General features: G+C 40.4%; 46 protein-coding genes and 1 tRNA gene (2 of these 47 cut by a window edge). 32 read left to right on the plus strand and 15 right to left on the minus strand.

The genetic code is table 11. From position 1 onward, the window contains the following. Together secD and secF are read left to right on the plus strand one after the other, a co-directional pair. Nucleotides 1-941 carry the 3' portion of a protein translocase subunit SecD gene (gene secD, locus IEY03_RS09005; RefSeq protein ID WP_188841038.1) on the plus strand. 910 nt of this gene lie to the left of the window's left edge, so only the last 941 of its 1,851 coding nucleotides appear in the window; its start codon lies off the left edge, out of view; the stop codon is at nt 939-941. Nucleotides 942-955: 14 nt separating this feature from the next. Beyond that, a complete protein-coding gene (gene secF / locus IEY03_RS09010; RefSeq protein ID WP_188841039.1) occupies nt 956-1,903 on the plus strand; it encodes a protein translocase subunit SecF in 948 nt (315 codons plus the stop codon). Nucleotides 1,904-1,976: 73 nt separating this feature from the next. Here secF and IEY03_RS09015 read toward each other — a convergent pair whose 3' ends face one another. Beyond that, nucleotides 1,977-2,432: a hypothetical protein gene (locus tag IEY03_RS09015; RefSeq protein ID WP_229778255.1), complete on the minus strand. Its 456-nt coding sequence runs from the start codon at nt 2,430-2,432 to the stop codon at nt 1,977-1,979. Nucleotides 2,433-2,576: 144 nt separating this feature from the next. Further along, nucleotides 2,577-2,987 carry a DUF3224 domain-containing protein gene (locus IEY03_RS09020; RefSeq protein WP_188841040.1) on the minus strand — a complete coding sequence of 137 codons (411 nt, stop codon included), beginning with the start codon at nt 2,985-2,987 and terminating at the stop codon, nt 2,577-2,579. A 204-nt stretch (nt 2,988-3,191) separates the two neighbouring features. On the opposite strand from IEY03_RS09020, the gene IEY03_RS09025 reads away from it, so the two are divergent. The 4 genes from IEY03_RS09025 to IEY03_RS09040 all read left to right on the plus strand — a co-directional run bounded on the left by IEY03_RS09025 (nt 3,192) and on the right by IEY03_RS09040 (nt 5,433). Then, nucleotides 3,192-3,509, plus strand: coding sequence for a putative signal transducing protein (locus IEY03_RS09025; protein ID WP_188841041.1), 318 nt, complete (start codon nt 3,192-3,194; stop codon nt 3,507-3,509). 44 nt (nt 3,510-3,553) lie between these two features. After that, nucleotides 3,554-3,913 carry a rhodanese-like domain-containing protein gene (locus tag IEY03_RS09030; protein ID WP_188841042.1) on the plus strand — a complete coding sequence of 120 codons (360 nt, stop codon included), beginning with the start codon at nt 3,554-3,556 and terminating at the stop codon, nt 3,911-3,913. Beyond that, nucleotides 3,914-4,825 (plus strand): precorrin-2 dehydrogenase/sirohydrochlorin ferrochelatase family protein, encoded by a 912-nt coding sequence (locus tag IEY03_RS09035; protein WP_188841043.1) that lies wholly within the window; start codon nt 3,914-3,916, stop codon nt 4,823-4,825. 71 nt (nt 4,826-4,896) lie between these two features. Next, nucleotides 4,897-5,433, plus strand: a complete 537-nt coding sequence (locus tag IEY03_RS09040; RefSeq protein ID WP_188841044.1) for a YaeQ family protein — start codon at nt 4,897-4,899, stop codon at nt 5,431-5,433. 75 nt (nt 5,434-5,508) lie between these two features. On the opposite strand, the gene IEY03_RS09045 is transcribed toward IEY03_RS09040, so the two are convergent. The 4 genes from IEY03_RS09045 to IEY03_RS09060 all read right to left on the minus strand — a co-directional run bounded on the left by IEY03_RS09045 (nt 5,509) and on the right by IEY03_RS09060 (nt 9,490). Then, nucleotides 5,509-7,026: a DUF3300 domain-containing protein gene (locus IEY03_RS09045; RefSeq protein WP_229778257.1), complete on the minus strand. Its 1,518-nt coding sequence runs from the start codon at nt 7,024-7,026 to the stop codon at nt 5,509-5,511. 75 nt (nt 7,027-7,101) lie between these two features. Continuing rightward, nucleotides 7,102-8,448, minus strand: a complete 1,347-nt coding sequence (locus IEY03_RS09050) for an ATP-binding protein (RefSeq protein WP_188841045.1) — start codon at nt 8,446-8,448, stop codon at nt 7,102-7,104. Next, nucleotides 8,445-9,131 carry a response regulator transcription factor gene (locus IEY03_RS09055; RefSeq protein WP_188841046.1) on the minus strand — a complete coding sequence of 229 codons (687 nt, stop codon included), beginning with the start codon at nt 9,129-9,131 and terminating at the stop codon, nt 8,445-8,447. The genes IEY03_RS09050 and IEY03_RS09055 overlap by 4 nt, the downstream gene beginning before the upstream one ends. A gap of 2 nt (nt 9,132-9,133) precedes the next feature. Continuing rightward, on the minus strand, nt 9,134-9,490 hold the full coding sequence (locus IEY03_RS09060; RefSeq protein WP_229778258.1) for a PepSY domain-containing protein: 357 nt from the start codon (nt 9,488-9,490) through the stop codon (nt 9,134-9,136). Between the two features lie 243 nt (nt 9,491-9,733). Between IEY03_RS09060 and IEY03_RS09065 the strand changes: the two genes are divergently transcribed. Further along, entirely contained in the window at nt 9,734-10,642 is a 909-nt protein-coding gene (locus tag IEY03_RS09065; RefSeq protein ID WP_229778259.1) for a choice-of-anchor H family protein, read from the plus strand. 124 nt (nt 10,643-10,766) lie between these two features. Continuing rightward, nucleotides 10,767-11,426, plus strand: coding sequence for a YiaD family glycine zipper/OmpA-like lipoprotein (locus IEY03_RS09070; RefSeq protein ID WP_188841048.1), 660 nt, complete (start codon nt 10,767-10,769; stop codon nt 11,424-11,426). Nucleotides 11,427-11,549: 123 nt separating this feature from the next. Here the strand turns inward: IEY03_RS09070 and IEY03_RS09075 are convergent, their stop codons facing one another. Next, nucleotides 11,550-11,783, minus strand: a complete 234-nt coding sequence (locus IEY03_RS09075) for a hypothetical protein (protein WP_188841049.1) — start codon at nt 11,781-11,783, stop codon at nt 11,550-11,552. Nucleotides 11,784-11,871: 88 nt separating this feature from the next. Then, the gene (xseA, locus tag IEY03_RS09080) at nt 11,872-13,197 is read right to left on the minus strand and encodes an exodeoxyribonuclease VII large subunit (RefSeq protein WP_188841050.1); all 1,326 of its coding nucleotides are present in this window, start codon (nt 13,195-13,197) and stop codon (nt 11,872-11,874) included. Between the two features lie 119 nt (nt 13,198-13,316). Between xseA and guaB the strand changes: the two genes are divergently transcribed. The 3 genes from guaB to tadA all read left to right on the plus strand — a co-directional run bounded on the left by guaB (nt 13,317) and on the right by tadA (nt 17,109). Continuing rightward, a complete protein-coding gene (guaB, locus tag IEY03_RS09085; RefSeq protein WP_188841051.1) occupies nt 13,317-14,789 on the plus strand; it encodes an IMP dehydrogenase in 1,473 nt (490 codons plus the stop codon). A gap of 95 nt (nt 14,790-14,884) precedes the next feature. Further along, entirely contained in the window at nt 14,885-16,462 is a 1,578-nt protein-coding gene (gene guaA, locus IEY03_RS09090; protein ID WP_188841052.1) for a glutamine-hydrolyzing GMP synthase, read from the plus strand. A gap of 98 nt (nt 16,463-16,560) precedes the next feature. After that, complete coding sequence (tadA, locus tag IEY03_RS09095) at nt 16,561-17,109, plus strand: tRNA adenosine(34) deaminase TadA (RefSeq protein ID WP_188841053.1); 549 nt, start codon at nt 16,561-16,563, stop codon at nt 17,107-17,109. Nucleotides 17,110-17,347: 238 nt separating this feature from the next. Here tadA and mltF read toward each other — a convergent pair whose 3' ends face one another. Beyond that, a complete protein-coding gene (gene mltF, locus IEY03_RS09100) occupies nt 17,348-18,793 on the minus strand; it encodes a membrane-bound lytic murein transglycosylase MltF (RefSeq protein WP_188841054.1) in 1,446 nt (481 codons plus the stop codon). A gap of 426 nt (nt 18,794-19,219) precedes the next feature. On the opposite strand from mltF, the gene purL reads away from it, so the two are divergent. The 4 genes from purL to cydX all read left to right on the plus strand — a co-directional run bounded on the left by purL (nt 19,220) and on the right by cydX (nt 27,301). After that, nucleotides 19,220-23,101 carry a phosphoribosylformylglycinamidine synthase gene (gene purL, locus IEY03_RS09105; protein ID WP_188841055.1) on the plus strand — a complete coding sequence of 1,294 codons (3,882 nt, stop codon included), beginning with the start codon at nt 19,220-19,222 and terminating at the stop codon, nt 23,099-23,101. Between the two features lie 1,356 nt (nt 23,102-24,457). Beyond that, complete coding sequence (locus IEY03_RS09110) at nt 24,458-26,014, plus strand: cytochrome ubiquinol oxidase subunit I (RefSeq protein WP_188841056.1); 1,557 nt, start codon at nt 24,458-24,460, stop codon at nt 26,012-26,014. 15 nt (nt 26,015-26,029) lie between these two features. After that, nucleotides 26,030-27,169, plus strand: a complete 1,140-nt coding sequence (cydB, locus tag IEY03_RS09115; protein WP_188841057.1) for a cytochrome d ubiquinol oxidase subunit II — start codon at nt 26,030-26,032, stop codon at nt 27,167-27,169. A gap of 15 nt (nt 27,170-27,184) precedes the next feature. Beyond that, nucleotides 27,185-27,301 carry a cytochrome bd-I oxidase subunit CydX gene (cydX, locus tag IEY03_RS09120; protein WP_188841058.1) on the plus strand — a complete coding sequence of 39 codons (117 nt, stop codon included), beginning with the start codon at nt 27,185-27,187 and terminating at the stop codon, nt 27,299-27,301. A 1,009-nt stretch (nt 27,302-28,310) separates the two neighbouring features. On the opposite strand, the gene IEY03_RS09125 is transcribed toward cydX, so the two are convergent. The 3 genes from IEY03_RS09125 to IEY03_RS09135 all read right to left on the minus strand — a co-directional run bounded on the left by IEY03_RS09125 (nt 28,311) and on the right by IEY03_RS09135 (nt 34,870). After that, nucleotides 28,311-30,317: a methyl-accepting chemotaxis protein gene (locus IEY03_RS09125; RefSeq protein ID WP_188841059.1), complete on the minus strand. Its 2,007-nt coding sequence runs from the start codon at nt 30,315-30,317 to the stop codon at nt 28,311-28,313. Nucleotides 30,318-30,671: 354 nt separating this feature from the next. Continuing rightward, the gene (locus IEY03_RS09130; RefSeq protein WP_188841060.1) at nt 30,672-33,743 is read right to left on the minus strand and encodes an efflux RND transporter permease subunit; all 3,072 of its coding nucleotides are present in this window, start codon (nt 33,741-33,743) and stop codon (nt 30,672-30,674) included. Next, nucleotides 33,740-34,870: an efflux RND transporter periplasmic adaptor subunit gene (locus IEY03_RS09135; RefSeq protein WP_188841061.1), complete on the minus strand. Its 1,131-nt coding sequence runs from the start codon at nt 34,868-34,870 to the stop codon at nt 33,740-33,742. The genes IEY03_RS09130 and IEY03_RS09135 overlap by 4 nt, the downstream gene beginning before the upstream one ends. 213 nt (nt 34,871-35,083) lie before the next feature. Between IEY03_RS09135 and IEY03_RS09140 the strand changes: the two genes are divergently transcribed. Together IEY03_RS09140 and IEY03_RS09145 are read left to right on the plus strand one after the other, a co-directional pair. Beyond that, the gene (locus IEY03_RS09140; RefSeq protein WP_188841062.1) at nt 35,084-35,722 is read left to right on the plus strand and encodes a TetR/AcrR family transcriptional regulator; all 639 of its coding nucleotides are present in this window, start codon (nt 35,084-35,086) and stop codon (nt 35,720-35,722) included. Between the two features lie 128 nt (nt 35,723-35,850). Continuing rightward, complete coding sequence (locus IEY03_RS09145; RefSeq protein WP_188841063.1) at nt 35,851-36,777, plus strand: DUF6268 family outer membrane beta-barrel protein; 927 nt, start codon at nt 35,851-35,853, stop codon at nt 36,775-36,777. A 92-nt stretch (nt 36,778-36,869) separates the two neighbouring features. Here IEY03_RS09145 and IEY03_RS09150 read toward each other — a convergent pair whose 3' ends face one another. Then, complete coding sequence (locus tag IEY03_RS09150) at nt 36,870-37,322, minus strand: LPP20 family lipoprotein (RefSeq protein ID WP_188841064.1); 453 nt, start codon at nt 37,320-37,322, stop codon at nt 36,870-36,872. Beyond that, on the minus strand, nt 37,319-38,029 hold the full coding sequence (locus IEY03_RS09155) for a FlgO family outer membrane protein (protein WP_188841065.1): 711 nt from the start codon (nt 38,027-38,029) through the stop codon (nt 37,319-37,321). The genes IEY03_RS09150 and IEY03_RS09155 overlap by 4 nt, the downstream gene beginning before the upstream one ends. Before the next feature lie 316 nt (nt 38,030-38,345). On the opposite strand from IEY03_RS09155, the gene IEY03_RS09160 reads away from it, so the two are divergent. From IEY03_RS09160 to IEY03_RS09200, 9 genes are all read left to right on the plus strand, one after another. Then, nucleotides 38,346-39,485, plus strand: coding sequence for a flagellar assembly protein FlgT (locus IEY03_RS09160; RefSeq protein WP_229778260.1), 1,140 nt, complete (start codon nt 38,346-38,348; stop codon nt 39,483-39,485). A gap of 162 nt (nt 39,486-39,647) precedes the next feature. Beyond that, nucleotides 39,648-39,723, plus strand: a tRNA-Arg gene (locus IEY03_RS09165). 210 nt (nt 39,724-39,933) lie between these two features. Further along, on the plus strand, nt 39,934-40,815 hold the full coding sequence (locus IEY03_RS09170; protein WP_188841067.1) for a hypothetical protein: 882 nt from the start codon (nt 39,934-39,936) through the stop codon (nt 40,813-40,815). A gap of 14 nt (nt 40,816-40,829) precedes the next feature. Next, entirely contained in the window at nt 40,830-42,455 is a 1,626-nt protein-coding gene (locus IEY03_RS09175; protein ID WP_188841068.1) for a cell envelope integrity TolA family protein, read from the plus strand. 131 nt (nt 42,456-42,586) lie between these two features. Then, complete coding sequence (locus IEY03_RS09180) at nt 42,587-42,772, plus strand: helix-turn-helix domain-containing protein (RefSeq protein ID WP_188841069.1); 186 nt, start codon at nt 42,587-42,589, stop codon at nt 42,770-42,772. Further along, nucleotides 42,756-43,103: a hypothetical protein gene (locus IEY03_RS09185; protein WP_188841070.1), complete on the plus strand. Its 348-nt coding sequence runs from the start codon at nt 42,756-42,758 to the stop codon at nt 43,101-43,103. Before IEY03_RS09180 ends, IEY03_RS09185 begins: the two co-directional genes overlap by 17 nt. Beyond that, a complete protein-coding gene (locus tag IEY03_RS09190) occupies nt 43,103-43,381 on the plus strand; it encodes a hypothetical protein (protein ID WP_188841071.1) in 279 nt (92 codons plus the stop codon). Before IEY03_RS09185 ends, IEY03_RS09190 begins: the two co-directional genes overlap by 1 nt. Then, on the plus strand, nt 43,374-45,263 hold the full coding sequence (locus IEY03_RS09195) for a replication endonuclease (RefSeq protein ID WP_188841072.1): 1,890 nt from the start codon (nt 43,374-43,376) through the stop codon (nt 45,261-45,263). Before IEY03_RS09190 ends, IEY03_RS09195 begins: the two co-directional genes overlap by 8 nt. Before the next feature lie 83 nt (nt 45,264-45,346). Then, entirely contained in the window at nt 45,347-50,680 is a 5,334-nt protein-coding gene (locus IEY03_RS09200) for a TOTE conflict system archaeo-eukaryotic primase domain-containing protein (protein WP_188841073.1), read from the plus strand. On the opposite strand, the gene IEY03_RS09205 is transcribed toward IEY03_RS09200, so the two are convergent. Next, complete coding sequence (locus IEY03_RS09205) at nt 50,669-51,994, minus strand: tyrosine-type recombinase/integrase (RefSeq protein WP_188841074.1); 1,326 nt, start codon at nt 51,992-51,994, stop codon at nt 50,669-50,671. The genes IEY03_RS09200 and IEY03_RS09205 overlap by 12 nt on opposite strands. Before the next feature lie 457 nt (nt 51,995-52,451). Here IEY03_RS09205 and IEY03_RS09210 point away from each other — a divergent pair, with 457 nt between their 5' ends. The 6 genes in view from IEY03_RS09210 to neuB are tightly spaced (at most 56 nt apart) and all read left to right on the plus strand, a layout consistent with a single transcriptional unit that may run on beyond the window. Then, the gene (locus tag IEY03_RS09210) at nt 52,452-53,645 is read left to right on the plus strand and encodes a UDP-N-acetylglucosamine 4,6-dehydratase (protein WP_188841075.1); all 1,194 of its coding nucleotides are present in this window, start codon (nt 52,452-52,454) and stop codon (nt 53,643-53,645) included. Between the two features lie 9 nt (nt 53,646-53,654). Further along, on the plus strand, nt 53,655-54,806 hold the full coding sequence (locus IEY03_RS09215; RefSeq protein ID WP_188841076.1) for a LegC family aminotransferase: 1,152 nt from the start codon (nt 53,655-53,657) through the stop codon (nt 54,804-54,806). A gap of 56 nt (nt 54,807-54,862) precedes the next feature. Next, nucleotides 54,863-55,690: a GNAT family N-acetyltransferase gene (locus IEY03_RS09220; protein ID WP_188841077.1), complete on the plus strand. Its 828-nt coding sequence runs from the start codon at nt 54,863-54,865 to the stop codon at nt 55,688-55,690. Next, entirely contained in the window at nt 55,690-56,844 is a 1,155-nt protein-coding gene (gene neuC / locus IEY03_RS09225) for a UDP-N-acetylglucosamine 2-epimerase (protein ID WP_188841078.1), read from the plus strand. The genes IEY03_RS09220 and neuC overlap by 1 nt, the downstream gene beginning before the upstream one ends. Further along, a complete protein-coding gene (locus tag IEY03_RS09230; RefSeq protein ID WP_188841079.1) occupies nt 56,834-57,511 on the plus strand; it encodes a PIG-L deacetylase family protein in 678 nt (225 codons plus the stop codon). The genes neuC and IEY03_RS09230 overlap by 11 nt, the downstream gene beginning before the upstream one ends. Continuing rightward, nucleotides 57,508-57,671: the 5' end (the start) of an N-acetylneuraminate synthase gene (gene neuB / locus IEY03_RS09235; RefSeq protein ID WP_188841080.1), read on the plus strand. The gene runs 919 nt beyond the window's last position; only the first 164 of its 1,083 coding nucleotides appear in the window; the start codon lies at nt 57,508-57,510; its stop codon lies off the right edge, out of view. Before IEY03_RS09230 ends, neuB begins: the two co-directional genes overlap by 4 nt.

Raw genomic sequence — 57,671 nt, forward strand, 5'->3', positions numbered from 1 at the left:
CAGAAGTCTATCAACGCCGTGGCGGTGGTATTGCTGTATTACGTAAAGAAGTGATGTTAACGGGTGATCATATCACTGGAGCACAACCTACTTTTGACGAATATAGCCGTCCACAGGTTGCCATTAACTTAGACGCTAAAGGTGGCTCAATTTTCTCAAACGTGACCAAAGATAACATTGGTAACCCAATGGCGACTTTGTTTATTGAATATAAGGATAGTGGTTTACGCAATCCGGATGGCACGGTGAAAATGACTAAGATTGAAGAAGTCATTTCAGTTGCCACGATTCAAGCACGTTTAGGACGTAATTTTGTTATTACAGGTCTTGAGCATAAAGAAGCGCAAAGCTTAGCTTTACTGTTACGTGCGGGTGCTTTGATTGCACCGGTGACGATTGTTGAAGAACGTACTATCGGTCCTAGCTTAGGTAAAGAAAACATCGAAAACGGTATGCAAGCCATGATCTTTGGTTTAGCCATCGTTTTAGTCTTCATGCTTGTTTATTACCGCGCATTTGGTTTTATCGCTAACTTAGCATTGCTAGCCAACCTAGTGATGGTTGTGGGTGTGATGTCGATGATCCCTGGAGCGGTATTAACGCTGCCTGGTATTGCGGGCATGGTATTAACTGTCGGTATGGCTGTTGATGGTAACGTACTTATTTATGAGCGTATTCGTGAAGAGTTACTTGCTGGACGCAGTGTTCAACAAGCGATTCATGAAGGTTATGCTAATGCGTTTTCAACCATTGCGGATGCTAACATTACTACCTTTATGACAGCGTTAATCTTGTTCGCTGTAGGTACGGGGGCTGTGAAAGGTTTTGCTGTGACCTTAATGATAGGTATTGCAACATCGATGTTTACTGCCATTGTTGGTACTCGTTCAATCGTGAATGCGCTTTGGGGCGGCAAACGTCTTAAAACGTTGTCAATTTAAGGAAGAGGTTGAACATGTTTCAGTTATTTTCAGTAAAAAACACCGTTGACTTCCTGCGTCATGCTGCACCGATCAGTATTATTTCGGTTATCTTAGTGATTGCCTCGTTTGTTTCTTTAGGCACCAAAGGCATTAACTGGGGATTAGACTTTACCGGTGGTACGGTTGTTGAAGTTGAGTTTTCTAGCCCTGTTGACTTGAATGAGTTGCGCAGCAAGCTAACCTCAGTAGAAACAGAAGGCGCATTAGTACAGAACTTTGGTTCAAGCACTGACGTGCTATTCCGTTTGCCTGTTCGTGAAAACATTAAAAGCGATCTACAAGCTATGGGGATTATGACCGTTGTTAATTCAATGGATCAAAACGCCATTCAAAAGCGTGTAGAGTTTGTTGGCCCTCAAGTGGGTAAACAGCTTGCTGAGCAAGGCGGTTTAGCGGTTATTGTCGCATTAATCTGTATTTTGATTTATGTGTCATTTCGTTTTGAATGGCGTCTCGCTGCGGGTTCTGTTGCGGCACTTGCCCATGACGTCATTGTAACACTTGGGGTATTTTCAATACTGCAACTTGAGTTTGATCTAACGGTACTTGCAGGTTTGTTAACGGTTGTCGGTTACTCACTCAACGATACGATTGTGGTATATGACCGTATTCGTGAGAATTTCCTCAAGATGCGTAAAGGCACTCCTGAAGAAATTGTTAACCAGTCAATTACACAGACCATGAGCCGTACTGTGATCACGACAGGTACTACGTTAATTGTGGTTATCGCGTTATTCTTGAAAGGTGGCACAATGATCCATGGTTTCGCAACCGCGTTACTGTGTGGTATTTTTGTGGGTACTTATTCATCTATCTATGTTGCAAGTTATCTTGCGATTAGATTGGGAATTAACCGCGAACACATGTTGCCGGTTGAAATTGAAAAAGAAGGGGCTGATCAGCCTCCAATGATGCCTTAATCGCACATGTTTTTCGAAGAAAACGCCACTTTAGCCTGCTAAAGTGGCGTTTTTATTTGTTAATTGATGAGCTTTAGCCAAACCAGTCTTTAACTTGATCCCAAATTCCTAATGACGTGTCTGGGAATAGGTCGATACCTAACGCTGATTTTAAAATATACAGAGACAACAGCCCGAACAACATCCCCACCAATATTACCGCTGTGATGCTGAGCATTAACATGGCCACTGACATTTTCTTTTCTGTGCGAGTATAAGCACGCTTGTTTTTGCCTAACAGAAACACATAATAAAATCGCCATTTGATAAAAGGAAACTTAAACGTACCTCTGTTATCAATAAAGTGGCCACCCCATGTGTTCGGACCTAGCGCACTTTTAATGCCTTGTAGTTGCTCATCCGTATATGTTTGGGCTAAAGATGACGGTAAGCGCCTGAGTAACTTTACAATCAGGTCATCTTGACGAATATCGGACACAATCGGCGACATGGTGATGTGGTTATTTTCATCCGGTTGCGGCTGCGACATGCAAAAACCTCGAAGTAGGGCGTGTAAGGGTTATTGTTTAACCATAGTCAATTAAAACCTATTTGGTTGAGATTTTAGATGCCAATGAGTTTTAAGTCATTAAACGCAAATTGCGCCATTCAATGAAATGTAGCGTATTAACAGTTAGCTAGCTGGAATTGATAATGATAACTGGTAATTAGCTTGACCATTATCAGCCGTTTTAAAGAAGCCTTCGCCTGTGGTGCTTTTAAAATCACCCGTTCCAGCCCCCACGACCAGGGTAAAATTACTTGAAGCAACATGATTATGATATTCGCCACTGTGTTGTAAAGTAATAGTGCCTGTTAATGGCCCGATGGCCATATTGATGACTTCAAAGCCAACAAAAAATGCGTGAGTATCATTGAGGTATGTCATCAGGTAATTGACATTGGCATCGCCTGTGACCTCACCATCATATTGCTGGGTTATCTTGGCATGGGTTTGTTTACCTCCGCCGATAAAGGTGTTGTAGGTGTTTTCATCCCAAGAGGTGATCTGAAAGCGGCCTGTGTAGATGTCATTGTCACTCATTGTTAAGCCTCGTTGTTTTAAGCCGATTTAACGGTGAAGGTGATTATTTATATCGGAAACAGTAGTTGTTGTCTAATTGTTAACCATGGCACAGTTCTCAACTCGACAGCAAATAGCTTTAGCAGTAGGATGAATAAAAATTTTGCTAAAGTGATAAAGGCATAAGCGGCATTTTACCGTAAATAACGCCCTAGGATAATAATAATGGAACAACGCAAAGTCTTGTTAACAGGTGGCAATTTACTTCAGGCCCACACTTGGAAAGGTTTATTAGAAACCAGCGGCATTGATGTTGATTTACGAGGTGAAGCTTTAATGGGCGGTGTGGGTGAATTACCCGTTGACATGCAAACTGTTGAGCTATGGATTGATCCTGAACAGTTAAATGCCGCCCAAACACTGTTAGCCAGTCTAGATGTCGAGCAACCTCAATGGCAATGTGTTCAATGCCATGAGCAAAATGAAGGCAGCTTTGAACTCTGTTGGCAATGCAGTTCGCCACGAAGTGAATCGCATAATTAAAATGTCATTGTGATACCGAGATAAATTTATTTTAAGGAGTTGCTATGCAACCAACTTCCGCATTTGCTCAACTTGTTGATTCAATTAAAGACAATGTTACCCATATCAGTATTGAACAATTTCAAGCAGACGATAGCTGGGTGTTAATTGACGTTCGTGAAGACCATGAATGGCTTCAAGGCCATTTACCCAATGCCAAACATTTAGGTAAAGGTATTATCGAACGTGATATCGAAACGCGCTTTCCTGATAAGGCGATACCTTTATTGCTTTATTGTGGTGGCGGCCATCGTTCATCACTTGCTGCGCATAATATTCAGCTGATGGGATATACCCATGTCGGGTCATTAGTGGGTGGGTTTAAAACCTGGGTTCAACATCAATTTCCAGTGGTGCAAGATTAAGTGCAATATTTTCCGTTATTTGTAGATACACAAGAACTTTTTGTTCTCATCGTTGGTGCTGGTGAGGTCGCGAGTCGCAAGCTTGATTTGTTAGCCCGCACAGATGCCAACATTCATGTTATTGCGCCGCAAGTTGCAGCAGATGTTGAAGCTTATGCTAGAAAAGGCAGAATAAAGCTCTCACGACGAGAAGTCTCTGTTGCCGATATGACATGTTATGACCTGATTTATTTAGCCACCGCCAATGAAACCCTCAACACGGATTTAGCGGTGATTGCCACGCAAAATGGTATTTGGGTTAATGTGGTCGACAACCCCAAATTTTGTCGTTTTATCACCCCATCAATTGTTGATAGAGGCCGGTTAGTGGTTGCCATCAGCACCGCAGGTGCCGCACCAGTATTTGCCCGAACTATTCGCTCTCGCCTTGAAACTTTACTGCCGAACTCGTTAGCGCCCTTGTTTGATTACGTGGCAACTAAGCGTGAAGATGTGCAGTTAAAACTGACAAATGGCAAAGACAGACGTTTGTTTTGGGAGCGTTTTTTTAATTTAAACCAAGATAGATTCGATGCTGCCACTGAGTCTCATTATCAGCAGGCTTTTGATAGCTATGCGAGTCGGGGAGAAATTTTATTGCTTGATGAAAATACCCCCGCAGGCCTGTTACCTATTGCAGTGATGCCATTACTGCAAAAATTGGATGTAGTATTCAGTGAACGTGAGCTTGATGATCAAACCAATGAGTTATTAAGGCGTGATGCTTCGCGTGAGTCACTACCGCTATTAAGTGTTATTTCAAAGCAGTTTGAACTTGGCGATAGAATGTTATTGGTTGCCCCTGCTGAAAAAATTACTCAGTTTAAAGCCCATTTTCCGATGGCAAAACATTTAAGACCTGGCGCAATTTAAGCTAATTTCCTTTATGATATAGCTATCTTTAATAACCGAGTTTACTCGGTTTTTTCTTTTGTGGACTCAATATGGCCCCTAAATCTACCGTTTATAAAGTTAACTTACAGATTGCTGACATGGACAGGCACTACTATGCCGAGCATCCACTAACGATTGCGCAGCACCCATCTGAAACGGATACCCGAATGATGGTGCGATTATTAGCATTTGCATTAAACGCCAGTGAATCATTGCAGTTTAGCAAAGGCTTGTGTGTTGATGATGAGGCAGAGCTGTGGGACGTTGATTTATCTGGTGTGGTCGATTTATGGGTAGAGTTTGGTCAAGCGGATGAAAAATGGCTTCGTAAAGCCAGCGGCAGAGCCAAACAAGTTGTTTTATATACCTATGGTGGTCGCAGTGTGCCAATTTGGTGGCAGCAAAACCAGTCGATATTAAGCCGTTTTAAAAACCTTAAAGTGGTTAATATTCCTGAACAAGCTGTAGAGCAGTTAGCGGGTTTTGTAGGACGTAATATGGCAATACAGGTCAATATTAATGAAGGTCAGGTATGGTTATCTAATGCGGATATGAGTGTGTTGGTTGAGCCTGAAGTGTTGCAGTAATCCTGTTTGTGATCTTACCGTGGGTTAACAAGCGATTGTTTCTTTGAGCTCGTTAACCCATTTTTATTGTGCATCTTATGGTTCAATTCCTCTTGATTTACTGACATTACCTTGATGATTTGACTGCCTTGTTGGCGGCGTTCTTACGGCCGACTGGCGAGCATTATTCACGTGTTTTGCACTGTTAACCTGCCTGTTACTCTCTTGTCTCGATGACTGCTTCGCTTGATAACTTGCCTGCCCATAACCCTGCTTATTGATACTCGGTTGTGTATTCGCAATATGGCTCGCAGTTTGTCGTGATTTCACTGCTGACATTTTGGGCTGCTGACGCGGCGTTATGACTTGGTTTTTTTGCAGTTGTGTTGTCCGATCATAGTTTTTATTTTGCACAGGTAATTTATGATCTTTTAATTGATTCTTGACACTGCCTTGTCTATCCAATTTATGGTTGTTGAACGCTTTCTCGCGATCATTACTGGCCATTTTATCGCGTGACGCTTGGTTGAACCGCGTGTCTTTACTGCTATGTTTGTTGCTGTCATATTGATGTGATCTTGTGCCATTTTGTAAAGATTGATTCACTCTGTGCTGCGCCGATTTATCTATTTTATGAATAGCTTGGCTGCTGTTTAGGCGCGGCTGTTGATGCATATCTTTACGCATACTTTTGGCTTGCTGGTGGTGTTGATAACGCTCTGGCGAATCATAACGTTTACTGACTACGCTGCTGCGGTATGCGACACCATGACGATGTGATGGTTGGTGTTTCCAACGCTTGGCACCGCTACTGTAAGCTATTTTACGAGAGGGCTTGTAGTAATGGCTATGGTGATGGTTTATCACCACGACTTTACGATGTGACCAATGTACTGAGCCAAAGAAGTAGTTAAAGTTAATATAAACACTCGGCCCCCAATAAATCGGGCGATGATAAGCATAAACTGGGCGTGTGTACCAATATACTGGCGGATACGCATGCCAGTACCAATTACCATAAACCACACGGCTATCGTAATAAGGTACATAAATGACTTCAGGTTTAGCCGGCTCAATAATAATCTGTTTTTCAACTTTGGTGACTTTCATATTGTCCAGATCATCAAAGCTGTTGGCATCATCCGCTTGTCGACGCAGCGTTTGCACCATAGCCAATACACTTTCCTCATCTTGCAAAAAAGCATCACCTAAATTTTGCGTCCATTCTAAATCATCATTGAGCTTTTCTAACACAGTGGGAAAAGCCGTTAAGGCAATTACACTAGGATCCCATGACTGTTGTTCAGCAAGTTGCATTCGGGTTTCAACATCCACGTTGGCTTGCTTTTTAAGCCAACGATTAGCTTGTACCAGTTCTAATGGGTAGGTTGATGCAATAAGAATATGGGTTAACAAACTGTCTGGGTATAACGCAATTGGCGCAAGCGTTTGTGCCAATTGCGCTTCTGTTAGTTGCTCAGAATATGGTGCAATTTGCTGACGTTCAGATGTTGTTTGCGCATGCACATGAAATGGTGAAACGGCTATGCCAGCAACAAACATCACAGCACATGTGCGTAATAGTAATGACGGTAAAAAGTGAGTGTGTTTCATATCATCTCCAACACTTTTGCTAAGTTAGGCTGATCATACAAAACTGAAAATGAACATAAGCTGAAAGTAAAATGCTTATGTTGAGAAGATAAGGCTAAATTTTGCTCCGGTTAACTCCACTGAATCACTAACGGTTAATTTACCCTGATAGCTGTTGACCAAATCACTGACAATGGCTAAACCGATACCATGGCCTTGTTGGTAGGTATCAGCCCTTGCGCCGCGTTCAAATATTAAGGCTTGTTGTGCAGCCGTTAAGCCTGGACCATCATCTTCAACCGTGATAATTAATTCACTTGCCGTGGTTTCTACGCTTAACAGCACCTGATGTTTGGCGGCTTTGCAGGCGTTATCAAGCAAGTTACCTATCATTTCACTTAAGTCGGCGCTGTCGCCCTTAAAAATAGCGGCTTGATTTTGGTAAAGCGTTTGCTGGTAATCAATATCTTTATGGCTGCTATGATAGATTTTGGTCAAGGTGCGAATAAGCTTAGTGGCGGTGTCATCAACATTAATACCCAAGTGCCAGGCATTACCCGCAACACTTTGCGCCTTTTTTAGTTGATAGCCAATAATGTGATTAATATGATCCAGTTGCTCATGGCTGTCTTGGGTAAGTTGCGGCTGTGATTTGATCACAGCCAGTGGGGTTTTTAAACTGTGAGCTAGATCTGAAAGCGCATTACGATAACGATTGCGCTGTTGTTTTTCAGTGTGCAGTAAGGTGTTGAGTTGTTTGGCTAAAATAGATAATTCGCTGGGGTATGACTGGCTTAATTCGGCCAGTTTTCCTTGCTCAACTAAGGTGATTTCATTACTGAACTGACTTAATGGTTTAAGTGTCCATGCCAACCACACCACTTGAATGATGATTAATACCAACATCAAAACACCTATCCATACCCAAAGGGTACGGTTAAACTCGTCTGCTTGAGTTTGATAATCGGACTCATCTTTAATGATGTGTAGCGTTAGCGGAATAAGTTGTTTTTGATGAGAAAAACTCACGGTAAAGCTAAAAACCACATGCTTAACTTTACCTATTTTTACTCGATAAAACTGGCTTTGGCCCACCAAGGGGTGATTGAGATTCGGTGTGTTAATGCCAAAAAAAGAGCCTGAAGACCAAACTATTTTATGTTGTTGATCACTAATTAGCGCATATAAGCCCGAACCTATGACGTTAAATTGATTTTCAACTAGGTGCGGCGGCATATTGATATCACCGTTATCGACATCAGCCACCGCCAACACACTGTACATGTAGGCGTTAAGTTGGTTTTCTATCGACAGGGCTATTTGTCGTTCAAAGGCTTTATTAACGGTAAAACCAATCGCAGGCAATAACACCATAATCAGTAATAAGCCGCTGACAACAAACCGGGCTTTTAATGAATGATGCCATGGCTTGCTTTGGATCATTTTGCGTTATCTTCAAGAGTTCGAAGACGATAACCCTGTCCACGCAGGGTTTCAATTAATTGATATTGATTATCTGGGTCTAGTTTTTTGCGTAAGCGACGAATAAACACTTCAATCACATTCGAGTCTAGGTCGAAATCTTGATCGTAAATATGCTCAATTAATGTGGATTTAGAAATCACCGCATTTTGGTGCATCATCAAATATTCGAATAATTTAAATTCTGAGCTGCTTAAGGTGATAGGTTGCTGATGCAAACTTAGCGCGAGGGTGCGGGTATTGAGTTGCAAAGGCCCGTTAGTGATAACCGGACTGGCTTGGCCTGCTGAGCGGCGTATTAAAGCATTTAAGCGTGCTGATAACTCTTCAACTTGAAAAGGTTTAGTTAAATAATCATCGGCACCAGCATCTAAGCCTTTGACTTTATCTTGCCAACCATCACGGGCGGTTAAAATTAAAATGGGATAGCTGATCCCTTGTTGGCGCAGTTGTTCAATTAAACTAATACCATCAATTTTAGGTAAGCCAACATCAATAATGGCGGCATCAAATAGGGTTTCTTGAGCTTGAAAAAGGCCATCCTCGCCATCAGATGCGACATCCACACTGTATTGGGCCTGCTGTAAATGCTGGGCAAGGTTAGTTTGTAAACTTAAATCATCTTCAACAATCAGTATGCGCATGGTTAGTTCCTCGATACCGCTCCAGTTACCGCATTGACGCTGGCATAAAAAACCACACCATCATTACTTAACAATTTAACTTGGTAACCAGGGTTGCCATTTACTTGACTAGATTGCACCCGCAATACTTTACCACCATATTGGCTTTGGGCGCGGCTTGAGGCTTGTTGGGCGCTTTTTATGACTAGATTTTGCTGCTTTTGCTTTTGTGGACCAGGATGTTGTAGGCCATTAAATGGAAATACCGCCATGCTTGCTGCCGCAGATGAACTTTGGGCAGTGCTAGGCAAAATGATGCTGCATAAACTACACATCAGTGAAGCCGATAAAATGACGCTTTTTAATGAAGCACGATTCATGTGTTATTCCATTTAACTAAAATGTTCACAGCGAAGTTATCACAAACTATGTGAGTAATATTAGGCAAAATCAGCTATCAGTGTAAAAGATCCTCTTCACTTTATAAACACTTAACAAGCAACTGTGATGATTATCTCGTAATCAAAATGAATAGAGTCTGAATAAAAAAATTTTCTGTTCAGCTTGGATTCATTTTGAATCGTTTCTAATGCACTCAAGCGTAAAGCCATTAAGGAATGATTATGAAATCGCATAATGTGTCGTTATTAAGTCAAACAAAACAAGCCGCTTTTGCCACTTTGATGATGGCTGGATTAACCATCTCTCCTTTAGTCACTGCCCAGGAGGCTGTAGCGACAATACAGGCCGTGAGTGAAGGTCGTATGATGAAGGGACAACTAGACGGTTTTAGTAATGAAGATAAACACAAACAAATTGAAAAGCTTAAATTAAATGCTAAGCAGCAGATTATTACCAAAAAAGATTTTGTGTCGCGTGATGATCGCATTGCCGCCTATCAACAAGGTCAGCTGTCGCCGCCAGATTTATCTGTAGTGAAGCCGCAAACAATGACGGCGAATACTAAGGTGACTATTGATAGAACGCAGGTGCAACAGGCTCAGCAAAGTGTGATTGGCTACCGTGACTTTGCAATCTTCGAAGCTTATAGCCGTTTATTTGATGACTTAGATCAGGATGGATTTTATCAAACTTTCAGTGTGACATTTGATGCCGATGTTTATGGCTACACCCTAAATGAGCCGGCAAATGTTTATGCTGAAATGTATCTAAGCCGTAATGGTGGTCCGTGGGAACATTATTACACTACGGATGTTTTCACCATTTATGGCCAATCAGAAGATGATGACTTTGAGGTGTTAACCACTTTGAGCCAAGGCTATCAAACGGATTTTTACGATGTGCTTATCGACCTTTATGAATATGGTTATCCTGAAGTGGTGGCGACATTAAGTGCCGATGAATCCGATGGTTTATATGCTTTAGCACTGGAAAGTCATGATCGAGATGTGGTGTATGAACAAGAAATTGTTGAAGAAGTGGTTATCGTAGGGGGAGGAAGTTTGTCATGGGGGGCATTATTCCTTCTGATTGCTGGCTTATTCAGCAGACGGGCAACAAACGGAAAATAGATTAACCCAAAAGCTTAAGTTATCGATACAATCATCAATTATCGTTTTCACTTGCTCGCCATAGTTTATGGCACTGCGAAACAAGTGTGTAATGAAGAGTAATGTATAAGTGAGTGTTAAAATCATGCAAAACAAATATAAAGTGCTTTTCGTCTCTGGGGCGATACTTTTATCAGGTTGTCAGTTACCTAATCCATATACTGGCGAAGCGGAAAACAGCAAAGCCACAAACGGTGCCATTATTGGTGCTATTGGTGGCGCTGCTATTGGCGTAGCCTCATCAAGTAAAAAAGATCGCGGTAAAGGTGCATTAATTGGCGCGGCATCGGGCGCAGCAGTGGGCGGCGGTATTGGTTATTACATGGATGTGCAAGAATCTAAACTGCGTCAGCAATTAAAATCAACGGGTGTTGGCGTAACGCGTAATGGCGACAATATTATTTTGAATATGCCTAATGATGTTACCTTTGATGTCGATCAGACTGTACTTAGTCAACGTGCTAAATCAGTTTTGGACAGTGTTGTGCTGGTAGCCAAAGAGTATGATAAAACCCGTCTTAATGTGATTGGCCATACTGACAGTTCAGGTTCAGATTCTTATAACCTACGTTTATCACAGGTGCGTGCCAGCGAAGTGGCGCAGTACATTACCAGTCAAAAGGTCAGTGGTGGTCGAGTTTCTTCAACGGGAATGGGTGAAAGCCAGCCGATAGCATCGAATGTTGACGCTGCGGGTAGAGCACAAAACCGTCGTGTAGAAATTATGCTTACACCAATCGGCTAAAACTAAGTGATTGAAAAACAATCAAGCCACCGCAAGGTGGCTTTTTGTTATTCAACGTTCAGCGAATAAGATACTGTCAGTCAATAAGAAAGGGGGGTTATTATCAGTACATCATAAAACAACCTATACTTTGACGCTGGAGGCTGTTTTGCTGTCAGGGGTATGGATATCATTTTTAAGTGCCAACATGATCATCATCCCGATACTGATAAGGGGAATAAAACTGGCGATAAAACCAATTACAGTCACCAATATGGGGCTTTGAGTTTTACGCTTTGCCAGCACGGCAATGATGATAGTTGCGATAGCTAGCCAGACAATAAACAGTTGGCCAAACACAGTTGCATTTATGCTCATAGATAGAAGTCCTTCTCTAATAATTCGTTTCAGTCATATACAGTTGCGTACCATTTACAGCAAACTCATTAAGTGAAGCACTGCGGCATTAAATGACGCTTGATCGCACACTCCCTTGTTTCAACTGGGTTGTTAGTACATCGCCCTTGCTCACTTTTGAAGAATCTGTAACAACGCAGTCATTCAGTTTGGTAATCGAATAGCCCCGAGTTAAGGTTGATAATGGGCTGACCGTTTCCAGTTGATGTACCGCATGTTGCAAGCGCAAATCAGCCTGACGAAAGTAACTTTTACTGGCATCGTCGAATCGTGATGCTAAAAACTGCAATCGATTACGTTCTACTTTTAAGCTATTTACCGGTGAGCACTGCTGTAGTCGGCTATGCAATTGTTGCTGTTGCATTGCTAATCGATTCAGGCGATGTTGCAAGGCATTGTCTAGGCGCATTTGCATTTCATCAAAACCTTGTTCAAATTGTTGTAAGCGCCTAGCGGGATCGTGGCGTTGTAATTGATGGTGTAAATCCACCAGTTGACTGGTTTGATGAAGTTGGTAGTGACGTATGCTTTGTTGCAATCTTGATAACATCAAGGCTAGCTTTTCGGTTTTATTGCCTTTGTCTTTGGATAATAACTCTGCCCCAGCAGAGGGCGTAGGTGCACGTACATCGGCAACGTAATCACTAATAGTGGTGTCAATTTCGTGTCCTACCGCGCTGACAATGGGTATCGCACTGTTATAAATGGCATGGGCAAGTAATTCATTATTAAAGCACCATAGGTCTTCTAAAGAGCCACCACCACGGGTTAGAAGTAATACATCTACCTCAAGACGACGATTAGCTTGTTGAATCGCATTACAAATTAATTGGCTAGCAGCTCCACCTTGCACTTGAGTGGGGTAAACTATTACCTCGATAGAGGGGTCACGCCTTGCTAATACATGTAATACATCTCGAAGCGCTGCGCCTGTTGCAGAGGTGATCACACCAATTCGTTGGATATTATCCGGTAACGGGCGTTTGGTTTCAGCGGCAAATAATCCTTCCGCTGCCAATTTCATTTTTAGGGCTTCGTACTCTTGGGCTAATAAACCGTCACCGGCTGGCAACATCGACTCAATGAGTAATTGATAGTCACCGCGAGGCTCATAAACGCTAATTGCGCCTTTGACTAACACCTGCTGACCATTGACCGGCCGAAAGCGCACAGATTGGTTACGACCTTTAAACATGGCGCAACGTATTTGGGAAAAGTTATCTTTAAGGGTGAGATACCAATGGCCAGAAGAAGGCGAAGAAAAATTGGATATTTCGGCATTAAGCCAAATCTTACCCAATTGACCTTCCAGAATTTGCCTTACTTCACCGTTTAATTTGGACACGGTATAAACATTGTCTTTTGTGGCACTCATGTCTTTTCTTATTCTAAAGGTAATAAAATCCTATTTTCCATTTACCAACCCCAATATGCAAGGTATAATCCCGCCGCAATATTTCACCTCAAATCCTACTTAAATAGGGAGATGTTGCCATGCTACGTTTACTGAAAGATGCACTAACCTTTGATGATGTGTTGTTGGTTCCTGCCCACTCGACCGTACTCCCTAATACCGCTGTTCTCAAAACGCGTTTAACGAATAAAATCGAACTCAATATCCCACTTGTTTCAGCTGCCATGGATACAGTGACAGAGTCACGTCTTGCAATTGCTATCGCACAAGAAGGTGGTTTAGGTTTTGTTCACAAAAACATGAGTATTGAGCAACAAGCCGAAGAAGTTCGTAAAGTTAAAAGTTATGAAGCTGGTATTGTTCAAGATCCAGTGACTGTTACTCCATCTACTAGCCTGACAGATTTACGTCTATTAACCGAGAAAAACGGTTTTGCTGGCTACCCAGTGGTTAATGATGCCCATGAACTTGTGGGTATTATTACTGGTCGTGACGTGCGTTTTGTGACTGATTGGAGCAAAAACGTATCACACATGATGACGCCAAAAGAGCGTCTAGTGACTGTTGCTGAAGGCACTAAGTTAGATGAAGTACAAAAACTGATGCACTCACACCGTATTGAAAAAGTGTTAGTGGTTGATGATAACTTCAAGCTAAAAGGCTTAATCACAGTAAAAGACTTCGAAAAAGCAGAACGTAAACCTAATGCCTGTAAAGATGAATTAGGTCGTTTACGCGTGGGTGCGGCTGTGGGTGCGGGTCCTGGTAATGAAGAGCGTGTTGATGCGTTAGTCAAAGCGGGTGTTGACGTGTTATTGATTGACTCATCGCATGGTCATTCTGAAGGCGTATTACAACGTATTCGTGATACCCGTGCAAAATACCCAGATTTACAAATTGTTGGCGGTAACGTAGCTACAGCAAGTGGCGCATTAGCGTTAGTTGAAGCGGGTGTTAATGCGGTTAAAGTGGGTATTGGCCCTGGTTCAATTTGTACGACACGTATTGTTACTGGTGTAGGTGTGCCGCAAATTACCGCGGTATCAGATGCCGCTGAAGCTGTTAAAGCACTGGGTATTCCAGTCATCGCCGATGGTGGTGTACGTTTTTCTGGTGACTTAGCAAAAGCTTTAGCCGCTGGTGCATCATGCATCATGGCCGGTTCAATGTTTGCTGGTACTGATGAAGCACCAGGTGAAACCGAACTGTATAAAGGCCGTGCTTATAAATCATACCGTGGTATGGGATCGCTAGGGGCAATGGGTCAAACTCAAGGCTCATCAGATCGTTACTTCCAAAGTGACAACGCCGCTGACAAATTAGTACCAGAGGGTATTGAAGGTCGCGTGCCATATAAAGGTAAACTCAAAGAAATTATCCATCAGCACATGGGCGGCTTGCGTTCATGTATGGGCTTAACAGGTTGTGCGACCATTAAAGATCTTAATGAAAAAGCGCAATTTGTAAAAGTAACCTCAGCAGGTATGGGTGAGTCACACGTTCATGACGTGACGATTACCAAAGAAGCGCCGAACTACCGTTCAGGTTCTTAGTGTGAATTAGGGCGGCGTAAGCCGCTCTTGTTTATCTATTTAATGACTTAAACACAGTTTAAGTTAGTGCATTAATCATTATTTGAAGGTACTCCATGAGTAATATCCACGAGCATAAGATACTGATCCTTGATTTTGGTTCTCAGTACACCCAACTTATTGCCCGCCGTATTCGCGAAATTGGCGTTTATTGTGAACTTTGGGCATGGGATGTCACCGAAGAGCAAATTCGCGGCTTTGCCCCAAATGGTATTATTTTAGCCGGTGGCCCAGAAAGCGTAACTGCTGACAATTCTCCACGTGCCCCTGAATATGTGTTTAACGCGGGTGTACCTGTTTTAGGTATCTGTTATGGCATGCAGACCATGTCAGAGCAACTTGGCGGTAAAGTGATTCAAGGTGTGGGAGAAGGTGAATTTGGTTACGCCCAAATTGAATTACAAACTACCTCAGCTTTATTCAAAAGCATTGAAGATGCCATTAGCGCTGACGGCAAGCCATTACTTGATGTATGGATGAGTCACGGAGATAAAGTCTCTGCCATCCCTGAAGGGTTTGTGGCCGTTGCAAAAACTGAGACTTGTCCTTATGCGGCTATGGCGAATGAAGACAAGCAATTCTATGGCGTGCAATTCCACCCTGAAGTAACCCATACCCGTCAAGGTAAGCGTATGCTTGAGCATTTTGCGCTTGAAATATGTGGTTGCCCAGCAAACTGGAAACCCTCTTCAATTATTGAAGATGCGATTGAACGTTTGAAAAAACAAATTGGTGATGACGAAGTTATCCTTGGTTTATCGGGTGGTGTTGACTCATCAGTAGTGGCAATGTTGTTACATCGCGCGATTGGCAGCAAGTTGACTTGTGTGTTTGTGGATAACGGTTTATTGCGTTTAAACGAAGCCGCTCAAGTGATGGAAATGTTTGGCGATCACTTCGGACTGAATATCATCCATGTTGATGCAGAAAATCGCTTCTTAGATGCAATGGCCGGTGTTGCCGATCCTGAAGCTAAGCGTAAAATCATTGGCCGCGTGTTTGTTGAAATTTTTGATGAAGAATCGAAAAAGTGTGCCAACGCAAAATGGTTAGCACAGGGCACCATTTACCCTGATGTGATTGAATCTGCGGGTAGTGCAACAGGTAAAGCGCATGTGATTAAGTCGCACCACAATGTGGGTGGCTTACCAGATGACATGGAACTCGGTCTCGTTGAGCCATTACGTGAATTATTTAAAGATGAAGTACGTAAAATCGGCTTAGAACTAGGTCTACCATACAATATGCTTTATCGTCATCCGTTCCCTGGACCTGGTCTTGGGGTACGTGTTCTTGGTGAAGTTAAGAAAGAATACTGTGATTTATTGCGCCGTGCAGATGCTATCTTCATTGAAGAATTGCATAAAGCCGATTTGTACAACAAAGTTAGCCAGGCATTTACCGTGTTTTTACCTGTTCGCTCCGTTGGCGTAATGGGTGATGGCCGTAAATATGATTGGGTTGTATCACTTCGTGCCGTAGAAACAATCGACTTTATGACCGCGCATTGGGCACACTTACCTTATGATTTCTTAGGTCGTGTCTCTAATCGTATTATCAATGAAGTAGATGGTATTTCACGTGTGGTTTACGATATTTCGGGTAAACCACCTGCGACGATTGAATGGGAATAATCTCATTGAGTGTCAGCTGATACTTTGAAAAAAAGACGCTTCGGCGTCTTTTTTATTTGTTAGAATATAACCATTATTGATTTTGTTAGGTTAGGTAAGTGACTCAAAGCGAACATGTGATAGATCCCCTTGATTTACAACAGCAAGCAACCGACCAAAAGTGGATGACCCTTGCGATGCAATTAGCACAGCAGGCAGAGCTTAAAGGTGAGGTGCCTGTGGGAGCGGTACTTGTAAAAGATGATGTGATGATCGCAAGTGGCTTTAACTTAAGTATCCTAAATCATGATCCAACTGCCCATGCTGAAATGGAATGTATTCGCCAAGCGGGGCAAGTGTTAGAGAATTATCGTATGCTCGACACCACTTTATACGTCACTTTAGAACCTTGCGCTATGTGTGCGGGTGCCATAGTTCACGGGCGCATTAAACGTGTGGTGTATGGCGCGGACGATTTAAAAACAGGCGCCGCAGGCAGTGTGATTAATTTATTGCAACATGCTCAGTTTAACCATCAGTTAGAAGTGACATCAGGAGTGATGGCAGATGAATGCGGCGCACAATTAAGTGCTTTTTTTAAACGCCGCAGACAGGAAATTAAAGCTTTAAAGCAGGCGAGGGCATTAAATAACCCCAGCGCGGATTAATCTGTCAATAGTAAACCGCCGTTTGCATTGCTAACTGTGTTGAATTTACTTCTCGTCCATGTGCGGCGAAATAACAGAATAAAAACGGATGCCTAAGCATCCGTTGTTTGGAAAGAAAAGAAAGAGTGCTGCCTGTTCTTAATGCGTCTTTTTTGCAGCTTTAACATCACGCGTCTGCGAGAACTGATATTGCTGATCAAACGTCTTCTCATAATTACTCCATAATCTTAACTCACGATTAGCCTTTAGGCGTGAGTGTGCTTTGCGTTAAGTTGCTATTAACTTCTGCCACGGCTTCTGTTTCATCTTCTGGGGTCAGTTGTTCCATTTGCTTAGATTGATTATCAACCCACACAAGAGTGTCATAGTAACGGCGGATACTATCAACATAATGCACAGCTTCACTACCGCGAGCATAACCATAACGTGTCTGTTTATAATATTTAGATTGCTGAAGTAATGGCAATACTTTTTTTACATCTCGCCAAGAACTGGGATCCATACCCATTGATTCAGTTAATCGTCGCGCATCTTCAACGTGACCCATTCCAATATTATAGGACGCTAGCGCAAACCAGATACGTTGACTATCAGGGATCGATTCCGGTAAACGATCTATCATGTCTTTAAGGTAAATCGCACCACCACGAATACTTTGTTCAGCATCAAGGCGATCATTCACACCAACATATTCAGCCGTTGGGCGTGTCAGCATCATCATGCCTCTGACGCCAGTAGGTGAGCGAGCTGATGGGTTCCAATGTGACTCCTGGTAGCTGGTGGCGGCAAGTTTGCGCCAATCGAAATCACCAGCGTACTGCTCGAACATCGTCCGATATTCAGGTAACACGTTATCAATTGCGCGAATAAAGGCACGGGTGTCGACATAATCAAAACGTTTTACATGGCCAAAATATTTTTCATTTAAATGCTCTAAGGTGCCAGCACGTTTTTCTTTATGCCAAAACGCCAGCAGTTTGCTCATTAAACGATCGCTTTCATCTGCGGGTAAAAGCCAAACGACTTCTAGTTTCTCTTCTAAAATCATCCCCGCGCGTAATTCAGGTAAAAAACGCTGGTTTATCAATAGGCTGTTAGAGTCTGAAATGGTGTAATTGATGTCACCATTAGCCACTAATGCAAACAAATCATCATAATCTTGATCGTTAACCTGATTCCAAGCGAGATCTGGATGGTTTTTTTGTAATTGAGTCAAGGTATGAACCGATGACGAATGTGAAGCTACTGTAATTTCACCTGGTAAAGTCGCGATATCTTTTGGCTCAGGCGTACCTTCTTTGTAAACCAACACCTGGTTTACTTTGTACATGGTAGGACCCAGTTTAAATTGTTGAGAACGGTTGGGGGTTTTGGCGATGCCTGCGGCAATGATATCAATTTTACCGTCTTTAAGGGCTTGAAACAGTTGTTTGCGGTTAGTGAAAGGAACCATTTGTAATGGTAACCCTAGGTAATCAGCAAATTTATTGGCCATTTCAAAGTCAAAGCCGGACTCTCCTAACTCTTCAGAGTTAAGATAAATTTGCGGTCCATAAAGCGTGCCGACGCGAAGTTCGGTACGTTCAGACACTGGAGATATAATGTCTTCTGATTGTGGTATTTCAACTGGCTGACAAGCGATCAGTGTAACCGCAAACAAAATGACAAATAATTTTTTTATCATAATTATTAATCAATTACTTTCTAGAATAACGTTAAGAATCGAAATGAATTGCTGTTATAAAGCTAAGTAAGAAAGAACAAATAGCTGAGCTGTAGGGCTTGTTATCGGACCTATTTTAACAGGTGTTATTGAAATCGCATAGCTGTGGTTAAAAAGTAGGCTGCTTGGTGGTTTTACATTGAACAATAATTTTTATTTATACTGATGTTTGGCAGCATAACAACAATGATATTTTTTCGTCTGTGCGTTTTTAAATCGTAAATTGATGCTTTTGTCTGGTGAGAAAATATTGCAAATCAACCATGATATTTTGCCTAAAAGGAAACACTGTTTTCAAACTGTATGGCAGGTGATTTGTACGGTGCAATTCCCTATAATAGCGCCAATTCTGACCCTCCTATATAATTTATAAGGTGAATAGACGTAATGGAAATCATTCGCGGAGCCCCTGCACTTTCTGCATTTAGAGTTCAAAAACTCATGGAGGCCTGCGACAGCGCAGATCTTCCTGTGAAAAGTATCTACGCTGAATATATACATTTAGCAGATTTAACTGAACAACTAGATGATAATGAGCGTGTTCAGCTTGAACGGATCTTGACCTATGGCCCAGCCATTGAGTCACACGCCCCGCAAGGTCAATTAGTTTTTATCACCCCTCGTCCTGGTACTATTTCACCTTGGTCTTCTAAAGCCACTGACATCGCACGTAATTGTGGCTTAGGTAAAGTAAAGCGTTTAGAACGCGGTATTGCTTATTACGTGGGATCTGCTGAGCTATCAAATGAGCAACAACAGCAATTATTAGCGTTATTACATGACCGCATGATGGAAGTGGTGTTAACTGATTTCGCTGGTGCTGAAGTGTTATTTAAACGCACTGAACCTGCCAAATTTAACAGTGTCAACATTCTTGCCGAAGGTCGCCGTGCTCTTGAAGTGGCTAACGTTAAGTTAGGGCTTGCTCTAGCTGAAGACGAAATTGATTATTTAGTTGAGAACTTTGTTCGTTTAAAGCGTAATCCAAATGACATCGAACTGATGATGTTTGCTCAGGCTAACTCTGAACATTGTCGCCATAAAATTTTTAATGCTGATTGGACAATTGATGGTGAAGTTCAGCCAAAATCATTGTTCAAAATGATTAAAAACACCTTTGAAGTGACCCCAGATAACGTGTTATCAGCCTATAAAGATAACGCAGCGGTTATGACGGGCCCTGTTGCTGGTCGTTTCTTCCCAGATCCCGATGGCGTTTACAATTATCACACTGAGCCAATGCACGTGTTGATGAAAGTGGAAACCCACAATCACCCAACAGCGATTAGCCCATATCCTGGCGCAGCTACCGGTTCTGGTGGTGAAATTCGTGATGAAGGTGCAACGGGACGTGGCTCAAAACCTAAAGCGGGTTTAACGGGCTTTACTGTGTCTAACTTAAAGATCCCTGGCTTTGTTCAGCCGTGGGAAGGTGACTACGGCAAGCCAGATCGTATCGTGACTCCGCTAGAAATTATGTTAGAAGGCCCATTGGGCGGCGCTGCATTTAACAACGAATTCGGTCGTCCTGCTTTAACCGGATATTTCCGTACTTATGAGCAACAAGTGTCGAGTCACAACGGCGTTGAAGTACGTGGTTACCACAAGCCAATTATGATTGCCGGTGGTTTAGGTAACATTCGTGATGAGCATGTGCAGAAAGGTGAAATTACCGTTGGCGCCAAACTTATTGTGCTTGGTGGTCCGGCAATGAACATAGGTTTAGGTGGTGGTGCTGCATCATCTATGGCATCGGGTCAGTCTAGTGAAGATCTCGATTTTGCTTCAGTACAACGTGAAAACCCAGAAATGGAACGTCGTTGTCAGGAAGTGATCGACCGTTGTTGGCAGTTAGGTGCCGCCAACCCAATCCAATTTATTCACGACGTTGGCGCGGGTGGGTTATCGAATGCGTTCCCTGAGTTAGTTAACGATGGCGACCGTGGCGGGGTGTTCAATTTACGTAACGTGCCTTCAGATGAGCCAGGCATGAGTCCGCTTGAGATCTGGTGTAACGAGTCACAAGAACGTTATGTGTTATCAGTGGCGCCAGAAAACTTACAACAATTTGCAGATATTTGTGCCCGCGAACGTGCTCCTTTTGCCGTTGTGGGTGAAGCAACTGAAGAAATGCACTTAACGCTTGCCGACAGCCACTTTAACAACAAGCCTATCGATTTACCGCTTGAAGTGTTATTGGGTAAAGCGCCTAAAATGAGCCGTGATGTAGTTTCGGCCAAAGCGGTATCACCAGCGTTAGATCAATCTAAAATTGATTTAGCTGAGGCAGTTAAGCGTATTCTTACGCTACCTACGGTTGCTGATAAAACGTTCTTAATCACCATTGGTGACCGTTCAGTAACAGGCTTAGTGAATCGCGATCAATTAGTCGGCCCTTGGCAGGTTCCTGTTGCTGACTGTGCGGTTACTGCATCAAGTTATGACAGCTATTGTGGTGAAGCCATGTCAATGGGTGAGCGTACGCCGCTAGCCTTACTTGATTTTGATGCTTCTGCCCGTATGGCGGTGGCTGAATCTATTATGAACATTGCTGGTACTGATATTGGCTCATTCAAGCGTATTAAGCTATCTGCAAACTGGATGTCGCCAGCAGGCCATCCTGGTGAGGATGCTGGTCTTTATCAAGCGGTTAAAGCGATTGGCGAAGATTTATGTCCAGAGCTAGGGATTACCATTCCTGTTGGCAAAGATTCAATGTCAATGAAAACGGCATGGGAAGAGAACGGCAGCCAAAAAACCGTCACTTCACCTATGTCATTGGTGATCACCGCTTTTGGTGTGGTGCAAGATATTCGTAAAACTGTGACGCCTGAACTTCGCACTGATAAAGGTGATACTGCCTTATTAATGTTGGATTTAAGCAATGGTCTAAATCGTTTAGGTGGTTCTTGTTTAGCGCAGGTTTATAGTGAATTAGGTGATATTGCCCCTACTTTAGATAAAACGGCTAACCTTGCAGGCTTCTTTGAAGTGATGCAAACATTAGTTGCAGACCAATCTGTTATTGCTTATCACGACCGCAGTGACGGTGGTTTATTCACCACTTTAGTTGAAATGGCATTTGCTGGTAACAGTGGATTAAACATCGATTTAGCCTCACTAAACGGTACTGATTTAGAGCGTTTATTTAACGAAGAATTAGGCGCTGTGATTCAGGTTAGTCAAGCCGATGCGGCAAACATTGCCGCACAGTTTGAAGCGAAAGGCGTGACATGTCATCACATCGGTGGTTTACACTCTGCTGATAACATCAAGATTACTGATGGTGAGCGGATTATCTATCAAAATAGCCGCACAGCACTGCGTACTTTATGGTCAGAAACGACTTACCGCATGCAGTCTCTGCGTGATAATCCATCATGTGCACAAGAAGAGTATGAGCTTAAGCAACAAGCTGATGCGCCGGGCTTAACCGTTAAATTAGGATTTGACCCAAGTGAAGATGTTGCCGCCCCTTATATATTGAAGGGCGCTGCACCTAAAATGGCTATTTTACGTGAGCAAGGTGTTAACTCTCATATTGAAATGGCTGCAGCATTTGACCGGGCGGGTTTTGAAAGTCGTGACGTGCATATGTCTGACATTCTTTCGGGTCGTATTAGCTTAGAAGAGTTCCAGGGCTTAGTCGCTTGTGGTGGATTCTCTTACGGTGACGTATTAGGTGCTGGTGAAGGTTGGGCTAAGTCCATTCTATTTAATGCCCGTGCCCGTGATGAGTTCAGTCGTTTCTTTGAACGTGATTCAAGCATTGCATTAGGTGTGTGTAACGGTTGCCAAATGTTGTCGAACCTGAAAGAAATTATTCCAGGCAGCGAGCATTGGCCTCACTTTGTGCGTAACCGCTCTGAGCGTTTTGAAGCACGCTTCAGTCTAGTTGAAGTACAGCAAACACCATCAGTATTTTTTGAAGGAATGGTTGGCTCGCGTATGCCTATTGCCGTTTCGCATGGTGAAGGTTTAGCTGAGTTTGCCACTGCAGATGCATTAGCAAAAGCAGAAGCTTCTGGCACAATTGCACTGCGCTACGTGGATGGTCATGGTCAAATTGCAACTCAATATCCATTAAACCCTAATGGTTCACCAAATGGATTAACGGGCATTTGTACTACAGATGGTCGTGTGACAATCATGATGCCGCATCCTGAGCGAGTATTTAGAACTGTTGCCAACTCATGGCATCCTGAAGAGTGGGGCGAAGATAGCCCATGGATGCGTATGTTCCGCAATGCGCGCGTTAAAATTGGTTAGTAAACAATTTTAACCCGATATAAAAGGCGACTGTAAAGTCGCCTTTTTTGTTAACAAATATCCTGTATTGGAAGGTGTCTGCTCTGAAATGTGTTTGAACAGATTGGCTGGAATATGCCTGAACCACTTTAACCCGTTAAAAATCATTCAGTGCGAATATATTTAACTTAAGTTCGGGATAATAAATGCGTAACAAACAGCCCTTTGCACCGCTAACTGGGGTGAATTGCAATAGACCTGCCATTACGCTTAAATGCACCTTGTTATCAGTACCAAGCTCAAGTTTGACTGTAAGCTATAGAGTATTTTAAATCTCATCTATTCATCTCTTAACTCGAGTTGAGGTTACTTAGCTGTTTCGTCAAAGCATTATCAGACAATACAACAGGCACAGACGTAAAAAAGCCCATTCATAATAGAATGGGCTTTTTTGTGTCAATTATCGTATTGGTTAATCACAACATTGACTGTTTTGCGCTAACAAAACGTAAACTGGGGCAGTGATTTACTTCACTTCTTTAGCTGTGTACATCTCAACAAAAGCACGTTTGTACAAGTTGACAACGTTTTCAAATATTTTAGTCATAGCAACATCTCTCAATAGTTTGGTTCATCAAAGAACGTTAAATACCTTAGGGTTAAGTCAACGGCTCCCTGGCATAAATGCTACTCGTTTTCTTAATGTGTGTATGATACCGAGCTTAATGAAGACTTTCAAACTAGTAAAAATGATATTTGCGATTAGTTTTTCTAATCTTTAATATTTTCATTTTGCTGGGTATTTTGTTTATCTTGTTGTTTTATATTCTTTTTTGTTATTGGTTGTAGTTAGTATATCTATGGTTTTATTTGTTAATGCTTTGGTGTTGTCGCTTTGGTTGTTGTTACTGGTTAATTGTCTACATTAGTAATGAATGTTATAAATTTATGATAATTTCCCTAACAATGAATTGTGTGATTGTCAATATCTCAAGTTTGGTATTATGCGCGCATACTCAAAACCCACTAAAAGCTGCAACTTAGATTGATTTAGGTCAATTTTCAATGGTATAAAATCAGCGTATTCTGAATTTATTCTAAATATAAGTAGCTGATAGTAATGCTTAAATTCATATTTGAATAAGTTTGCACAAAGCAAGCTCACGCTTTTGCTTTAAATGAGATGTTGAGCGGGTTATTTGTTCAGGTTTCATGTTGTAATCACACGAGTAATTTATTGCAGTAACCTTGTGCTTTAACACTTTATTAACGATTGGTGTTAACCCCGTTGGTTAGATGTAAATAAGTAAACACCTATATTGGCAACAGGTATGTTGTTTAATTTGCATTTGGTTGTACTGAAGTAAGGAGTCGCCAATGATTATCGAAGAGGTAGTTGAGCTATCGCGTTTACAATTCGCGCTGACAGCCATGTATCACTTTTTATTTGTTCCCCTCACATTAGGTCTAGCTTTTATTCTGGCGATCATGGAGTCACTTTATGTGATGACAGATAAGCAGATATATAAAGATATGACTAAGTTTTGGGGTAAATTATTCGGAATTAACTTTGCCTTAGGTGTCACCACCGGTTTGGCAATGGAATTCCAGTTTGGTACCAACTGGTCATATTTTTCACACTATGTAGGTGATATTTTTGGGGCGCCATTGGCGATTGAAGGCCTGATGGCGTTCTTCCTAGAATCAACCTTAGTGGGTATGTTCTTTTTTGGTTGGGACCGATTCAGTAAACGTCAGCATTTAGCGGTAACCTGGTTGGTTGCGCTGGGTTCAAATATGTCTGCGTTGTGGATTTTGGTTGCTAATGGTTGGATGCAAAACCCAGTGGGTTCTGTATTTAACTATGAAACCATGCGCATGGAAATGACCAGTTTTGCTGAAGTTATTTTCAACCCAGTTGCGCAGGTTAAATTTGTTCATACCGTAGCATCGGGCTATGTGGCTGGTGCCATGTTCGTTCTGGCAATCAGTTCATATTACATTCTAAAAGGTCGTGACTTACCTTTTGCTCGTCGCTCGTTTGCGATTGCAGCAAGCTTTGGTATGGCGTCCATTCTGTCTGTTATCGTACTGGGTGATGAATCTGGCTATAAAGTCGGTGAAGTACAGCGAGTAAAACTAGCCGCCATTGAGGCTGAGTGGCACACAGAGCCAGCTCCAGCAGCCTTTACTGCGGTAGGTTTCCCTAATCAAGAAACCATGCACACTGATTATGCGATTAAAATTCCATTTGCTATGGGTATCATAGCAACGCGTTCTTTAGATGAACAAGTTACCGGAATTATTGATTTAATCGACGAGCATGAAGTGCGTATTCGTAACGGTATGATTGCTTATTCATTCTTAACACAACTGCGTGCTGGCGATACCAGTCAGGAGCTGCGTGATAATTTTGAAGCCACTAAGCACGATTTAGGCTATGGCTTATTACTGAAGCGTTATACCGAAAATGTGGTTGATGCAACTGAAGCGCAAATCAAAGCCGCTGCGAAAGATTCTATTCCTAATGTCGCACCTATGTTCTGGTCATTCCGTATTATGGTTGGCGCAGGTATATTGATGCTGTTTATCTTTGCTGCTGCATTTTGGCAAAGTACGCGCCATCAAATTGCTGAGAAAAAATGGGTGCTTAAAGCGGCATTGTACGGCTTACCATTACCTTGGATTGCCATTGAGTGTGGTTGGTTTGTGGCTGAATATGGTCGTCAACCTTGGACGATTTCAGAAGTGTTGCCTACCTTCATGTCGGCATCTAGCTTAACGACATCTGACTTATGGTTCAGTATTATTTCAATTACTTTGTTCTACTCAGTATTACTGGTAATCGAGATGTTCTTAATGTTTAAGTATGCTCGTCTTGGCCCTAGCAGCATGAAGACTGGCCGTTATCATTTTGAAAACCAAGATGCTTAATCAGAGGACCTAATTATGTTTGATTATGAAGTATTACGATTTATCTGGTGGGCATTAATAGGTGTGTTGTTTGTCGGCTTCGCCGTCACTGACGGCTTTGATATGGGGGTAGGAGCCTTATTACCCATCATAGGTAAAGATGACACAGAACGCCGTATTATGATTAACACCATTGCGCCGCATTGGGATGGTAACCAAGTTTGGTTAATTACCGCTGGTGGCGCGTTATTCGCAGCCTGGCCTATGGTATATGCCGTGTCATTTTCTGGCTTCTATGTGGCGATGATGCTGGTGTTGTTCGCCTTGTTTTTGCGTCCAGTCGGTTTTGATTATCGTTCGAAAATTGAAGATCCAAAATGGCGTAAGTCATGGGATTGGGCACTGTTTGTAGGTGGTTTTGTACCACCACTGATCATTGGTGTGGCGTTTGGTAACTTGTTGCAAGGCGTTCCGTTTAACTTTGATGAGTTTTTACGTGCGAAATACCATGGTGGCTTCTTTGGATTGCTCAATCCATTCGGACTACTGACGGGGCTAGTGTGTGTCAGCATGATCATGATGCAAGGTGCAGCATGGTTGCAAATGAAGACCGAAGGTGAGTTACGTGTGCGCGCAGCCAACATGACCCAAATTTGTGCAGGTTTGTTGGTAGTACTATTTGCTGCCGCTGGCGTGTGGTTGGCAAAGGGGATTGATGGCTATGTCATTACCTCAACACTTGATTTAGCGGGTCCATCTAATCCAACAACAAAAACGGTTGCGATTGAAGCAGGTGCCTGGTTGGCGAATTATGACAAGTATCCTGTCACTATGTTATTCCCTGTTTTAGGGTTATTAATGCCAGTACTCGCGATATTTGCTAGTCGATTTAACCGCAGTGGTTTCGCATTCTTATTTAGCTCATTAGCCATTGCTGGCGTAATTTTAACTTGTGGTGCAGCGATGTTCCCATTTGTTATGCCATCGTCGCTTGAGCCAAATGTGAGCTTAACTATGTGGGATGCGACAGCAAGTCAAATGACCTTAAAAGTGATGACTTTCGCAGCGATTATCTTTGTACCAACGGTATTAAGTTATACCATTTGGACTTACTACAAGATGTATGGTCGTTTGAACCGTAGTTTTATTGAAGACAATAAAACCTCACTTTATTAATAGGAGTCATCATCTATGTGGTATTTTGCGTGGATATTAGGTGTATTACTGGCTTGCTCATTCGGCATTATTAATGCTCTGTGGTTAGAAAACACTGAAAACATGGACCGCCAAGAAAATAGTGAAAGTTAACTAGTTTGGTTGGTTAAACCTGAAAGCCCCGCTGATATTGCGGGGTTTTTTATGCGTAAAGAAAAATGACTTATGCTTCTATTGCTCAACTGAATCGTTTCGCTGGCATTCTGTTTTAGCGCGTGACTTGTTGCTGATATTTATGATTGTTTTCTGCTTTAGGTTGTTCGAACGTGCTTCAATACTATAATCCACACGCGTCTTAATGCTTCATGCCCATATCTATGGCCAAGAAGGACGCAGAGAAATCTATGCTGAGTACTTGTCTGGTTTATGCAGCATGAAATGAATACATTCAAACAACTGGGGCTAAATTACAGGGCTGAAGCTTGATGCGTTAAGCTGATATAGCGTTCCAATTCACTTATTTGGTCTGGTTGACTGCAATCTGGGATAGATGTTGTTTATCCGCTGTACGCATACAGGCGTATTCAATAACGCATTGTTGTTGCTGTATGCCTAATGTTATATACCCAAACAACTTGAAGATACGTGTTTCAGAGCTTCACCGTGTTTTCAATACTAGGCGCGTTAATGCGGTAATGTAGGTACCTTATAAATTAGCGCAACAACGCTCTTGATTTAAAAATCAGGGGAACACGGTGAAACTCCCTGAGGGCAAGTTTTACACGCGTTTATCCTGCGTTATTGATTTTGAAAAGGGAATAACCATTACCCGCAATCAATGCCTTGCCTAAACGCGTGTAAATTCTTGCTGAAATCGAGCATCTTCAGGTTGTTTGGGTATATATCAAGCGTAGGTCGAGTTATCACAGTTTAAGCCTGCGTTAATTTAAGTCCCTGCCTATTGCAGTCACTAGTTGTTTAAGTCGCACCTATCTAAGTCCCGTCATGCACGTTATTGAACATTAGTGCTAAATCATTGCGATAAAATCAGTGATGTGAACGAAAATGGCCTGAAGCATAATGCCTCAAGCCATTTGATTACTGGTTGCCAATGTAAAGGGTTAACCTCAATTCGAACAAAAAGTGTCAATTAACATTCAGCTTAATCCACTTTAAATACGCCAATCTGTTGTTTAATATTGCCAGCTAATTGGGTTAACACATCCGCATCATCAACCGCTTCTATTGCCCTTTGTTGACTATTTTGTGCCAAAGAGGAAATTGAATGTAAGCTATTGGACACTTCATCTGCCACAGTGGTTTGCTGCTTGGTGGCACTGGCAATACTGGATGAGAACATCGCCATTTCAGCAATACTGCTGTTAATTTGGCTTAGCTGAGTATTGGCATCATTGCCTTGTTCTGCAGAGTTAATGCCCAATTGCTGGCACTGGTTCATTTGTGCTGCAGTCAGTTTTACCTGCTGTTGCAATTTATTGATGGTGGCACTGATTTCACTAATCGATTGTTGGGTTCTTTGTGCTAAAGAGCGCACTTCATCTGCAACGACCGCAAATCCTCTACCTTGTTCACCCGCTCTAGCTGCCTCAATCGCGGCGTTTAATGCCAATAGGTTAGTTTGTTCGGCAATTCCGTTAATGACTTCGGTAACCTGACTAATAGCCTGACTTTCAGAACTAACCCCTTCAATATTTTGTTGGGTTTGGGTGAGTTGCTCGCTTAATGATTGTAAAGCATTCACGACTTGCGTTAATTGAGCGTGGCCATCGCTTGAGGCTTTATCAATTTCTTGCGCTTGAATCGCACCTTGTCCGGCATTTTGTGCCACATCCTTAATCGATGCTGACATTTCTTCGATTGCGGTGGCAATTTGCTCGGTTTGATTCAGTAATGACTTAGCTTCATTACCATTAGCTGTTGCTGTTTGTTGGCTGGAATTCGCATGGTTTTCTAAACTAAAAACAGACTGCTGTAATGATTTTATTAAGCCCGCTAGGTTGTTAGCCATTTGAGTAACACTAATGGTGATTTGATCGACCTCATTTAAACTGTGCGATTCGCAAGCCATGAATGTTTGTGATAAATCACCTTCGCCAAGTTTGGCGATTTTGGCTTGTAATAACTGTAATGGTTTAACAGCGCGAGTAATTAACGTACTTAACAATATGAAAATCAGCACAATGCCAATAACCGCAATCAGAAGATTTTGCTGCAACATAGTCACGCTTTCGTTATTTAACTCTTGCTGCGGCACAAACCCTACTAGAGTCCAATTCCAACCTTTAATGGCAACCGAATACGAAAACATATCATCGTTATTCAATGATGTATAAAACCAGCTTTGCTCGTCTGTTAAGGCTTGGTCAATGGTTAATCCATCAAGTAGGGCTGCGTCAAAGGGGGCATCCGCGGATAATTTCGGGTGAGCAATGATTTGTTTGTCTGAATTGCGAATAATGACATAAGAGCCCGATTCTTCTAAGGTCATTTTTTTCATCGTTTGTTGAATTTGCTGAACCGATTGGGTGATATCAAAACCAACAAATAAAATACCAATGACCTTGTCATTTTGATCTTTGATCGGACGATAAATGGTCATATAGTCGCGGTCGAATAATTTGGCATACCCTTCATATTCCTCACCGTTAATCAGCTTTTTGTACCCAGGATGACTGGTTCCCAGATTAGTACCAATTGCGCGTTTACCATCGGCTTTTTTTAATGAGGTTGAAATACGGGTAAAGTCATCTTGATCGCGAACAAAAATGGTCGCCACTCCACCGGTAAGTTTGGAAAATCGGTCCACTTTACTGCGTGATGCATTAATTTGCTCATTACCATGTTTTAGTGAGGGAGAACTGACACTCAGTACTTTTACGTTTCGCCCACCTAAATAAAAGGTACTTGGATATAAAGTCCGCAGGATATCTGCATTTCTTCTGGCGAGGGTAAGCATGCTCTCATACTGTAATTCAATCAGTTCAGCATTACTGTGCATTTGTGCACCAATGGCTTGAACCGCTTTGTCATTTAATGAATTAGATGCTGATTGATACGAAAATAAAGACATCGCAACAAATATTGCAATTGAGGACAGTAGGGCAAGCGAGCTTATCTGTTTTGCAATTGGCCAGTTTTTATAATTCATGACAATATTTCCGGTGAGTTATTATCTGGCTAATTTATATCAAGTTAGTGGTTAAGTTATTGACTAAAATCACATTAGTTAACCCCCAGTAGGATGGAATATGAATAAATGTGATTGAAACCGCGAACATTCATTTGCTTAGTGTCAAACTAGCATTTGATCCAGATAATAAGCGGGATTTACCTGACAAAAGCCAGTCTGGTGCAAGTGAATTAAGCACAGATAACAGTTGTGGTAGTTTCTTTATAGGAATGGATTTACAGCATTGAGATTGGAGAGTTTGGTTTTTATCGCAATGAAACAAGAGCGATATGTTGCCATATCACTCTTGTTAGCATGCTCAGTGCACCGTAGCTAAATGGGCACCATTTGTTGTTGCAACGACTGATTATTCGGTTTCATTATTAAATGATACATCACAGGCACCCACACTAAAGACAACATAGTGGTTAATAAAGTGCCGCCAGCAATGGCGATTGCAAAAGGAGGCCAAAATCCACCGCCGGCAATGATCAGCGGTAAAAATCCGCCAATTGTGGTAATGGTGGTAGAGCCAATATGTCGGCCGCAGCTGCTGACGGTGCTGACGATAAGCGCTCTGTTACCTTGCCTTGCCTCGGGTAAATCTTCTAATTCAGCCAAGATAACAATGGCCGCATTAATTGCTAGCCCCATTAACCCTAATAATCCGATAATCACCGTAAAACCAAAAGGGTAGCCAAATACAAATACGGCTAATAACCCTAATCCGGCAGATTGTATCGCGCTAAAAAGAATAATGCCGGTGAGACGGAATGAGTTGAATGACAGCACTACAGTCGCCAGTAATAGGGTAATGACAACCACTAAGTTAGACATCAGATTACCCACGGCCTCATTACGTTTGGCGCTTTCACCGCCAACCTCAATATGATATCCCGAGGGTAAGTCAATGTTACTGAGTTTTGATTTTACATCATCAAGCACCTGGGCTGGTAATACGCCACTGGTGATATACGCTTCAATGGTGTTCACTCTTTCACCATTACGACGGGGGATCGCACCACGGCTGACGCTCACTTCATTATACGATAATGCCGATAAAGGAATGCCCGTACCTGTCGGCGAGACTAAGTTAAGTTCCGCTAATCGCGTGGCTTGTTCACGGCTGGTATCACCTAAACGCACACGAATAGGTAGCGACTCTGTTTGCTCTAAAATGCTACCGCCGATAATGCCTGTGGTGGCCATTTGTACTTGATTGGCGATATCGGTCAAGCTTAAGCCGCTCATTAAACTGGCGTCTTCATTCACTTGTAACCATAGTTTAGGCGCACCTGGTGAAAGAGTTGCTCTTGTGTGGATCACATCGGGGGTGGCAATTAACAACGCCCGAGCTTGATCGCCTATCTCTTTTAAAGTGTCTAGATTGGGCCCGTATATGAGCAATTCGACAGGCGCATTAAAAGGAGGGCCTTGTTCCAGTTTTCTTACCAGAATCTGCGCTTGCGGAAATTCGACATCAAGTGATTGTTGTAACCGGGGAATAAGCTTGTTTGCGGTTTCAAAATCAGTCACTTTCACCATCGCCTGAGCATAGTTAGTTGCTCCTTGCTGGCGTTGAGTCAGATTGTAATAAAATGAAGGGGTATTTCCGCCAACAACCCAGGTGACTTCAGTGATTTCAGCAAGGTTTTGAAGCTTTTGATCAATCAAGGCAACCTGCTGGCGAGTATTTTCAATGCTTACCTGCGAGGCAAGATGCACCTCGATTTGGAACATATCCCTATCTGATGGTGGGAAAAATTGCTCTGTCATCTTGCCCGCCACCATAAAGCCACTCATGGGCAGAATACCTACCACAAGTGCCGTTAATAAGGGGCGTTTAAGGGCGAACTCTAAACTGGCTTTAAAGGCACTGCCTATTCGAGGAAAAGCCATACCCTGCTGATACCAAGCGCTAGCTTGCTCACTTCGGCTAAAGCGTCCTGCAAGCCCTGCTATAAGAGTATGGGAAATAATATAAGAGCCTAAGAGGGCAAACATGACTGAAATTGCAATGCCGCCTACAAACTCACCTGCAGCGCCAGGCATTAATACAATGGGCGCAAAGGCTAGCATGGTTGTAATCGTCGAGCCGGCAAGGGGGAGCCATAGATGATGTAGCGTCTTGGAGACGGCTTCAAATTTACTCATACCTTGTTGGCGACGTTGTGCAATGGCGTCAACAATTACAATGGCGTTATCGACCATAATACCCAATGCCACTACAAGTCCTGTAACCGACATTTGATGAATGGGTAAACCTGTGTATTTCATACAGGCTAAAGTGAACAGGGCAGTAAGCGGCAGTGATAACGCGACGATTAATGCATTACGCAGGCCTAATGTCAGCATTAATACCGCGACAATAATCACAAAACCTTGGAGCAAGTTAATGACTAAATCCCCAAGACGGACACTGGTGTAACCCTGCTGATCAAATAGCCACTGCACTTTGATGTTGGCTGGTAAGTTTTGTGAAAAGGTGGCAATAGTTTGTTCTATTTGATGCTGCCATATATCAACCCGATTACTGTTCAGCATGGTTGCGCCAATCAGCACGCCTTGTTGACTATTGATAAGTGCAATGCTGTTAGCGGGTGTTTTAGGTTGGCGGCTAATGGTGGCCACATCTCCTAGGCGAATAATTTGCCCGTATTCATCTACTTTCAACGGCACACGTCGAATACGGCTTTGTGAATCAAGCTCACCAGAAACTTCAACTAACGCGCGAAATTGCTGATTATTGATTTCACCGGCAGAAATTTTACTGTCAGCATTAGTTAAAATCTGCGCAATCACCCCCGGGGTGAGTTTGAGCTGACTGATTTTATTGCCATCAAGCTCGACGAGAATTTCTTCTTCTGGCGCGCCATAAAGTTTTGCGAAATCAGTGCCAGATAATAGCCTGATCCGGCTTTGTAACTCCTTGGCGTAACGATTTAGAATATCACTTCTTACCGGCGAATCATCCGCCCATACCACACCTAAAATCGCGGTGCTGGCATAGCCAACTTGGTCATCTAGTGTGCTATTTTGTGCTTGAGCGGGTAGCAAGTGTTTACCATCGGCGACTAAATCACGCGCCCTAGACCAAACCGGCTCTGTTTCTGTGATGGTGTCTTTTAGCTCTAGCTGAATAACTGAAATGCCTGGGCGGGAAGTCGATTGAACCAGTTTTATTTCTTCTAAACGGCGCAACTGTGTTTCTAAAACCTCGGTTACCAAGGCTTCCACTCTTTCAGCTGAAGCGCCCGGATAGTGGGTAATAACTGAGGCAAATCTATTGGTAATGTGTGGATCTTCAGTGCGCGGTAAACTCGAAATAGCCCCAAAACCGGCAACAATTAACAGCGCGATAAATAAACTGGTTAGGCGGCCGTTTTCTAAAAATGCCTTAATCATATCGCCCCCGCCACAGCGGTGGTCGCAGGTGTCACAACTTGTCCGACTACCAGTTTATGTAATCCCTCGACGATAATTGTGTCATCACTGCTTAACGCCCCTTTAATATAGGCTTTATCCTGATTAGTATAAATAATTTCAACATCACGGCGTTGAATACTGAAGTGATTTGTACCACTGATATCAGCCTGCTTGTCTAATACGTACACATTCCACAACCCTCTTACACCATCGGTTAAGGCGGAAATTGGCACCCAATATCCAGCAATCGGAATGTTCTGTTGGTATTCAAGATAGGCGATTTCACCATTTAATACGTCAGCATCAGTGGGTAGGCTAATTCTTAACTGTACAGTGCGAGTAATCGCATCAACTTCGGCGCTGATCCCGGCAATACTGCCGTTAAGGGTTTTATCACCGATACGAATTGCTACCTGCTGATTGTTTTTTAAGCTGGATGCAACTTGGACAGGCACACCAATATAGGCAAGCTGTTGATCATTACCGATTAAGGTAAATACCGGACTACCTAAGCCAATCACCTCACCTAGGTTATGGTGGCGTTTACTGATTTTTCCATTAAAGGGTGCGACTAATATCGACTTTTCAAGTTTTAAATTTGTGGCGTACAAACTGGCGTTGAGTCGCTGGCTATTGGCAATTAATCCTGTGACTTGCTGTTTAGTTTCATCTAGTTGCTGTTCAGAAACGTAGTTTTTGTCTTTTAAGCTCAGGGTACGCTTTAATGTATTTTCCGCTAAATCTAAGTCTGCTTTTGTTTGTTGCAAACTTGCTTCAAGCTGTTGTTTTTCGGCCTGTAAAAGATCGGTGTCTAACGATGCCAACGTTTGGCCTAGGGTCACACTGTCGCCGCTATCAACTTGAATGCTATTCAATTTCCCTGCTAACTCAAAACCAATGCCTGTGGTATTGGCGGAGCGAATTGTGCCGGTATAGGTTTGTTGGTGCTGATAATATGCAGAGGGCGTTAAGCTAGTGGTTGCTACGGTTTGATAGCTAACCGATTCCGAGTGCTGTTTTACTTCAGATCCACAACCGCTAACTACCAGTAAGCTGAATAGGCCTACCATAAATAGTCGCACTTGGCCGATCGATTGATATTCCATTTTTGTACCCCAATAGGATAGTAATTTATACGTAATGCAAACAACTTATTAATCCATAGCTGAATATCTTCATTCGGCTAGGTAACGTCGCTTTGTAACGCCAATGTTAAACTAGACTGTCTAGTCTAATTATATGAAACTGGACTGTCTAGTCTATTTTGTGATTAAATAGTATTAAATGTTGAACCTAAGTAAAAACAATACGAGTAAAAGATGACAGAAGACCATGCGCTTGCCCTAAATTTGGATGCGACATTATCGAAAAGTGAACAAAAACGCGTGCAAATCCTGCATTCGGCTATCTATCTTTTTTGCCATCAAGGTTTTTCAAACACAAGTATGGATGAAGTCGCCAAGCATGCTGGGGTATCTAAGCAAACGGTTTACTCTCATTTCGGCTCCAAAGACGATCTCTTTGTAGCATCAATAGAATCAAAATGTGTAGTACATCAACTGACTGAAAATCTATTAGTGGATGCCGCACAACCTGAAGTGGTACTGACGGTATTTGCACAACAGTTTGGCGCAATGATTGTTTCTGAAGAGGCGATTAGGGTATTTACTACCTGTGTCGCTCAGTCAGACACTCATCCAGAGGTGTCGGAGTTATTTTATAATGCGGGTCCTAAACATATTCTTAACTTAGTAAAAGGGTATTTAGCTAAGGTTAATCAGCATGGTAAGTATTATTTCGATAACCCACATGACAGCGCAGTCAGATTGAGCTTGATGTTGTTTGGTGAATTGCGAATGCGTTTAGAGTTGGGCTTATCGACGGCAGATATTCTGCCTAAAAGACAGGACTATTTGAAAGAGACAGCCTTGATGTTTTTAAGAGCACACCAAGTATAGCGGGTGACATTTTGTTAAATTAAACGCCATTTTTAATAAAACTTTATAATAATGAACTAGTTTGTGTAGTATGACGTATTGATTAATCATAAATAATCATCATCAATCAAGCTGAAAGGACGCCATTCATGACAAGCGCTTTTTATCGACGCCCTCAAAAATATAATCTTTTATCCAAAGTCCAATATGTGCCAATCATTTTAGTTGCCGTCGGTTTAACCAGCATGGATGCGCAGGCAAGTAAACGCTCACCTTTTGAGTTGAGTGTTGCTCGCACTACAGTGCAGTCAGCCGATGTGGGTGAAGCGGGGAATGAGCTTAAAAGAGATGTTTGGCTCACCAAGCTTTCTGCAGCAATGCCATTAAATAAACAATGGATGATTGGTGCCAATGTCGGTTACGACAATCTTGATTATGGCTGGCGAGTTAATCAACAAAGCCCATTGAGGAACAACAGTGTACCTTGGTCATCCATTAATCAATACAGCGCGGGTTTATCGTTAATTTATCGACCAGATAATCAATGGACTTTCTTATTTGCCCCCAAACTGCAATATGCGTATGCCAATACCGCTTCTTCATCGAATGCCGAAAGTTACGGTGTGGTCGCCTCGGGTATGTACCGATTTGAATCGGGTAACATGCTAGGCGTTGGTGTAGCCTATTTGAATGATATAAACGAAGTTCGTACTGTGCCTTATTTAGCTGTACGCTGGCAAGTTGCCGACAAGTGGGTACTTGCTAACCCTTTCCAAGCCGGATTTAGTGGCCCTGCGGGCTTAGAGCTAACTTATGAGTTATCTTCAAATTGGAATTTTGGCGTTGGCAGTTCTCGTCGAACCGAGAGTTTTTTAATTGAAAATGACGACAAAGCCATCAAGATTGAAGAGTGGGTAGGCTTTGCGCGTGCAGGATGGAAAATCAGCGAGAGTGTTAGCTTAAATGCCTATGCTGGCTATTATTTTAGCGGCGAAATGGAACTCAGCGAACCAGAGTTTAGCGAAGACCTCAGTAATCAAGCTGCTGCAGCCCTTGCATTTAAAGTCAACTTCTAATCTTACTAGTCAATCAGATATTCATCGCTGATTGAGCTGCGAAGATACAAAAACGCCGCGAATTATCGCGGCGTTATTTTTAGGTTTTAAACCTAAAAATAAGTGACATCCTTAATTCGTTTTGAGCGATTTTGTTGTTGATACAAATGCCAAACTTGTTCGAAATCTAGCTCAAGTTCTGTGACATAAAAATCGCCAGAAGGATAGGTTTTAACCACTTTAGCGCCACGAATAATCCCGCTTACCGATGACTTAACACTGTCATTAGTCAATAGCCATTCACTCACGCTACTTGCCGCATCAATCTTTTGACCATATACCTGTTCTGCCAATTCACGATATGCCGCAACCTTTGAAGCTTGCATCGCCATGAGCATTTTATGCGATTGAATATCGCTTGGCTGAGTGGCTAAAGGCGCATAGCCTACGGCAGTAATTTTAGGAAAATGACTCGGTGGCTCGGTTTCCCACTGCACGTATTTGTCATTAGTGGAACACCCTAATATTAATAAGCTTAATGCGATAAAAAGCATTATATTTTTCATTGCTCATCTCCTAAAACGGTATAGCGACTTTCTTTCGTGTTTTCAGTGCGGTAGATAATACCGCCACGGGTTTGCACTTTATTGGCTGGTAATACATACCCTGATAGGCTTTGACCAGCAACAAACGATTGCACCGCAGAAACCACTCGATTATTTGTCACATCAACCACACGGCCGTTAAAGCTCACACCTTCGTTGGTAAAACTGAGTGTTGAAACCAGCACATGTGACACAGGCAAATCGGTTGGCAGTAACTCCCAATTGCGACTTAATATCAGTTCACCGTGATCCGTTGCGCGTAGCGAATTAGCGACGTTCAAGTCAACCAAGTTAAACTCATGGGCATGAAAAGCCGCTTGTAAGCTTTGTTGTAATTGAAAGGCTAATTCATTGGTTTGATTAAAGTCATCACTCAGTACAGGCGTTGTTATCAATAAAGGCTGATCAGGTCTTAATGCATCATTTTGCAATACCAGTTCATTGACTAATTTTTCGGCCCAAACATTAACTTGGCCTTTTGGCGCTAACCCTGAAGCATTAATATCATAAACCAGTTTTTCCTGGTACATGTCATTTTGGTCTTGATAGCCAATGCGTTGGCCATCTTGAACATAGTCCAAGTTTTGCGCTTGATTGACGGTATTACTGCATCCAGCAAGACCCATTGTGGTTAGTATCAGCGCGAGAATAGGGTACTTTTGCTGCATGAGTTATTCCTTCGCTTGAGTTTAAAAAGCAATGCAATTCGATTGATAACAATGTATCGGCATTGAAGTGATTTTCTTTACAGCGATTATGCGACTACTTTAAATCTTTGGCTTGGTTGAAATGAAATCTAACACTCACCTTGTTGTTATCGTTTAGGCATAGTTATTGCTTGATTCTAAGTTATAGCGCGACCAATCGCTGTAATATAGCGTTTTTGCAATACGACGACAGATATCTGACGCAGGGTGAATTATGTTTTATGCATTAAAAAATCAAAATAGCACACCAACTTGGCTTAATTGGGCACGAGTAATAATGCTATTAGCTGTTTTTATCAGCTTTTATGGTATTGCAGAGCAGGTTGAAGTGACAGGCACAGCTAAAATCGTTAATGGCAATATGGATAAAGCCCGTGAAGACGCAATTAATCAAGCATTAAACTATGCCAGTTTGCGAGCTGGGGTTAATTTTTCAAGCCAACAGCAAATCAGCCAAGGGGCGTTAACCCAAGATACCTTTTTGATGCAGCGCATGGGCGCGGCCAATAATATCGAACTGCTAAGTGAGATGGTTAGCGGTGATACGCTAACCGTGATGCTGTCACTCTATGTTGATGACACGAGTCAAACTGATCAATGTAAAGCCCAATCTTTAAAGGCTGCCATTTTATTGCCGCAAATCGAAGTAGCCGATAGAAGCCAGCTTAATCATGGCCATCTATTAGGCTTCAATCAAGCGCTAACATTCCAATTTGGAAAGTTGATTAATAGCCAATCTGTGACCAGTTTTGCAAGAGTGCATGCAGATGAACGTTTAGACGACACAAATGAACTCGTCAACTTTAAAGGTTATGGCATTCCAAGTTGGTTAGGTGAAATTACCGATAGTCAGTACATTCTAAAAACCAAAGTGATTGATATGTCGACAGAGCCTTACACTACCAGTTTTCTGGGGTTTGTGGATGATACGCCTTTAAGGCAATTTAACTTCGAGTTAACCCTGTTTCACGGGATCAGTGGTGAAGTTGTTTGGAGTGAGGCTTTTGCTACCAATGCTCCGTGGGAGTTTGAACGTCAAGAAACCGTGGTACCTAATAGTCAACGCTTCTGGTCTTCCTCCTATGGCGCAGCAATTAGTCAGCAGCTGCAACAAAGTATTATTTCATTGGATAATACTTTGAATTGCCGTCCATTATTAGGACAAATTATTGCGAGACAGGGTGATCGTATCATTATCAATTTAGGCCGTAAAAACGGGGTTAAATTAGGCGACAAATTTCAAATTGTTTTACAAAAGAATATTCCAGATCGCTTGAATAACATGCGCGCGTTAGTTACAAAGAACCGTGCTGAAATTGTTATCGATCAAGTTAGTGAAGACACAGCAACTGCTATGATTGAAAATATTGATGCCGCAGATAATATCCAGGTGCAAGATATTGCCATTAAACTCTAGTGATTTTAAAGCCTGTAGCAGCAAATGTTGAACCTATTTGCTGGTTCAATATTTGCTGCTATTTATCTAATAGCGTTTGTTTATTAACCAATTAAATCTAAACAGTTTTAAACCCAAATAAGCCCTTTTCATCAAGGCAAAAAACAGTATAATTGTTTTCGTCTTCCTATAGCTCAACAGGATAGAGCAGCCGCCTCCTAAGCGGCCGATCGGGGTTCGAGTCCCTGTGGGGAGACCATAACACCTATTTTTACTTTAAAAATCAATAGCTTAATAAAATCGTCAAAAGTTGTGCCGCCTATGTGCCGCCTCTGGAAACCACTTTTTTGGAATTTTTTTTTAAGCATTCTTCAAAAATCCGCTTTTTGATGGTTTGAACTCAATCATGGACATTTAGGCGTATTTCCAATAGTTTTCTATTAAAGCTAAAACATGGAAGTATTGTGTAATGAACCCCAAGAAAGAGTCTAACCTACAAACTAAACCTCACAAGTCTGAAATCGATAATCAGCTAGATGAACTTCTACCCGAAATGCCAGAAGCATTGAAATCGCCGTTGGTTAACATGCTGGATTCCCCCGAATATGCTAATCAAAATTTGAAAGCCGATTTTTTAGCAAGCTTGCAGTCATTCGAGATGCTCACTCAAAAAGATTCAGCCGTTAAATCTTTTCTTCCAGAAGGCACAAATCAAGAGTCTTTAGCCAAAGCGCTTTCGAAAGTGGATGATAGTCAGTCAATACTTGAGACTGAGCAGCTTGAAGGTGCTGCTGTTTTTAATGCTTTATTTGAATCGATTGCCGAAGACCCTCTGGACGATATTCAAGAGATAAGACGGTTTGCGAATGCTTCCAACTTATATGAAGCATTTGGTGAAGAGGAGGGGAGTGAAGCTCTTGCATTCCTAAATGTGATTCCACAAGACAGTGCAGAGCTTCTTCATGCCGCGATTGCCTGCAAGATTGCTGGTATGCCCAAGCAAGCCAATTTATTGTTTCAAATATTTGCTAAACGTCAATTTGTTGATGCTAATGAAAGGTATCAGTCACTTCAAACTGATATAACCAAATTCAAAGGTTATGCAGAAGCTTCATCGAAAGCTGGAAAAGCAGGCCGAGATAAACGTTATGCCACAAAAGATAAAGTAGAAGCTTTTGCTATACAGTTTTATACTCAGAAAAATTATGCTAATCCCCACCAAGCAGCGCAAGCTATGGTTAACCATGTTATGGAATATGCAAAAAGCGTCGATTACGCTTTTACTTCATCATATCAAGCGATCAGGACAATCAATTCTTGGCTGAGCAAGCATATTAAATCAACTAAATAAAATGGATTTTTACTGTGATTAATAAACAGATCTCTCAAGCTCAACAGTTATTTCCAAAGCTTCAATACCCAACTCATAGAGCATATATTGATCTATTTGTAAGTATGCTTAATCAAGATGAGATGGGCGTACTTGAACGAGATATAGAGATACTGTCTATTGGATTAGGTTATACCACTCATAAGCTATTCCAATCAGTGGCTGAAAAAGGAATATTATCTGAACGAACTGATGCTTTACTATTCGGTGCACTTAAATTAAAAATTGAAGTAAAAAAAAGAGTGGCTGAATTTGGTGTTGAGCTATTGAATGATTCAAATCACGCAGTTGTTGATTTGGTTTTTACACAGTACAACGTCAAGCCTGAACCGATTAAAGCCCCTAAGCACAAAACTATCATTAATACCAAATTAGAAACGGTTGAAAAAACAAAAGTTATCGCCGAAGAGATAAAAAAACGGTTATTAGACAAAGCTTTGCAAAGCAGTAAACAACAAAGTGAGATTAATCTAACTGACATAGTTAAAGCAAAAACTATTCAAGCTAGAGCATTATTCCCTGAAGATATTTACCCCAATTATCGAAAATTTATAGATTTTCTACTTCAACAGGTTACGAGTGATCCACTACGAATTTCATTTGTCGATATGGAAAAGCTATCAAGCGCACTTGGTTCTGAAGAATTAGCTTTGTTTGCAAATCTTAATAATCATAAAACAATTGAAGAGAAGCTAAAACACATTGTGTTCGGTGGGCTTCAGTTAAAAATTTCAGTGAAAAAAAGGCTTAAGGATACGGGTAACGAGCTGACCACAAATAGTGATTTGTTTGTTATTAAAGAGATTGAAGCACAATATCAATCAAAACTTGAAGCTATTGAAGCTCAAAAACAGCGTGAATTAGAAATTAAAAGACAAGCCATTGAGGTTGAGAGACGAGCTGTAGCGGCTGCAAAATTAAAAGCTGAACAAGAAGCGGAAGTTGAAAGGAAAAAACATTTTTCTGACTTTCCTAAATTGGGCTTAAAAAATATTCCGAAACACTCGCGTACTGAAGAACTTTTACAGAAATTAATGGCAAGACCAATCAGAATTGATGAGAAAAAATGGCTAGATTGTGAAGGTATTGTTTCAGATCTTATCGACAAAAAATATCACCTTCAGCTAGCTCATCAGCATTTTCAAAACTGGAAACAGAAAAGCTTACCTTGGGAGTTGGTTAATGCCAGTGCTGCCTATCGTAAAGCAGAAGAGCTGGCCAAGATTAAAAAAGCACTGGATGATTCATATCCGTTCAACATTCCTAAGAATGAAAAGAAGTTAAAATCCGCTTTGCTAACCACATACGGTGGCGTTTGTAGAGACTTAAAGGATTATATGAATTCAATTAAACTTGGTTTAGAAGCACATAAAGTGACACCGTTAAGTTTTAGGCCATGTACTTTGCTAGGCGCTGTTTACCTTTCAACGGGTGAATTTGATTTAGGCCATGAGTGGTATGACAAAGCAAAAGAACGAGGGTTTAGCCAAGACGCTTACGACAATGATATTAAATCTGTTTATTTCAGGGCGAGTGATGAGATGAAAAATAGATTAAAGCAAAACCTAATAGCTACTGGTCACAAATATAAATGGTTATAAATCTATACCGTCACACCCTGTGACGGTACTTTTACACCCCTAGTAATACTTTCACAGCCTATGGCGTGAATACTTCAAAAGCTTCCAATCATATTATTCACTTCGACATACACAATCTAATCGGAGTTAATATGAATACACTACTCACCCCTGCGGAAGTGGCGAGACATTTAGGCATTACAATCGGTACGCTTTCTGTGTGGCGTTGTACAGGCCGCTATCCTCTCAGTTTTATTAAAGTTGGTCGTCGTGTGATGTACCGCCAAAGCGATGTTGAAAACTTCGTTAACGGGAGGGTGTATGAACACACTCTTTAAATACGTGATTTTAAAATTAATGCCCTTGGTCATCATCACACAGCTTGTTTATTTATCAGGGCAACTTGATGCAACGAGTACCATGCTTCACTGGCAAATTAAAAAGCCGTTACCAAGCGCAATTGATAAAGACGTTAAACCAATACCTAAAATGGCGTTGTACCCGTTAACGGGTACAAAGGCCAATATTGAGTCAATGTACCCGTTAAGAGACCAATACCCCGTTAACGAAGCTGTACCTGTTAACAAGTTTGTTCTTATAGGTAATCAGACTTTGAATGATGTTCCGTTACATAAGGTAACGGGCAACACCATAAAAGGAGGCAAATAATGGCCGCCTTTACTCAAGATCAAATCACATTCATTGAATGGTTATCGCAGGATAACCATATTGAAGTGTGTGTTGAAATTTGTCCTGATTTAAGCACGATGTCAGGTTACGAAACCTATTCAGGTCACTTTCAAAAAAGAACATTATTTAAGCTTAAGCAGCAAGGCTTTTTGGCTGAATGTTCTCATTTTTATACAGGGGTAAAATGGCAGCGTTGTACACTAAATCAACGTGGGCGTGATTGGTTAAAACAGCATGGAGGACAGAGCCATGCCTAATATTCATCCACATGACGTTGACTGGGTTAGCAAAAAATTACATGGATTACCGAGTATTCACAAAAATGCTATTCAGTACCGCTATAAGCAGTTTGGTAATAGGCGTGATGCAAATTTACACCTATTACGAACAACTTCCGCTATCAGTAAAGTGTTAGGTCACAATAGTAGCAGAATGAGTTGTGTTAGCGTTGATGACCGTGATTTTAAGGCAATGTCTACAAATCACGTTCGGCAATGTATCAAAATAGCATCGCGGATGAATTCCCAAAGTTTATTCAAAACATACTCAGCCATAGTGCGTTACGTTACCTGCAATCAGATAAAACCACACCCGTTAACGGATTCCGTCTTAACCAATCTACAAAACGATTGTTTAACTGATGATGAACACTCCAAAGTGATGGGAATGATTAAACGTGCTTGTGATGAGTCATGGTGGAAACCAAAACTAAGACGACTTCATAATCGGCAAATCGAAACTATTTCACGTTTATTAAATCAAGTGAGTGAACATCGCGGTATTTATGCCAGTAACATTACCGTTGAGAATTTTAAATCTCAGTGGAAAAGTAACCGTGAATTACTTGAAAATACCTTAGCCACTAATGAGCTTGATTACAGTGTTAGCCTTGCTGAACTATCAGATTTAAATGTCTCTAATCCTAAGATTCGTAAAGCAGAATTGATGGTACGTATTCGTGGATTTGAAGATTACGCCACAAAGATGGGCTACGCTGCTGTATTTCTTACAATGACAACTCCGTCTAAGTATCACAGATGTTTTGCTAAATCAGGCGCAGACAACCCTAAATGGCAAGGCGCTACGCCGTTAGATGGTCAAGATTACCTAAACCGAACTTTTCAACGAATACGCGCATCGCTTAACCGTGACAAGATCATCCCATTTGGTTTTCGAATTGCCGAACCACACCATGACGGAACACCACATTGGCACTTGTTATTATTTGTGCCCACCGAGCAACAAGAAGCATTAGTACAAACCTTTCAAGAATATTGCTTGCAAGAAGATGGCGATGAAAATGGTGCAAAAGATCGCCGCTTTAAGGTTGAATACATCGACCCTAATAAAGGTTCAGCAACCGGATATATTGCTAAATATGTATTCAAAGGGATTGATGGAGAGGGTCTAGGGCATGACCTTTACGGAACAGAGTCAGAAACTGCGGCAACACGTATTCGCGTTTGGGCTTCATGCTGGGGTATTCGTCAATTTCAACAAATTGGCGGGGTAGGTGTTACGCCTTGGCGTGAGTTAAGACGGTTAAGTAAAATAACCGATGAAAGTCTCGAGTGGGTTGAGGATATTCGACAAGCCGCAGATGACTCCGATTGGGGCCGTTACACAGAGCTGATGGGCGGCGTATTTTGTAAGCGTGATGATCAGTTAATTAGACCTCTATACGAACATAAAAAACAAAAGCCTTTAAATCATACTTCTGATGACAATTGCCGCAATGCATATAAAGACTCTAGGGATGCAGTGGCTCAACCTACGTTGAGTTCAATCAGTGTGCCCATACCAAGTTCGGGAAATGCTAAGTGTCATCAGGGATTGAACACTAATGGCATTGCTGAATATCCTGAAAAATTCCAAGATGCCAATGCGGAAATTAATGAGGGAATAGCTTTTGATAGAAGCGATGTATTACCTAAGCAATCCAGTAATTCAGTTCATGATAATGCTGCGTCTAGTATCTATAAACTTAATCGTTATGGTGACGAGCTTATCGTGCAGTTAAAAGGCATTGTGGCTTTAGGCTTTGAGATCGTCACTAGAGTACATGAGTGGACGTTAAGCTATTCACAAGCTAATGGCAAAATTGAGCCAAATTGCTCTAACTTGGAGTTCTGTCAATAACTGTACGTAGAAGTTGAACTCTCAATAGAAAACCTCAGATAAACAGTATATTATTGAGTAATGTGAATTTAAGGTAGGTTAGTATGTATTCCAAATTAGCTGAAAAGATCTGTGAAATATTTGCTACAGATCAAGGATACTTTGTAGAGCAGATGGATGATGGCTCGTATCGAAAAAAGTCAGGACTAGTTAATAGTGAACTTATCGAAACACAATTAAAAAATAGTGCTTCTATTGCTATCTACCAAAGAAATCTAAACCTCACAATAAAATGGATCTGTTTTGACTTCGATATACTTAAATCTAATTTAGAAAATGACTTAAGAAGTAAAGCATCTGATGAGTTAGTAAGAGCAGTAACGGCATTCTGTAATCAACTTGATGAAATAGAACTACCATATTTATTAGAATTCTCTGGAAACAGAGGATACCATGTATGGATCACATTTAATGAACCTACTAATTACAGGACCGGATATGATATTCAGCAGGAAATATTAGGCAAAACAGCACTAGACTATGATGAAAATTTAATCGGAATTGATTTGTTTCCTCATACAGCAACCCCGTCAGGCGGTGTTGGTTCAGGCGTAAAAATGCCACTCTCTAAACATAAGAAGTCTGGTATTTATTCATATTTAATATCTTCCACTGCTGAAATAAAAAATCCAGTAAATCACAAAGAATTATCAATAGAACTAATTAATGACAGTTTAAAAATCCTTACACGACATAAACCAACGAACAAATCAAATATAGAAAAAATTCTAGGGGTTTTTTTTGAAGATTATTTCATTGAAAATGATAATCACAATAGAATAAAAAATATTCAAGTACAAAAGAGTGGGTTTAGCCTAGATGAATTATTGTCACATTGGAGTGAAAGTGAGATTCTATCTAAGCTTTCATCTAAGATAATTAATAAAACACCAATAAGCCACAAAGAAAGGATGTTAATAGTAGGTATATTATGCAACGTATACAGCAATAATAACAAAGAACTAAGTAATATTCTATTACATGAGATATTCAAAACCACAGAAAACTACAATAAAGAAATAACTACAAAAGCAATTAACTCTCTAAGAAGCTTTAACTTCCCATCTCAAGATTTAATTGAAAGAATTTTAAAAGTAAAATTTGAAAAAAAACTTTCGATTGAAGATGTTATAAAACAATGTATTCCAAAATATTTATCATATACAGATGCTAGGTTTGATTTCTCAACCCAGGATGTTGAAATCACCAGAATAGCAGAAGTTAACTACCTGTTTATGAATGATGAAGTCCAAGTAAAAACAATAATTGAAGAGCTAGATAATAAAAACAGTAAAGAGTTATTGAGTTATATAATAAATTTTATTTCAGGCTCTAAAGGATACAAATATTATAAACACATTAGAAATGAAAATAAAAAAACAAGAGAACTGATTAGTTTAGGTTCTAATTTAAGAGTGGCCACATCCTGTATCTTGAAGCAAATATCGTATTTCTTAGACATAAAAATAAATAACAACTCTCACGGTTACCAAATAAACAAGGGTTTTTCAGGCGGTTACATCTATAAGCCTTGGTTGTACCTGTGGTTGAAATTCATATCAAATATCAATAGCTCCCTAGAAAATCCTTTAGAGCGAAATTATTACATAGTAAAAACAGACATAAATAGTTTTTATAACAACATTCCTCATGATAACCTTAAGAGATTATTACTTGGCGATGGTAACGAAGACATATCAGCAAAATATGCCTCACTAGAAGAAGAAGCCAAAGATAGTTATAAGAAATGCCTAGATGCATTGTTTTTTTTAACAGAAGATATTGTTGGTTCTAAAATAGGCTTACCTCAAGGACCGGCTTATGCTAGATATCTTGCTGAAATTTACTTGAATGACATAGACAATGAATTCCAAAAAAAATTAGCATCAGGTGAAATATCATTATACCAACGATATGTTGATGATATATTCTTTATAACTAAAACAGAAGAGAGTGCTAATTCTTTATTAAAAGAACTAGAAGAAAAATTATCCTTGATGAAATTAGAAATAAATATAGAGAAAACTACAATTTCTAGTATATCGAGGTTTCATGATGATTTTGAATCATATAGATCTCAATCAAAATATTCTGTAGATCAAGTTTCAAAAAGATTTGTTACATCTAGTGACAAACAAAAAGAAATGGCTGTTGAAGAGTTTGTTAACTTGATACAGTCTGACTCTTGCCAAGATGATTTATCATTTATATTTTCTCATTTAAGTGGAGTAAAGGAGCTCACACTATTAAAAAATGAACAGGTTAAACCAGCGATAAAATCAGAAATAGGTAGAGGTAGCTTATTCAAGAACATATTTAACTTCATATTAGAAATGAATGATGGCTGGGAACTAATCTTCGAGATAGATTCTTTCACTCCGCTTCAGTCTGAAGTATTAACTAGCTCTATAATTTCAGCTATGGAGATAAATAGATCAAATATTTCATCGTTAAAAGTCATTGTTGAAAGAATAGAAAACAAGTTATCTACTTCTGATATTGTTTTTGAACACTTGGCCTACATGAAAATATTTTTCAACTGTAAAATGACAACAAAAAACATACCAGCTAAATACTACATATCTGTTCTTGAGTCCTGTTCTAATACACGAGAAGCCTTTATTGATGATGAATTACTGTCCCACTTAAACACTTCTATAAACGAAATAAAGTCTTTGACAACTTTCATAAAGGTTATTTTCACCATCACCTTCAATGACCATGTCTCTAAAAAACAGATAAATGACATATCCAATCTATTTTATGCAAAATTATCTATAGAAAAAGATGAAGGTCGTCTAGATATTCACAAGGAAAGTGAAATAGAGTTTATAGATCCATCGACTGCATACAAGTTTTATTTTTTAATCTGTTTATTCACGATTTCTGATAAAAATAACTCTACTGATTTAGTTGAGTCTATGTGGGAGTTTTGCGTTAACATTTTTAACTCTAACTCAGATGGTAACATTAAAGCGCCTTCAATCAACTGGTTGAATAAATTAAATTTATTAAACATTGATAATAGGAAAGCAAATTGGGTAATATCATCAATAGTTGATGGGAATTTATTTCGAGGGATAAGCGATGATAATGGTATTTTTGAAAAATATCATAACACTCTATTAGTTTATCTAACACTAGATAACCCCGATAAAGACAATGTTGATATTTCTGAAAAATTACAAGAGTTAAAAGGACGATCAGAATTTTATAATTGGTTAATTGATAATGAAAAAGTATCAATATTCCCTCACTCAAATAAAAAGTGGTTTGAAAGAAATATAATTGAAAACGATGTTATTTGCCTTAAAAAAGAAAATACAGTTTTATTAAGAAAACCTAGCAACTTGTTTATAAAAAAAAGCGCGCCACCTTTAATTATTGATGATTATTATGAAAGGTTAGTTGAACATTCGAATGAAAATCTGGTTTCACTTAAAAATAAATTATCAAGAAAAATGTTTTCAGAAAAGATAAGGTTTTTACTTGAAATAATAGATGAGCATAAAGGTGTTAGTGTGTACCCAAGTATATACTGTGCGGAAAGAGTATTTTATGTAGATGAATCATCAGTTTTTTCAATTGACTTTTGTTATCATTCTAAAATAATATTCGAAGACGAATTTAATAATGTTACCTCATTTGAAAATACAAGTGACAACTTTATAGATTGTTATTTTAAACACATATCTTCTTATGATAAAAATGCCAAGCTAGTTTATGAGAAATATTTAAATAATTTATTAAAGATAATTGATAAAGACACTTTCATAATCAAACTTTATTCACAAATCTGCGACGCCAAATTTGATGAAACAGAGTTTAGTTACGATATAGCATTAGCCGCATCGCTTTACCTTTGCCTCTCAAACGTCGAGCCAACTAAGCGAATTGATATTTTTACAGAGCAATACGCTAAATTCAATAAAGACTTTTGTGATAAACATATCTTTGCTGTGAATGACTCAATACATTTAAGTAAAGCAACTCCATGCTCACTAATTAAAACAATAGTTGAGTCTTTACAGCTTATAATAAATGAGTCATCTGAATCTTTAGCATTCTTTCTGTATAAAGACTTTGTTCACTATCAACATACGCTGGAAGATATTTTATTTAACAGTGAGCTTGGAAATGCAAACATCACGCTCTCTGATTTCGAATTGAACGAAATAAACAGTTCACCTCTATCTAGACGGGTGAATTTAAAATCTATTTATTTCGACTTTGATAACACCAGAATAATTAACCCTACATCGCAAGAAATAACACTTTTTGAATTAAAACACATAAATTTACTTCGTTCTACAGATCACACCTACACTTATATACATAATAAGTCTCTCTATATTTTATCAGTTAACAGTTCAATAAGTTCAATTTTCATTGACATAGAGAAAAGGTATGAAAAAATAATAAATTCGGATGGTTGTACCTCTAGTTACCCTGTATCTTTAAAAGATGAATCAAATATATCATCATTAAGTAACTTTGATTTGGCCGCCGAGGTAATACAGCATCACAGAGGAATAGAAATATTTGAAGCCGAAAAAATACTAACCGACTGGCTAATAAGGTTACCGCATAAATTCCACCAACCTTTGACTACATTAATTAGTGCGCACGAAGTAATGAAATCGTCTGAAATATCAAGCTTCATAGAGAAAATAAAACAGATGGATGCTAGTGGCAGTAATTTATTTCTTATCAAGAAAATAGATGATTTTAATGGTACTCATAGAATTCTATTTAAAGACAATGAACTAGGTAGATGCGTGTCATCTTTTAGCCCTTTAGCTATTGATAGCTCTAAAAACGAAGCGACTTTAATTACGGATGTAATTATTTCAGGAAGTCAGATAATAACAGCTTTAAAACACTATTTGTCAGGGACAAAACCAGCTAAAAATTCAAATTACTTCGAATGCAGTGATAGTGACCACAAAGCATTACTAGAAACCTTTAAAAAAATAAAAAAATTAAATATTTGCACAGTCCTTTATTCAGAGCAAGCAATTGACAGAATAAAGTCTGAGTTAGTCAATATTGTTAATCTCGAAATAAAGCTGGAAGTTATACATGGAAGGGATATGTCTCAGAATGCCTTTTTTGGAACTACAAGAAAACTATCAGATAGAGATAAAACGTTATTAAGAACCATGTTAAAGGATAAGATTTCAATAGAGGCATTATATGAACACTTATCATACAAGGGTAAGTTGCAAAGTTTTGACGATATAGATTTAGAAGGCATGAACCTTATTACTAGATATTGTTCACTTCCCAAAAAAACTTTTAGATTTTTAAATTGTGGATTAAAAACTAATAAGGATTGTAAGCCTTTTAATAGGGTTCTAGAGCTCTCAGACAGGTAGTGCATTGTTATTCAATTTATCATGCAGCTCTCTCTTTTCCACCTCAGAGAGCTGTTCTATTTCCCTAACCAATCTATCCACCTTCGATTCATGTTGAAAAGTTCCAAGTAAATGAGCTGTGGTGATCCCTAGTTCCTGCCTAACATGCTCAATATCTAAATGAGCATAGGTGCTGGCAGTGATACTGATATCGCTATGGCCTAGCAGTTTACTGGTGGTTTGAATATTACCGCCTCGCATGACGCTCCAGCTCGCTATAGTTCGCCTTAAATCGTGAATGGTAACGTTTTCACCTTTTTCAGTGCCACGAAGCTCGGCACGTTCTGTAATGCGATGCCAGAAGCTACCTTTACCTGCCTTTTCGATAATGTGACCTGATTGACTGCGCTCGCTAGGAAATACGAAGCGTTCACCTTTAGCTGCTTCTTGGCTGCGTCGGGTGAGAATGTCCATCGCTTCTTTAGTGAGTGGCACTGCATGAGGTTTTTTAACTTTCATTTTGCTTGTGGGGATAAGCCAAATACCACGTTGATGATCTATCTCACGCCATTCCATGCTAAACACACAGCTTTTGCGCTGGCCTGTTAGTAGTAACATCATTACCACATCACGGTAAATGGGTAGTTCAAGTTCTAGGGCTTCAAGTAGTCGCTTAACTTCATGCTCTGCTAAAATACGCTCTCGTTTAGTACCTGCCAGTTTTTTGATATGCACAAACGGGTTTAGCGGTTGGTCGTTGAACATAGATTTGAGCAAAGTTAGGCACTTGTTTCTAATCGCGGCGGAATTTTTGGTGATAATGAGTTTAATGAAATTGTCAGCATCGTTTTTAGAAATGCTTTCAACTTTTAAATGACCAATGCGCGGTTTGATATGTTTGTTCCAAATAGAGTGAACATCATCTAATGACTTTTGGCGGCGTTCACCTGACTTAATCTTACTGCTGAACTCGGCAACATAGGCGTCAAATAATTGTTGAACTGAAATGGATAGGGCATCTTCAAGCGCTACGGCTTCTTTTGCTTGTCGTTTAGATTCGTTCGGATTCACACCTTGAGCAATGTCTACCGCGATTAATTTAGCCTGCTTTCGTGCCTGCTCAATGGTCAAACTTGGGAAGAGGCCAATAGTAACAGCAACGTCTTTACCTAAGTACTTGCGTCTAAAGCGAAAATACTTTTGGCCTGATGGCATAACTTCTAAAATTAGGCCTTTAACTGACTCTCTTTGGTCTAAATCGGCAATTCTATAGCGTTTTGGGGCACTTTTTAGCTGTTCAAAACAGCGTTTATTGAAAGTAAATTCTTTATCCATAATCACTTAGCCTCGAAAGTTGTGCCGCCTATGTGCCGCCTCTGGGAACTATTTTGACTAATTTACAGTAATTTTGGTTAATGTCAAAAACGTGATTTTAGATTTAAGATGTTGATAAATAACATTTAGTTAAATTTAGTTAACTTTGGTTAAAGTCAACCAAACTCACCTGTGGGGAGACCATATATTTTCCTTTCTCATTTTTTCAAGCTTCACCTTCGATTTGTTTTTTAGTCGACTTTTCCAGCCTCATTAGTTATCTGGTTTATACTCAGTGATAAGCGATATATTTACTTTACAATCAAGTAGTAAATTGCTTTCTAGTCTCTTATAGTAGCTTTATGTCCATCTATTAATTTCTTGGAATAATTATTGCTTTATTTCAAATGTGATAATTTTTTGGCAGTGAACGGTATCGAAATGTGTCTGCTATTGATTTACAGAAGGAACTCAACTAATGCAATTGTTTGATTTATCGTTAATTGGAAGAGAGTTTCCTCTATTAGATAGCGATGTGACTAACTTAGCTACCCAGCTAAACGATATGGTTGCAAACTCACGTTTTCTGGTTTTAGGTGCTGCAGGTACTATTGGCCAGGCTGTGACTAAAGAAATTTTTAAAAGACAACCAAATAAATTGCATGTTGTTGATATTAGTGAAAATAATTTAGCTGAATTGGTGAGGGATATTCGAAGTACTTTTGGCTACATTGCGGGAGACTTTCAAAGCTTTGCGCTTGATATTGGTTCTATTGAGTATGATGCTTTTATCAAGGCTGATGGACAGTATGATTATGTACTCAACTTATCAGCCTTAAAGCATGTCCGCAGCGAAAAAGATCCCTTTACCTTGATGCGGATGATTGATGTGAATGTGTTTAATACAGATAAAACCATTGAGCAGTCAATTCACTCTGGTGTCAAAAAATATTTCTGCGTTTCAACAGATAAGGCCACCAATCCAGTGAATATGATGGGTGCCTCAAAAAGAATTATGGAAATGTTTTTAATGCGCCGCAGCCATCAAATAAACATTTCTACCGCCCGATTTGCCAATGTTGCCTTTTCTGATGGGTCACTGCTGCATAGTTTCAATCAGCGTATTTTAAAGCAGCAGCCTATTGTTGCCCCTAATGATGTTCAACGCTATTTTGTGACGCCGCAAGAGTCGGGTGAGCTTTGTTTAATGTCTTGTCTTTTGGGTGATAATCGCGACATATTTTTTCCCAAACAAACCCAGGCTTTACCATTAGTGTCGTTCGCCGATATCGCGGTTAAATATTTAGTTCAGCTGGGTTATGAGCCTCATATTTGCCAAAGTGAAACCGAGGCAAGAGAGCTAGTTCACTCATTACCTAGTCAAGGGAAGTGGCCTTGTTTGTTTACTCAAAGCGACACCACAGGTGAGAAAGATATTGAAGAGTTTTTTACCTGCAATGATGAGCTTGATATGACACGTTTTACCAATTTAGGGGTGATAAAACCGCCTGTTGATTTTGATGAGCCACTTTTGCAGATGTTTGAGCAGGAGATTTACGCGATGAAAACTAAACAAGCCTGGACTAAAACCCAAATTGTGGCCCTGTTTAACAAAATGATGCCTGAGTTTGAACATAAAGAAACGGGTAAATATTTAGATGGCAAAATGTAGGGTGCGCAGATGAAATCAGCTCATATTTGTCAGTTTATTCGTGATATTTATAAAACAGATCAGTTTATTCCTTTGCATGCACCTATTTTTGTCGGCAATGAAAAACGTTATGTATCAGAAACAATTGACAGCACTTTTGTTTCAAGCGTTGGCAAGTATGTGGATGAGTTTGAAACTAAAATTGAGCAATATACAGGTGCTGTAAAAGCCGTTGCAGTTGTAAATGGAACAGCGGCATTACATACCGCGTTATATATGGCCGGAGTTGAACGCGGTGATTTAGTTTTTACTCAGGCGTTAACGTTTGTTGCTACCTGTAATGTTATTTACCACCTAGGTGCAGAGCCAATATTTATCGATGTTTCAAAGACTAGTTTAAGTTTATGCCCTGATGCGTTAGAAAAATATCTTAACCAGTATGCCAGTTTAACGGATAAAGGCTGTGTTCATAAACAGACAGGGCAACGGATAAGAGCAATTATGCCAATGCATACATTTGGTCATCCTGCTGAAATGGATGAGTTGCTGCTTATTTGTCATCAATGGCAGTTGATTATGGTTGAGGATGCCGCTGAAAGTTTAGGTTCGGTTTATAAAGATAAACACACTGGTACTATGGGTGAATACGGCGCCATTAGCTTTAATGGCAATAAGATTATTACTACCGGTGGCGGAGGCGTGGTGCTTTGCGCTAGTCAGCCAAGTGGCAAACGAGTAAAGCATATTACCACGACAGCCAAAGTACCTCATGCTTATGAGTTTTATCATGATGAACCAGGGTTTAATCATCGAATGCCTAATCTGAATGCCGCTTTAGGATGTGCTCAGATGGAAGTTATTGATGACTTTCTAGCAAGTAAGCGGTTACTTGCGACTCAATACCGTGAGTTTTTTGCTGGTTCTGATATACAGTTTGTTGAAGAACCTCGCTATGCAAAGTCTAATTATTGGCTCAATGCGGTGATATGCAAAAGCCTTGAGTCTAGAAATACATTACTCAATGAGACTAATGATAGCGGAGTGATGACCCGTCCTGTTTGGACGTTAATGCATCATCTGCCTATGTTTAAGAATGCCCATAGAGGCGACTTAAGTTATTCGGAATGGGTTTCTCAGCGTCTTGTTAATATTCCTAGTAGTGCCTTAATTTTAGATAAATAGTATTTGATAAATCCAAATGACGTTGAGACTAATGTTAAACCAGAAGGGTAGAGAAAATGATGAGTCATGATTTTAAAATTGTTGATGTCACCGATAAAGATGAATTGATCAATTATTATGATGCCATTGCTGAGTTGTTTTTGGAGTCTTTCGAAAAACCTTTGTCAAAAGAGTTATGGCAATGGGCTTATTTAGATAACCCATTTGGTGATCCTATAGTGTCGATGGCTTTTGATGGTAAAAAGTTGATTGGTCATTATGCAGTTGTCCCAATGAACTTAGAGTCTGAAAGTGGATCTATTTTGGGCTTTTTATCCATGACAACAATGGTGGGGGTTAATTACCGAAAACACGGACTGTTTCAAGAGTTAGCTGAGCGTGTATATGACTATATTCAAGCATTTAATCAACCAGCAATGGTATTTGGCTTTCCCAATGAAAATTCGACACCTGGATTTATAAGGCGACTACAGTGGGTCATTTCGGATGAATACCGAGTGATGCAAATTACTAAACCATCAATTGATTTTGCTTCCGAAAAACTTGCCCGAGTGAAAACTGCTGATTCTTTAACGCTAAATATGGAAAAGCAGGATATTAGATACTGGAGAACCCATAAACCTAATCAGAAATGGAATTATATCAATGGATTAGGAGTGAAATCTTTGGAGGGTGTTGCAGATATAATGCACTTAGGTGCAGGAGGAAGTTTGCACGATTTATCATTTGAACAAGATTACAATATTATTTTACCTATCCAAGAAGATGACATGTTACCTGAAGGCGTGAATACTTCATTTTCGTACCGCTTTGGGTATCGAACTTTTAATTTGGCAACCGCGCCAAATATCTTTGTACAGATGTCGATGTCGGATATATTTTGATGAAAATTTTAGCACTGACGTCTATTCGGTCTGATTATGATTTGTTAAGTCCTTTATATACTCGACTGCATAATGATGTTGATATTGAATTGAAATTATTAGTTGGTGGCACACATAATTCGGCAGTACATGGCTATACGGTTAATGATATTCATAGTGATGGTTTTGATGTGCTTCTTGAGATTGATAGCTTAATTAATAGTGATACGGCTAAATCTAGACTTAAAAGCGCATCCATTTTATTGTTATCGGCTGTCGATGCTGTTGCCGCTTTTTCGCCTGATTTAATTATTTATGCCGGTGATAGAGAAGATGTCATGGTTGGGGCATTACTAGGTGGTTATTTATCTATTCCTACCTTGCATTTTTATGGTGGAGACCATGCTAGTGATGGTTATATAGACAATCCTATCCGTCATGCTGTAAGTAAGTTATCAACGGTGCACTTTGTCAGTACAGCTGTGCACAAAGCACGTTTATTGGCGTTAAAAGAGCCTTCAAATCGAATTTTTGATGTGGGAAGCATTGCACTTGATAAGTTTAAAAATATTGTACCGATAGTGGGTGTAAAAGATCTCATTGCGGGGAGAATTGTCGACAAACCTGCGGCGTTGGTTATTTTTCACCCTATAAAAGATGAAGTAATAGAAGCCCCTGAGATTATCACCAACATGCTAATGACTTTGATAAAAAATGGTTATCATTGTTTTATCGGCTCGCCAAATAGTGATCCTGGCAACGCTAGAATTATTTCAACATTGTCAGGTTTAGCGGCCAAATACTCTGAAATAACACTATATGGAAATTTACCTCGAGATCAGTTTCTTAATCTTTTTAGTGCATGCAATGTCATTGTAGGTAATTCATCAGCGGGTTTGCTTGAATCTGCGAGCATCCCAATACCTTGTATAAATGTCGGGTTACGCCAAAGAGGGCGTGATTGTTCGGATAATGTTTTGTTTGTGGACACATCAATAGAGGCTATTCAAGCTGGATTAAATGAAATCGCTTCAGCTGAGTTCTCTGTGAAAATGCAGCGTGTTATTAATATTTATGGTGATGGCCATTCAGCGGAGAAAGCTCATAAGTTCATAAAATCAATAGATTTTAAATCGCTTCTGAATAAACCTGAGGACCCTTTATATGTTGAATAAAAGCGTTTTAGTAGTTGCTCCTCATGCGGATGACGAATCGCTTGGCTGTGGTGGAACTTTATTAAAGCACAAACAAAATGGTGATGAAATTCATTGGCTAATCGTAACTCAGATGTCCTCTGCTTGCGGTTATTCAGAAGAAGTGATACTAACGCGCCAAGATGAAGTGTTGGCAGTTACTCAGCAATATGGTTTTAAATCGGTCCATCAATTATCATTTTCGCCAGCATTGTTAGACACTGAATCAAAAAGTAATTTAGTTGATGCTTTTTCTGCGGTAATGACTCAAGTAAAACCGCAAATAGTCTACACCCCATTTCGAAATGATGTTCACAGTGACCATGAAGTGGTATTTGATGTTGTTGCTTCGACTACTAAATCTTTTAGATACCCCTTCATTGAAAAAATATTAGCTTATGAAACTTTGTCTGAAACTGATTTCAATATCAAGCCAGGGAACACAATGTTTAGTCCTAATATATTTGTGGATATTTCTGCTTATGTGGAAGAGAAAATATCAATTTTGAATCTGTATAAATCTGAGATTGGTGAATTTCCATTTCCGCGAAGTATAAAGGCTATTAAGTCTTTGGGACACATAAGGGGTGTACAAGCTGGTTGTGACTCAGCAGAAGCGTTTATGTTGTTAAAAGAGATTATAAAATGAAGCCAGTATTAGTCATTGCAGAAGCAGGTGTTAATCATAATGGCTCACTTGAAATGGCGTTTAAGCTCGTTGATGTGGCTGTTGATGCTGGTGCTGATATCGTAAAGTTTCAAACATTTAAAGCGAAAAACCTCGTGACCGCCGATGCATGTAAAGCTCA

The sequence above is a fragment of the Shewanella aestuarii genome (assembly GCF_014647215.1).
Classification (GTDB): domain Bacteria; phylum Pseudomonadota; class Gammaproteobacteria; order Enterobacterales; family Shewanellaceae; genus Shewanella; species Shewanella aestuarii.

Coding starts and splice junctions, on each gene's coding strand:
- IEY03_RS09015 (WP_229778255.1), bottom strand. CDS start 2,432: ATGTCGCAGCCGCAACCGGATGAAAATAACCACATCACCATGTCGCCG.
- cydX (WP_188841058.1), top strand. CDS start 27,185: ATGTGGTATTTTGCGTGGATATTAGGTGTATTACTGGCTTGCTCATTC.
- IEY03_RS09220 (WP_188841077.1), top strand. CDS start 54,863: ATGATGAGTCATGATTTTAAAATTGTTGATGTCACCGATAAAGATGAA.
- IEY03_RS09185 (WP_188841070.1), top strand. CDS start 42,756: ATGAACACACTCTTTAAATACGTGATTTTAAAATTAATGCCCTTGGTC.
- IEY03_RS09060 (WP_229778258.1), bottom strand. CDS start 9,490: ATGAATCGTGCTTCATTAAAAAGCGTCATTTTATCGGCTTCACTGATG.
- IEY03_RS09110 (WP_188841056.1), top strand. CDS start 24,458: ATGATTATCGAAGAGGTAGTTGAGCTATCGCGTTTACAATTCGCGCTG.
- IEY03_RS09200 (WP_188841073.1), top strand. CDS start 45,347: ATGTATTCCAAATTAGCTGAAAAGATCTGTGAAATATTTGCTACAGAT.
- IEY03_RS09130 (WP_188841060.1), bottom strand. CDS start 33,743: ATGATTAAGGCATTTTTAGAAAACGGCCGCCTAACCAGTTTATTTATC.
- IEY03_RS09020 (WP_188841040.1), bottom strand. CDS start 2,987: ATGAGTGACAATGACATCTACACAGGCCGCTTTCAGATCACCTCTTGG.
- IEY03_RS09055 (WP_188841046.1), bottom strand. CDS start 9,131: ATGCGCATACTGATTGTTGAAGATGATTTAAGTTTACAAACTAACCTT.
- secF (WP_188841039.1), top strand. CDS start 956: ATGTTTCAGTTATTTTCAGTAAAAAACACCGTTGACTTCCTGCGTCAT.
- IEY03_RS09125 (WP_188841059.1), bottom strand. CDS start 30,317: ATGAATTATAAAAACTGGCCAATTGCAAAACAGATAAGCTCGCTTGCC.
- IEY03_RS09195 (WP_188841072.1), top strand. CDS start 43,374: ATGCCTAATATTCATCCACATGACGTTGACTGGGTTAGCAAAAAATTA.
- IEY03_RS09155 (WP_188841065.1), bottom strand. CDS start 38,029: ATGCAGCAAAAGTACCCTATTCTCGCGCTGATACTAACCACAATGGGT.
- IEY03_RS09170 (WP_188841067.1), top strand. CDS start 39,934: ATGAACCCCAAGAAAGAGTCTAACCTACAAACTAAACCTCACAAGTCT.
- IEY03_RS09050 (WP_188841045.1), bottom strand. CDS start 8,448: ATGATCCAAAGCAAGCCATGGCATCATTCATTAAAAGCCCGGTTTGTT.
- IEY03_RS09040 (WP_188841044.1), top strand. CDS start 4,897: ATGGCCCCTAAATCTACCGTTTATAAAGTTAACTTACAGATTGCTGAC.
- purL (WP_188841055.1), top strand. CDS start 19,220: ATGGAAATCATTCGCGGAGCCCCTGCACTTTCTGCATTTAGAGTTCAA.
- IEY03_RS09160 (WP_229778260.1), top strand. CDS start 38,346: ATGCTATTAGCTGTTTTTATCAGCTTTTATGGTATTGCAGAGCAGGTT.
- IEY03_RS09210 (WP_188841075.1), top strand. CDS start 52,452: ATGCAATTGTTTGATTTATCGTTAATTGGAAGAGAGTTTCCTCTATTA.
- cydB (WP_188841057.1), top strand. CDS start 26,030: ATGTTTGATTATGAAGTATTACGATTTATCTGGTGGGCATTAATAGGT.
- IEY03_RS09180 (WP_188841069.1), top strand. CDS start 42,587: ATGAATACACTACTCACCCCTGCGGAAGTGGCGAGACATTTAGGCATT.
- IEY03_RS09135 (WP_188841061.1), bottom strand. CDS start 34,870: ATGGAATATCAATCGATCGGCCAAGTGCGACTATTTATGGTAGGCCTA.
- IEY03_RS09045 (WP_229778257.1), bottom strand. CDS start 7,026: ATGAAACACACTCACTTTTTACCGTCATTACTATTACGCACATGTGCT.
- IEY03_RS09025 (WP_188841041.1), top strand. CDS start 3,192: ATGGAACAACGCAAAGTCTTGTTAACAGGTGGCAATTTACTTCAGGCC.
- IEY03_RS09075 (WP_188841049.1), bottom strand. CDS start 11,783: ATGAGCATAAATGCAACTGTGTTTGGCCAACTGTTTATTGTCTGGCTA.
- IEY03_RS09070 (WP_188841048.1), top strand. CDS start 10,767: ATGCAAAACAAATATAAAGTGCTTTTCGTCTCTGGGGCGATACTTTTA.
- IEY03_RS09190 (WP_188841071.1), top strand. CDS start 43,103: ATGGCCGCCTTTACTCAAGATCAAATCACATTCATTGAATGGTTATCG.
- IEY03_RS09145 (WP_188841063.1), top strand. CDS start 35,851: ATGACAAGCGCTTTTTATCGACGCCCTCAAAAATATAATCTTTTATCC.
- mltF (WP_188841054.1), bottom strand. CDS start 18,793: ATGATAAAAAAATTATTTGTCATTTTGTTTGCGGTTACACTGATCGCT.
- neuC (WP_188841078.1), top strand. CDS start 55,690: ATGAAAATTTTAGCACTGACGTCTATTCGGTCTGATTATGATTTGTTA.
- IEY03_RS09215 (WP_188841076.1), top strand. CDS start 53,655: ATGAAATCAGCTCATATTTGTCAGTTTATTCGTGATATTTATAAAACA.
- IEY03_RS09205 (WP_188841074.1), bottom strand. CDS start 51,994: ATGGATAAAGAATTTACTTTCAATAAACGCTGTTTTGAACAGCTAAAA.
- IEY03_RS09150 (WP_188841064.1), bottom strand. CDS start 37,322: ATGAAAAATATAATGCTTTTTATCGCATTAAGCTTATTAATATTAGGG.
- xseA (WP_188841050.1), bottom strand. CDS start 13,197: ATGAGTGCCACAAAAGACAATGTTTATACCGTGTCCAAATTAAACGGT.
- guaB (WP_188841051.1), top strand. CDS start 13,317: ATGCTACGTTTACTGAAAGATGCACTAACCTTTGATGATGTGTTGTTG.
- IEY03_RS09030 (WP_188841042.1), top strand. CDS start 3,554: ATGCAACCAACTTCCGCATTTGCTCAACTTGTTGATTCAATTAAAGAC.
- IEY03_RS09065 (WP_229778259.1), top strand. CDS start 9,734: ATGAAATCGCATAATGTGTCGTTATTAAGTCAAACAAAACAAGCCGCT.
- IEY03_RS09140 (WP_188841062.1), top strand. CDS start 35,084: ATGACAGAAGACCATGCGCTTGCCCTAAATTTGGATGCGACATTATCG.
- guaA (WP_188841052.1), top strand. CDS start 14,885: ATGAGTAATATCCACGAGCATAAGATACTGATCCTTGATTTTGGTTCT.
- IEY03_RS09230 (WP_188841079.1), top strand. CDS start 56,834: ATGTTGAATAAAAGCGTTTTAGTAGTTGCTCCTCATGCGGATGACGAA.